Source organism: Isoptericola sp. NPDC019571 (assembly GCF_044389385.1).
Lineage (GTDB): Bacteria > Actinomycetota > Actinomycetes > Actinomycetales > Cellulomonadaceae > Isoptericola > Isoptericola nanjingensis.
In genome coordinates, this window is record NZ_JBIRXZ010000006.1 from 166,092 (window position 1) to 221,996 (window position 55,905).

Here is a 55,905-nt window from a genome sequence, read left to right on the forward strand (position 1 = left end):
GCTCCGGGTCCAGGGGGTTCACGCTCAGGCCCGGCAGCAGGCACCCGCTCTCGTGGTCCCTGCTCTCGGCGGCGGCGTCGGCCACCGGCCCGGCGCTGAACCGCACGTACAGCGGCGTCGCGACGTCACACGTCCCGCTCAGAACACCGGCTTGCCGCCCGTGACGCCGACGACGGTCGCCGAGACGTAGCTCGCGTCGCGCGGGGAGGCGAGGAACACGAACGCCGGCGCGACCTCCGCAGGCTGCCCGGCGCGGCCGAGCGGCGTGTCCTGGCCGAACTTCTGCACCTTCTCCTCCGGCTGCGTGGCCGGCTGCAGCGGGGTCCAGATCGGGCCGGGGGCGACGGCGTTCACGCGGATGCCGCGCGCCCCGAGCTCGCCCGCAAGGTTCACCGTGATGTTGTTGATGGCCGCCTTGGTCGACGCGTAGTCGAGCAGCGACGACGACGGCTCGTACGCCTGGATCGACGAGTTGTTGATGATGCTCGACCCCTCGCCCAGGTGCTTCAGCGCCGCCTGCGTGACCCACAGCAGCGCGTACAGGTTGGTCTTCAGCACCCGGTCGATCTCGTCGGTGGTGATGTCCTCGACGGAGTCGCGCCGCGCCATCTGGAAGCCGGCGTTGTTCACGAGGAGGTCGAGCCCGCCGAGCTCGTCGACCGCCCGGTCGGGCAGGCCACGCGCCGTCGTCTCGTCGGTGAGGTCGCCCGGCAGCAGCGCGGCCTTTCGACCCGCCTCGCGCACCCAGCGCGCCGTCTCCTGCGCGTCCTCCTCTTCCTCCGGCAGGTACCCGATCGCGACGTCCGCGCCCTCGCGCGCGAACGCGATCGCCACGGCCCGGCCGATCCCGGAGTCCCCACCGGTCACCAGGGCGCGGAGCCCGTCGAGCTTGCCGGAGCCGCGGTAGCTCTGCTCACCGTGGTCCGGTGCCGGCGTCATCGCGCCGGTGAGGCCCGGCGGCTCCTGCTGCTGGGCGGGGAACGACTGCTGGTCGTCGGCCATGCTGTCCTCCTCGGGTCGTGGGTCGGTCGTCGGGTCCGTGGTCGCGCGGCCAGCCGTCACGCAGCACGACGGCGCGCGAGTTGCGCCTCGTGCACGTGCGGCCGCTTGGCAGGCTGTACGGCGGCGAGGGCGTCCTTGACGCCCTGCTTGGCGAGACGGCCGAAGCCCTCGCCGGCGGCGAGCTGCGCCATCATCTGGGTGGCGGCCTCGCGCAGCGTGGCGCCCGTCGCGCCCGCCGCCTCGGTGAGCATGCTCTCCGCCGCGTCCTCGTCCACGGCGTGCACGGCCATCAGGACGCCCTTGGCGCGCTCGATCGAGGCGGCCGAGACGAAGGCGCTGTCGAGGGCGCGGCGCACGTCGCGCTGCACCGCCTCGCGCTGCACCGGCGTGACGTCGACGACGTAGCCCGCCACCTCGGGCGGCCCGTCGCCGCGGGGGCGTCGTGCCTGCGCCGTGACCAGCAGGGTGCGCGTGCGGCCGTGGGCGTCGACGACGCGCCGGGCCGTCACGACCGGACCGCCGGAGCCGAGCGCGCGTGCGGCGTCGTGCACCACGCGATCGCGATCGTCCGGGTGCAGCTTGGCCTCGAGGGTCTCCGGGCCGGGCTCGAGCGCGCCGGGCTCGTGGCCGAGCATCGCGTCGACCTCGTCGGACCACCACCAGCGTCCCGTGCCCGCCTCGGCCCGGTAGGAGCCGGTGAGCAGGTGGGTGCCGACCGCGAGCGCGGAGACGAGGTGGTCGGTGCCGGCGGGAGTTGTCGTCGTCATCGTGACCTCCGAGTGGGGAGGGTCGGTGCCGCTTCCTGACGCCGGGCCTCCACGCTAGCGCCGCCGCGCGCGGACGGCCACCTCACCCCGCGTCGAAGCGGTCCTCGCCCTCCTCGTCGGGGTCGTCCTTGGGCTGCTCGCCGGGGACGGCGCCGACGTCGGCGGCCTTGCCGTCGCCGCGGTCGTGCGCCGCCCGCTCGCGCTCGGCCTGGTGGCGCGGGTCGTCCTCCTCCGCGCGGTCCCGCTCGGTGGGGTGCTCGCTCATCCTGGTCCTCCTCGGGCTCGGTCTCGGGTCGGTCCCGGCACGTCGTCCCACCCTCGGGCGGGTCGGCGCTCCCCGCATCCGGGGCCGCGGCGGCGAGCAGCCGGCGCCCGCCCTAGGGTCGAGTGGTGGCGTCGAGGAGGGGCGCCTCGCCCGACGCACGCGACGGACGCTCGCGATCCAGGAGGCACGATGCCCGCGCACCGGCACGCCGAGCCGCCCGCCGACCAGCCCCTGCCGAGGCTCGCCGCCGAGCTCGAGAGCGCGGAGCGCCTCGACCCTCTGGCGGACCTGTACGACCGGATCTCGCGCACCGTCGTGCCCTCGCCGGGCCGGGCGCGCGACGAGCTCCGCGGCCGCTCCGTCGGCCATCCCGTGCACAGCGTGCTCACCGACCTGCCGATCGGGCTGTGGGCGAGCGCGGTCGCTCTCGACCTCACCCGCCCGCACGGGCACGCGGACGCCGCCCGCCGTCTGGTGGGCCTGGGGTTGCTCGCCGCGCCGCCGACGGCCCTGACGGGGCTGGCGGACTATCGCGCGCTCAGCGTCCCCGCGCGGCGCGTCGCCGCCGTGCACGCGACGTGCAACGGCGTCGGCACCCTGCTGGCGCTCGCCTCGTGGCGGGCCCGGCATCGGGGCCGCACCGGGCTCGGCACGCTGCTCAGCCTGGCCGGCATGGGCGCGGTCGGCGCGGGCGGGTACCTCGGAGGCCACGTCGCGCAGGCGATGCGGGAGCCCCGGCACGTCCCCGGGGCCGGGTGAGCGCGGCTATCGCGTGCGGCGCTCGGAGCGGTTCTGGAGCAGGTCGGCCATCGTCTCGGCGACCTGGCGCATGTCGCCGTTGCCGCCGGCCGCGAGCGCCACGATGCGCGCCGAGATCTCCCGCAGCGGCAGGTTGGAGTGGTTGGAGGCCTCGCGGAGCCAGTCGAACGCGCCCTCGAGGTCGGTGCGGAGCGCGCACATGACGACGCCCTTGGCCTGCTCGATCGTCGCGCGGTGGGCGGCGGACGCCCGGATGCTCGCGGTCGCCCGCACGTCGGCGATGCGCGCGACCGCGGGGGTGACGTCGGTGAAGTAGCCGACCAGCTCGCAGACCGCGCCCGCGGCGTCGGTGCGGCCCTCGCCCACGACCGCGAGGGTCCGCTCCTCGCCGTGCGCGTCCATGATGCGGTGCACGCTGCTGAACGGCTCGCCGGTCGCGCAGGCGTGACGGAGGACCTGGCTCACCCGCGCCCGGTCGTCGGGGTGCTTGTGCGCCAGGATGAGCTCGGTGGTGGGGACGATCTCCCCTGGCTCGAAGCCGTGGATGCGGTAGGTCTCGTCCGACCACCACCACAGGCCGGTGGACAGGTCGTGCCGGTACCGGCCGACTGGATGGCTGGTACCGAGGGCCAGGGTGCCCTCGATGTCCCATGAAGTCGTGTCGGTCATGTGGATCCTCTCGTCGTGGCGGATCGCTCCGCTGGAGATCGAGCCGCCTCATGACTCCCCTCGACCGTAGCCCGCTTCCGAGCGGGTGAACAGCGCGGGTGCTCCGGACGACGCCCCGGTGGCGACCATGACCGAGGCGCGTGCACCATCGACGGTGCGGGGGCCGTCCGCGGTCGCCGCGGGCCGGATGTCCAGCAGCGCGGCACCCGGTTCCGCCTGACGGGTGAGCAGCCCGCCCCGGTGATTCACTGGCGGCGTCGGTGCAGCAGCTCGCCGGCCGAGGGGCACGGGCCCCGACGGCGGAAGGACGCAGCGGTGCGCGCACTGACCTGGCAGGGCAAGGAGCACGTCAGCGTCGAGGACGTCCCGGACCCCCGCGTCCAGGAGCCGACGGACGCCGTCGTCCGCGTGACCTCCACCGCGATCTGCGGCTCCGACCTGCACTTGTACGGCGTGCTCGGGATGTTCCTCGACGCCGGTGACGTGCTGGGGCACGAGGCGATGGGCGTCGTCGAGGAGGTCGGGGACGACGTCGGACACCTCGCCGTCGGCGACCGCGTCGTGGTGCCGTTCGGCATAGCCTGCGGGCGCTGCTGGATGTGCGAGCGCGGCCTGCAGAGCCAGTGCGAGACGACGCAGGTCCGCGACCATGGCAAGGGCGCGGCACTCTTCGGGTACACGCGGCTGTACGGGCAGGTGCCGGGCGGACAGGCGCAGTACCTGCGCGTGCCGCAGGCCCACTACGGCCCGGTCGTGGTGCCCGACGACGGCACGCCCGACGAGCGCTGGCTCTACCTGTCCGACGTCCTGCCCACCGCGTGGCAGGCGGTGGAGTACGCGGACGTGCCGGAGGGCGGCAGCGTCGTCGTGCTGGGGCTCGGGCCCATCGGCCAGATGGCGGCCCGCGTCGCCCTGCACCGCGGGGCGAGCACGGTGGTCGGCGTCGACCCGGTGCCCGCACGGCGCCTCATGGCGCAGCGGCACGGCGTCATCACGTTCGACCCGGGAGAGCGCGGCGTGCGCACGGCGGTGCGCGACCTCACCGACGGACGGGGACCCGACGCGGTGGTCGACGCCGTCGGGATGGAGGCGCACGGCTCGCCCCTGGCCGAGACGACGCAGAAGCTCGTGGGCCTGCTGCCCGACGTCCTCGCCGCCCCGCTCACGGAGAAGGGCGGCGCCGACCGGCTGGCCGCGCTCCTCGCCGCGTGCGCCCTGGTGCGGCGCGGCGGCACGGTGTCGCTGTCGGGCGTCTACGGCGGCGCGAAGGACCCGCTGCCGCTGATGCAGATCTTCGACAAGCAGCTCACGATCCGCACAGGCCAGGCGAACGTGCGCCGATGGACCGACGACCTGCTGCCCCTCGTCGCCGACCCTGCCGACCCGCTCGGCGTGCTCGACCTGCGCACGCACCGCCTCCCGCTCGAGGAGGCGCCGGAGGGGTACCGCGCCTTCCAGCGCAAGGAGGACGGCTGCATCAAGGTCGTGCTGGACCCCTGGGCCACCGGCGCGTAGGCGTCAGCGCGGAGGCATCAGACCGACGCGGCCTCGCCGTCCCGGAAGGCGCGCCGGCGCGCGTACTCGTGCAGGCGGTCGAGGATGGCGAGCTGCCGCTGCGCGCGCTCGGCGAGCTCGCGGAACTGGGCGGGGTCGAGGCCGAGCTCGCCGGCGTACTCCTCCAGGGTCTGCCAGCCGCCCAGCTTGCCCACGACGGCGGACCGCATGAGCTCCGTCTCCAGCACCACGGACATCGGCGACCGCTCTACGACCCGGCCGTTGAGCTTGAGCCGGCCGACCCGCTCGGCGACGCCCGCCATGAGCTGGCGGTGGCGCCGCCGCGGGAGACCCAGCTCCTGCAGGAGCCGCACGTACAGCTCGCGCTCGGCCCGGATCTGCTCCGCCACCTCGACCAGCTCGGCGTGCAGCGGCAGGTCGGCGTAGTCACCCACCATCCGCTCGATCCGGCCGAGGCCCGCCGTGGCGCCGGTGAGGTGGTCCGACAGGTACAGGCCGAGGAGCTCCCGGTCGACCTGCGGCGGCACCGCCGGGTGCGGGCCGCGCAGCGGCAGCGTGGACGCGCCGGCGGGCCGGGTGGCCGACGGGCGCAGCGGCGCGGATCCCAGCCCCCGCCCCTCGGCCATCCCCGCCACGACCTCCTGGAGCGCGTCGCCCGCCGACGTCCGCGCCCGCCAGCCGAGCTCCGTGACCACCCTCGTCGTGTCCATCACGGGGGCGCCCATAGCCATGTCCACCCAGCCCGGGTCGGCGGCGACGACACGCGCCGCGTGGCCGAGCGACACCGCCGCGCGCACCGCAGCGGGCGGCACCTCGACCAGGCGCCCGTGGTCCACGAGCCGCGCGACGTCGGCGCCGCGCAGCAGGTCGTCGGCGGCCACGTTGAACGCGCCGCCCGCACGACGCAGCAGCACGCGCCGGTAGGCGTCCGCGGCGTCGTCGCCGTGCACGGCCTGGAGCCGCAGCCCGGCGGGCAGCGGCAGCAGCGGCGGCCGGCCGAGGCGCAGCAGGCCCACGGGCAGGACCCTCCCGACGAACAGCCGGGTCACCTCCGCGCCCGCGTCGCCCTGGAAGACGAGCGCGGTGCGCAGCCGCGCGACGGTGACCTCCGGGTGCGCGCGCTCGAGCTCGTCCAGCACGTCCTCCTGCGCGGCCTTGTCGACGCTGTAGTGCGAGGTCGGGACGCCGTCGGCGGGCCAGTCCTCGGAGCGCGGCTCGTCGTCGTCCACGGGCGAGTACACGCCGACGGACGACGCGACGACCAGGTGCGGCACGCCGGCGGCGACGACGGCGCGCGCCACCCGGCGGGTGCCCCCCACATTGACGGTGCGCAGCAGGTCCCGGTCGCGGTTCGGCTGGATCAGCCAGGCGAGGTGCACGACGGCGTCGGCGCCGCGGAACAGCCCCGTGAGCTGCGCGACGACCGCGTCGTCGTCGCCCGCGAGGTCCATGGCCGCCCACTCCGCGTGCCGGTACGGCTCGGCCGTGCGGTCCGGCAGCCGACGCGCCACGCCCAGCAGGGACGTCACCTCCGGCTCGTCCGCCAGGGCGCGCAGCAGCGCCGTCCCGACGTTCCCGGTCTGACCCACCACGACGACCCGCATGCCGCACACCGTGGCACCGGCAGCCCGTGCCCGCAGGCGAGCGGCGTCGTGGCAGGTGAGCGCTCAGGCCGCGAGCACGTCGGCGGCGCGGCGCAGCACGACGACGAGCGCGCCGGCGACGAGGTGGTCGTCGTCGGAACCCTGTCGTGACTCCCGCACCGCGACCTGCAGGCGGTCCACCGCCCGGACGAACCTCGTGCCGGGGTCGTCCGCTGCCGACGCGGCGGTGTCGGGAGCCGCGTCTTCCGCCGGCGGACGCAGGACGTCGGCGAGGGCGCGCAACGCCGCCGCGAGCTCAGGGCGCAGCCGGGGCCCGAACGCGACGTCGTCCCGCCCGGCCGCCTCCCAGCCGACCAGGAGCCGCACCACCTGGTCGACCACCTCCGCGGTCGTCCCGAGCAGGTGTGCCTCCCGGGCCTGCGACCGGGCGCGCTCGGCGTGCCGCCTAGCGCGCGGGTTGCCGCGCGACGCCTCCTGCGAGTGCGCGACCGCGGCCCGTGCGCCCTCGATCATGGGGGACAGCGCGTGACGACGCCGCTCCCACTCCTCCGGGTCGAGCGGCCCCTGCTCGTCGAGCCAGCCCGCCAGGTCGTCGAGCTGCTCCACGAGGGCGTCGCGCAGGCCGACCAGCGCGAGCCCCGACGGGGTGAGCAGCAACGAGGGCAGCAGGAGGTTGACCGCCGTCCCGATGGCCGCCCCCACCAGGACCAGGCCCGCGAACGCGCCCACGTACTCCGCGTCCTCCCCGCGCCCCAGGACGAGCACGAAGATGGCCGAGTTCGCGACCCACGCCCCCTGTCCCCCGAACGCCCGCCAGCCGGCGCACAACAGCGCCACCCCCACGACCAGGGCCACCGACAGCACCCCCGGCGCGAGCACGGTGTCGACGGTGATCGCGATCGCGGCCCCCAGCAGCAACGCCCCCACGCTCTGCGCCGACTCCCGGACCGACCGGGCGACCGTGCTCGTCGTGGCGATGACGGCACCGAGCGGGGCGTAGTACGGATACTCGGACAGGGGGGCAGGCGCGGCCACCCCCACCAACCAGGCGAGCGCGGCGGCGACCGTTCCCCGGACCGCCAGCGACCAGCGGGGATGCCGCACCCAGGTGCGGTGCACGGCGGCGGGCGCACCGCGCCACCACGGCACCGCGCCTGCGGTCATCGGCTCTCCGACGGGAGCTCCGCCGGAAGCTCGGCGTAACCCTGCGCGAGGCGCACGCGCCACGCGTCGTCGTCCGGCGCCCCGCCGTCCACGGCCGCGACGTCCTCCCACCGCACGAGGAAGGTGCCGCGGTGGCGGCGGCGCACGAGCTGCGGGATCGGCCACGGCGACCGCACGTCCGTGCGCTCGTACCCGTGGAACGACCCGGCCCCGCGCGGCCCGACCAGCAGCCCGACCAGGCGGGCGCCGCCCACGGCGTCGCGACGCGCGTGCGCGCTCAGCGGGGCGTCGTGCCCGGCCTCCTCGCGGTCCTCCCCCGCCCCCGGTCCGCCCTCGGGCTCGTCCACGACCTCGAGCGCCAGGCGGACGTCGACGACCACGCCCAGGGCCGCGCCGTCCGGCCCCAGCACGCGCGCGTCGAGGAGGTCGCCGACGTTCATTCCTCGGCCTCCGGGTCGTGCCGGCCGCCGGGGATGCGCGCGATCAGCCGGTCGCGGACCCAGCGCTCCACCCAGACGGCGTCGAGCCGGTCCGAGGGCACGGTGAGCTCGACCGCCGTCCCGACGTGCCCGACGTCGTCCCACGCGATGCGCGGCAGCCGGCTGTCGGGCACCCGGCCGCCGAAGAGCCGTGTCGCCAGCACCGGGCCCACGAGGATCGCGTCGATGTGCGCCTCCCGGCCGGCCTCGGCCCCGGCACCGTCCGGCCCCGCCAGGGCCAGGTCGTCCACCGCCCCCACGGGCTCGCCGTCCGCGTCCAGCACCTGCCGGCCGAGCAGGTGCAGGCGGGCGTCGACGATCCGTTCCCGCGCGTCGCCGGTCATGAGCCCGCTCCCGTCGCGATCATCAGGGGGATCGCCGCGACCGCCGCGACGACCACGATCACCAGGTACACCGTGCCCAGCGCGTTGACCACCCGGCCGTTGACGTGCTCGCCCATGTACCCCGGGTCGTTGGCCACGACGAGGATCGGCACGTACGTGAGCGGCAGCGCGACGGCGGAGAACACCACCGACATCTCGGTCACCGCCACCGGGTCCACGCTCGTCATGAGGATCCCGGCGGCGAGCAGCAGCGCCACGATCATCGTGAGGTGGAAGCGCGCCGCCCGTGCCGGCCGGCGGAACTTGCCCCACGACCAGCCCAGGTACTGGGCCAGCGTGTACCCGCTGGACAACGCAGTCTCCAAGGCGGCGCCGAACGTGGCGGCCACGATCCCCAGGACGACGACGGCGAGCAGCAGCACCCCGCCCGCCTGCGCGACCGGCAGCACGATCTGCGACAGCGACGAGACCTCGATGCCCGCGGGCAGCAGCACGACGGCGGCGCACGCCGCGATGGCGAGCGACAGCAGGCCGCCCAGGGGGAAGCCCAGCAGCACGTTGAGCCGGTTGGTGCCGAGGTCCTTGGCGGTCCACCGCTCCTCGACGGCGCCGGACGAGAAGAAGAACACCTCGTACGGCGTCATCGCCGCGCCGAACAGCGCGACCGCGTAGTACCAGTACGACGCCGGGTGCTCGATGCCCGGCGGCGATGGCGGCACGGCCTGGCGCAGCAGCTCGCCCCAGTCCGGACCCAGCTGGAACAGCGCGATCGCGAACCCCACGAGCAGCAGCCCCATGAGGCCGGCGACGTTCTCCATGACCTGGAACTTCACGCGCCACAGCACGAGCCACACCGCGAGCGCCGCGACCGGGATCCACAGGCGCGGCTCCACGCTGCTCGCCAGGTGCAGGGCGAGCGCGATGCCCCCGACCTCCGCGGTGAGCGTGAGCAGGTTGATGGCGAACGACGCGAGGAGGTTCGCGCCCGCGGCCCTCGGGCCGAGCCGCTCGCGGATGATCTCGAAAGTGGCGCGACCGCTCACCGCCGCGACCCGCCCGGACATGCTCGCGAACAGCACGATGCCGACCACGCCGAGCACCACCACCCACGCGAGCGACATGCCGAACCGGGACCCGACGACGGCGTTGGTCACCAGGTCCCCGATGTCGACGAACCCGCCGATGGCGGTGAGGATGCCGAGCGCGGCGGCGAGCAGCTTCTTCACGGCCCGCCCGCCTCGGCCAGGGCGGCGTCGGTCGCGTCGAGGGCGGTCGCGAGCTCGACGAGGAGGTCGTCGGACGACGAGGGGACGCCGTCGGCGCCGGCGAGGTCTCCCCCTGACCGTACGGCCACCCAGGAGCGCGCCGCGACGACGGCGTCCGAGACGTCGCCCACGGCGTCCAGCCCGGTGGACCGGCGCGCCGCCGTCGCCGCGTCGGGCGGCACCAGGGTCGTGAGCGCCGACTCGGCGTCGTCCAGCACGCGCAGCTGGTCCAGCAGCGCCGTGTCGGCGACGGGTCCGGTGACCCGGCCCTCGTCGAGCAGGCTGACGGCGATCCGCGCCGTCTCCCCCGCGGAACCGGCCTCCGCGAGCGCGTCCGCCACCGCCGCCGTCGCCTGGCCGGGCTCCTGCCGGCTGGCGACGCACCCCGTCCCGGCCAGCAGGGCCACGAGCGTGACGACGAGCGCGAGGCCGGCGGCCGTGAGCCGGCGTCGTCCTGTCTGCTGCGTCACGCCCTGATGATCAGCACGCCCGGCGAATGCCCGCATGTCGGGGCTGCTCAGCCGCGTTCCCAGCGACCGTCCACCCCTCGCAGCGGGTTCCCAGGACGCCCTCAGTGCCCGCCTGAGCGCGAGGTGTCCACTGGGTGTCCTCCCCACCCACGGACCACGACCGGTCCCCGACCTCCCGGAGCCCGCATGCCTCCCGCAGCCCTGTACGCCGTCGACCTCGTCGCCGTGTCGATCCTGACGTTCGCCCTCTACTTCCCCCGGCACCGCCGCCGCGACCTCGTGGTCGCCTACCTCGGCGTCAACGTCGGCGTGCTCGCGGTGTCGGCCGTGCTCGCGTCGACCTCGGTCGCCGCGGGCCTCGGGCTCGGGCTGTTCGGCGTGCTGTCGATCATCCGGCTGCGGTCCGACGAGCTGTCGCAGCGCGAGGTCGCGTACTACTTCGCCGCGCTCGCGCTGGGCCTGCTGGGCGGGCTGGGCACGTCGGCCGGCTGGCTCGGCGTCGCCGGGTCCGCGCTGATCCTCGTCGTCATGGCCGTCGCGGACCACCCGCGGCTCCTGGCGCGGCACGGCTCGCAGACGATCGTCCTCGACCGCGCCGTCGTCGACCGCGCCGAGCTCACCGCCCACCTCGAGACCCTGCTGGGTGCCCGCGTGCGGTCCGTGTCCGTGCAGGAGATCGACCTCGCCGATGACACGACGCGCGTGGAGGTGCGGTACGACCTGCCGCGCGACGGCGGCCGGCCCGCCCGGTCGGGCGCCGTCCGGGACGACGCGCTGGCGGTGACCCGGTGACCGCCGAGACCGTCGTCGCCCGCGGACTGGCCGGCGCCGCGCCCGTCACCCTCGAGGAGCTCGACGCCACCGCCGCCCTCCAGACCCGCGTCGACCGCAAGTACGTGCTCACCCCCGACGAGGTCGCGGCGCTGCTCTCCACGCTGGCCGCGCACGGCCCGCGCGTGCTCGAGATCGACGGCGACCGGTCGTTCACGTACGCCTCGACGTACTACGACACGGCCGACCTGCTGACCTTCCGGCTGGCCGCGCGCCGCCGTCGCCGGCGGTTCAAGGTCCGCACCCGCACCTACGTCGACACGGGGAACGCCACGTTCCTCGAGGTCAAGACGCGCGCGGCCCGCGGCGTCACGGTGAAGGAGCGCCGCCCGTGGGAGCCCGCGACCCCGCTGGCCGGAGAGGGCCTCGACTTCGTCGACGACCGGCTCGCCGCCGCCCGCCTCGCCGCGCCCCCGTCGGCGCAGCTCGCCCCGGTGCTGCGGTCCGCCTACCGGCGCACCACCGTGCTGCTCCCCGACGCCCGCGTCACCCTCGACACCGGCCTGCGATGGCGGCTCGCCGGGCCCGACGGGGCCGACCGCGGCGGCACCGCCGACGTCGGAGACCTCGTCGTCGTCGAGACCAAGGCCGGCACCGCGCCGTCGTCCGCCGACCGCGCCCTCTGGCGCGGCGGCCACCGCCCCGACCGCATCTCCAAGTACGCGACCGGGCTCGCCACCCTGCGGCCCGACCTCCCAGACCACCCCTGGCGCCGCCTGCGGCGCGAGCGGCTCGGCGTCGCCTGACCCCGCCCCCGCTCCGCCCACCGCCTCCCCCCAGCTCCCCACCAGCGAACAGGACCCGAACCATGCATCTCCGCCGCCCGAAGAAGACCCTGTGGAACCGTGCTCTCTCGACCCGAGCCGTGGCGCTCGCCGCCGCCGGCACGCTGACCGTCGGCGCGCTCGCCGCGTGCAGCGCCGGCTCGACGTCCGCCGCGTCGGACGGCTCCGGCACCACCGCCGCCCAGGTCTCCGCGACGGACAACTCCGGCCGGTCCGCTCAGGACGTCCTCGCGGAGAACCTGTCGTCCGACGAGACCGCCGCCCTCGCCGACGCGACGTGGGACACGGACGACGAGGTCGCCGTCACGCTCGACGGGGACTCTGCCTCGGTGTCCGCGTCGGCCTCCGGCGACGGCGTCACCGTCGACGGGTCGACGGTGACCATCACCGAGCCGGGCACGTACCGCGTCTCCGGCACGCTCGACGACGGCCAGGTCGTGGTCGACTCGTCGGCCGACGGCGTCGTGCGCCTCGTGCTCGACGGCGCGGACGTCACCAGCTCCACCGGCGCGGCGATCGACGTGCAGGACGCCGACCAGGTGTCGGTCGTCCTCGCCGACGGCTCCACGAACCGTCTCGAGGACGCCGCGGAGTACGCCGACACGACGTCGGACAACGCGGCCAACGCCGCGCTGCACTCCACCGCGGACCTGGCGATCTCCGGCGGCGGCGTGCTAAACGTCGTCGGGAACGCGAACGACGGCATCACCGGCAAGGACGGGCTCGTGATCGCGTCCGGCGACATCAGCGTCCAGGCCTCCGACGACGCGATCCGCGGCAAGGACTACCTCGTCGTCTCCGGAGGCACGGTCGACGTCACCGCCGGCGGCGACGGGCTGAAGTCCGACGCCGACGACGACGCCACCGCCGGGTACGTCGCGCTCACCGGCGGCGACGTCACCGTCCAGGCCGGGTCCGACGGCGTGCAGGGCTTCACTGACGTCGCGATCACCGACGGCACGCTCACCGTGACCGGCTCCGAGGAGGGCATCGAGGCCGCGACCGTCGCCGTCTCCGGCGGCGACACCGACATCACGTCCACCGACGACGGGCTCAACGCGACCGTCAAGGAGGCGGAGGACGACACGACCACCGGTGACACCACGGACGACGACACCACGGACGGCACGACGGACGGCACGACGGACGGCACGACGACGGACGACCAGCAGGCGCAGCCGGAGCCCCCGGCGGACGGCGAGATGCCGACCGGCGAGCCGCCCGCCGACGGCGGGATGCCCCCGGGCGGCGGGGGCGGCGGCATGGGAGAGGTCCAGGACGGTGCGTCGCTGACGATCACGGGTGGCACGCTGCACGTGGACGCCGAGGGCGACGGCCTGGACTCCAACGGCGTCACCGTGGTCAGCGGCGGCGACGTCGTCGTCGAGGGTCCGACGAACGGCGGCAACGGCGCGCTCGACTCCGCGGGCGGCAGCACGGTCTCCGGCGGCACGGTGCTGGCGGTCGGGTCGTCGGGCATGGCCGAGGCCTTCGACGAGGGCTCGACGCAGGGCTGGGTGGCGCTGACCGCCGACGCCACGCTCGATGCCGGCACCGAGGTGGCGGTCGTGGACGCCGACGGGACCGAGGTCGCGGCGATCACGCTGTCGAAGACGGCGCAGTCGGTCGTCTACACCGGCCCGGAGATCACGGACGGCGACACGTACACGCTCACCGCCGACGGCACGGAGGCCGGCACCGCCACCGCGGGCGAGGCCCCCGCGGGCGGCATGGGCGGCGGACCCGCCGGTGGCCAGGGCGGACCGGGCCAGGACCAGGACGGCTCGACCGGCACCCAGAGCGACCAGGACACCGTCACCGACCAGTCGTCGTCGACCACCACCAGCTGACCGCGAGGTGGTACGCATCTCGCCGAGGTAGTACGAGCTGCCGCGAGGTAGTACAAGATTCGCCGAGGTAGTACTACCTCGCGGAGATTCGTACTACCTCGCGGTGGTGCGTACTACCTCGCGGAGGTGGGTACTACCTCGCGGAGGTGGGTACTACCTCGCGGAGGTGGGTACTACCTCGCGGGGATCGGTGGCGCCGGCCGTCGCGACGTACGCTCGAAGGCGTGCAACCCGTGCCCCGTCCGCTCGCCCCGACGTACCAGGACCGGCGGTGGGAGCTCCCGCCCGACGCCGTCGTGCACCACGGCACGATCGACGACGCGGTCCGCCTGCTCCAGGGCCGCACGGTCACCGCGCTCACGGGCGCGGGCGTGTCCACGGACTCGGGCATCCCGGACTACCGCAGCCCGGACTCGCCGAAGCGCGCGCCGATGACGTACCAGCAGTTCGTGGCCGACGAGGCGTTCCGCCGCCACTACTGGGCGCGCAACCACGTGGGCTGGCAGGTGGTGCACCGCACGGAGCCGAACGCGGGGCACCGGGCGCTCGCGCGGCTGGAGGAGCGCGGGCTGGTGCGCGGCGTCATCACGCAGAACGTGGACCTGCTCCACGAGGACGCGGGCTCGCGCCACGTCATCGACCTGCACGGCCGCTACGACCGCGTCATCTGCCTGAGCTGCGGGCGCGTCATCAGCCGCGCGCACCTCGCGGAGCGGCTCGACGCGCTCAACCCGGGTTTCGTGGAGTCGGTCCTCGACGACGGCGCCACGGTCGCGGACATCGAGACCGCACCCGACGCGGACGCCGTCATCGAGCAGACCAGCCACTTCGTGCCCGCGGCCTGCGAGTTCTGCGGCGGCGTGCTCAAGCCCGAGATCGTGTACTTCGGCGAGAACGTGCCGCGCGAGCGGGTGCAGCGCGCGTACGCCCTGGTGGACGACGCCGACGCGCTGCTCGTGGCCGGCACGTCGCTCACCGTGATGAGCGGCCTGCGGTTCGTGCGGCACGCGGCCAAGGCCGCCAAGCCGGTGGTCATCGTCAACCGCGGCGAGACGCGCGGGGACCCGCTCGCCACGCTCAAGGTGGACGACGGCGTCACCGAGACCCTCGTCGCGCTGGCCGACCGGCTCTGACGGGTCGGGCGCGGCTACGGCGTCGAGACGAGGCGGCAGCCCCGGACGCTCTCGGCGTCGATCAGGCTCCCGTCACCGCCGGGGACGACGGGCAGCGCGCCGCGCCCCAGCCCACCGAGGTAGACGGCGGCCTCGGTGCCGGCCTCGGCGTCGTCGGCCTTGCGGCGCCGCACGTCGATCCGGGTGACGGTCACGGCGTGCTCACCCGTCGGCAGGTGCAGCACCGCGGGCTGACCGGTGCGCACCCGCCCGGACGTCACGGTGCCGGTGAGCACGTGGCCCCGCGTCGGGACGGCGAAGACGGTGTCGACCAGCAGCTCGAACGGCTCCACGGGGCCAGGTGAGGCCGGCGTCCGGCGCGAGAAGATCCCCATGGTCGACGACGATATCCGCCGCGCGGCGGAGCCCCGGCCCCGCATCAGCGCATCAGGTGCGCGACGTCGCCGTTGCTCGACCGCAGCTCCGCTCCCCGGTGACGCCGGACGCGACGACGTCGCCGTCCGCGACCAGCTCGACGGTGCCGACCGCCGCGTACGACTCGTGCTGCGTCGTCGTGCTCGCGACGGCACCGTCAACGAGGAACAGCGCGCCACGAGGAACAGCGGGCCACGAGGAACAGCGCCCCCGGGCCACGGCGAGCATCCCGACGACGAGGCGGGGCGGCGTCCGTGCTGGTCATGACGTCGAGACTAGGCTGCGTCGTATCGGCCGGACAGTGCGCGCACCCGCGTCGTCACGGTAGGGAGATCCCAGTCCGAGGGCGCCCGCGGCGGCCGGGGGGAGGCAGCATGCTGGACGCCGTCGTGGTCGGCTCGGGGCCCAACGGGCTCGCGGCCGCGGTGACGCTCGCCCGCGCAGGGCTGTCGGTGACGGTCCTGGAGGCGAACGAGACCGTCGGCGGCGGCGCCCGGACGCTCGCTCCCGGCGACGACGGCGACCTGGCCGCGGGCCTGCCCGCCGGCGTCGCGCACGACCTGTGCTCGGCGGTGCACCCGATGGCGTGGGCGTCGCCGTTCTTCCGCGCGTTCGACCTGCGGGCGCACAGCGTCGAGCTCCTCACCCCCGAGGTGTCCTACGCGCAGCCGCTGCCCGGCGGGCGGGCCGCCGTCGCGTACCGCGACCTGGAGCGCACGACCGAGCGCCTCGGGCCCGACGGCGCGGCGTGGCGCTCCCTGCTCGGCCCGCTGGCAGCGCGGTGGGAGGCCGTGGTCGCGGTCGCGCTGGGCGACCGCCGGTCGGTGCCGCCCGGGGTGCTCGACGGCGCCGACCCCGTGCGCGCGACGCTCGCCGCCGCCCGGTTCGGCCTGGGCCTCGCGGAGCAGGGCACGGCGGCCTGGGACGGCCGGTTCTCCGGCGAGGCGGCACCCGCGCTGCTCACCGGCGTGGCGGCGCACACCATCACCCGGCTGCCGTCGCTGTCCGGCGCCGGCACCTCGCTGCTGCTCGGCGCACTCGCCCACGCCACCCCCGCGCGCCGAGGTCGAGGCGGGGCGCTCGAGGTCGATGCCCCCGACCTCGACCTCGGGCGCTCGCCTCGACCTCGCGGGTTCGACGGCGGCTGGCCGGTGCCCCGCGGCGGGTCCGGGGCGATCGTGGCGGCGCTCGTCGCGGACCTGGAGGCGCACGGCGGCACGGTCGTGACGGGCCACCGGGTGCGCACCCCGGCGGACCTGCCCGCCGCGCGCGCCGTCCTGTTCGACACGACGCCCCGCACGCTGCTCGACGTGCTGGGCCCCGCCGTCCCGCCGGGCCTGCGCCGCGCCCTGGGGGCGTTCCGCCACGGGAACGCGGCCGCCAAGGTGGACTACGTGCTGTCCGGCCCGGTGCCGTGGGCGGACCCGGAGGTGGGCCGCGCCGGCACGGTGCACGTGGGCGGCACCCGGGCGGAGATGGCCGCGGCGGAGAACGAGGTCGCCGCGGGCCGGCACGCCGAGCGTCCCGTGTGCCTGGTCAGCGATCCCACGGTCACGGACCCGTCCCGCCGGGTCGTCTCCGGGACGGGCGAGCTGCGGCCCCTGTGGGCGTACACGCACGTGCCCGCGGGCTCCGACGTGGACGTCACGGAGACCGTCACCGCGCAGGTCGAGCGCTTCGCGCCGGGGTTCCGCGACGTCGTCGTGGCCAGCCGGGCGATCCCCGCCGCCGCCATGGCGGAGCACAACCAGAACTACGTCGGCGGGGACATCTCCGCCGGCGCCGCGACGATGTGGCAGATGGTCTCCCGCCCGACCCTGCGCGCGAACCCCTACCGCGTGGCCGGGGGCGTCTACCTCTGCTCGGCGTCGACCCCGCCCGGCCCCGGCGTGCACGGCATGGGCGGGTGGCACGCCGCCCGGCGCGCGCTGCGCGACGTCTTCGGCGTGCGCGTCGCGGCGCTCTAGCCCACAGCCGGTCAGGCCGGGGCGGCGGCCCAGCTCGTGGTGCGCTCGCGCAGGTCGGTGACGCCGACGCGCCCCGTCGGCGAGAGCGTCGCCACGCGCGCCTGCGGCCCCAGCCCCGACCGGTAGCGCTCCGCGAGTGTGGCCTCCGCGTCGCTGTCGCCGGCGTCGGCGGCCACGAGCAGCGCGGCGAGGGCGTCGGTGACGGCGTCCCACGCGTCGTCCGACAGCGGCACCGCGGGCACGTACCCGGGCGGCGATGCGGCGGCGAGCGCCGCCAGGCCCCGGTGGGGAGGCAGGGCGCCCCACACGTCCCACAGCAGCACCTCGTCGCGCATCCGGTGCGCCAGCTCGAGCAGCACGTAGCCGCGCACGAAGTCCTTGCCCCCCAGCTCGGGCAGGTCCGGCGCGACGCCGTAGGACGCCGGGTCCACCTCCCCGGCGCGGATCGCGCGCCACACCTCGGCGGCGGTGGGGAACGGCGACGCCGGCCCGGTGGGCATGTCGCGCACGTCGAACCCCCACGAGCCGTCGTCGGGCAGCTCGGGGTCCCAGCGCACCCAGCGTCCCCCGCCCGCGCCGTCGTCCGCCCAGTGCTCGACGACGACGTGGTCGTGGAAGAACGTCGGCTCGAAGTACCCGGCGAACCCGATCCGCGACCGGGCGGGCACGCCGTGCTGGCGCAGCACCCCGAGGGAGAACAGCGTGTGGTCGCGGCAGCACCCGGCGACCAGCTGGGCGGGCTCGCGGTCCGCGGCGAGCGGCCCGGGGCGGCGCTCGACGGCGGCGTCGAGCAGCGACGCCAGCCACCGGCGGTCGACGTCCGCGCGCTGCTCGTCCCGCAGCGGCACCCCGCCGGCGCGGTAGTGCACGATCGTCGCGCACGCCGCGGCGCCGACCGACGCCGGGTCGGGGGCGACCTCCCGGAGCAGCTCGGCGTGCGCGCCGGGGTCGGAGAACGCGCTGTGCCGGGCGTAGTCGGCCAGGGTGGGTGCCGCCGGGCGTGCCGTCGTGTCCATGCCGTGCTGACCTCCGTCGTCGTGGGGACTCATCGGCCCGCACGGACGTCGTCGTCAGCGGCGGGACTCGAAGAAGTCTCGCAGGATTCCGCCGCACTCGTCCTCGCGCACGCCGCCGACCACCTCGACGGCGTGGTTGGCGCGCTGGTCGCGCACGAGGTCCCACACGGAACCCGTGGCGCCGGCCTTGGAGTCCCAGGCGCCGAGGACGAGCCGCCGCACGCGCGCCGCGACGAGCGCACCCGCGCACATCACGCACGGCTCGAGCGTGACGACGAGCGTGCATCCCTCGAGCCGCCACTCGCCGCGCGTGGTGGCGGCCTGCCGCAGCGCGAGCACCTCGGCGTGCGCCGTCGGGTCCCCGGTCTCCTCGCGCCGGTTGCGACCGAGCCCGACGAGCCGGCCGTCCGCGTCGACGACGAGCGCGCCCACGGGGACGTCGTCGGACGCGAGAGCGTGCGACGCCTCGTGCAGCGCCAGCCCCATGAGCGCGTCCCACACCGCGCGCCGCTGGCTGACCGTGTGCGGCGGGAACTCGCCGTCCGCCCAGGGCAGCGCGAGGCCGGGGCGCACGGGACCGGGCGCGGCGTCGGACGTCACAGGACCAGGCTAGCCGCGGAGAGGTGCCCGGACCCTTCCCGCCGGTACCGTGGGTCCATGCGCCTGCACGTCGCCGACCACCCGCTGGTGGACCACAAGCTCACCGTCCTCCGCGACGAGAACACCCCGTCGGCGACGTTCCGTCTCCTCGTCGACGAGCTCGTGACCCTGCTCGCCTACGAGGCGACGCGGCACGTGCGCACGGAGCCGAAGGAGATCCGCACCCCGGTCACCACGACCACGGGCGTGCGCCTCAGCGACCCGAGCCCCATCGTGGTGCCGATCCTCCGGGCCGGGCTGGGAATGCTCGAGGGCATGACGCGGATGATCCCGACGGCGGAGGTCGGCTTCCTCGGACTGCAGCGCGACGAGTCCACGTACGAGGCCGTCACGTACGCGAACCGCCTGCCCGACGACCTCACCGACCGGCAGGTGTTCCTCCTCGACCCGATGCTCGCCACCGGCGGCACGCTGGTCGCGGCCATCGACTACGTGCTGGAGCGCGGCGCCCGCGACGTCACCGCCGTGTGCCTGCTCGCCACCCCCGAGGGGCTGAAGGTGCTCGACGACGCGATCGGCTCGCGCGTCGACGTGCAGATCGTCGTGGCCGCCGTCGACGAGCGGCTCAACGACCAGAAGTACATCGTGCCCGGCCTGGGCGACGCCGGGGACCGGCTGTACGGCATCGTCTGACCGGTCCGGGCCCGGGAGGGCTCAGCGGTACTCGCAGTCCCCGATGCGCTCCCAGGTGCGGCCCCAGCCGTGACCCCGGGCGTGGTCCCCGTCCTGACGCTTCTGCGCGCTGTCCGGGCCGTCCTCGCCGCGGCCGACGTAGCGGTAGTTCGCGCCGCGCCACGACGCGACGTCGCCCACCTCGTACCCACCGCTCCAGCGGACCCGGTCGGCGCACCAGCCGGTCGTGCCCGTGAAGGGGTCGACGGCGAGGTCGGCGGACCAGTCGCCGGCGCGCACGGTGTACCTGGCGCCGTCGCGGCCCCGCACCGTGCCGCCGTCGGCGGTCAGGCTCTGGCGGGCGGGCACGGTCACGTCGACGGACGCGCCGTTCGAGCCGCGCACCGCGAAGTCCTGCGGCACCGACGACCCGGTGTTGTCGAGCACCACCGACACCGCCCGGGTGGACGTCGAGCGCCACCGCCCCTTCTCCACCTGCACGGCGCCCGGGTCCAGCCGCGCCTGCGGGTCGACGACGACGCACGACACGGCGTCGTGGTCGAACGTCCGCTCGACCGACCGCGTGCGCTTCTCGATCTCGCGGGAGAGCCGCACCGTGACGTGGCCGGCGTCCGCCGTCAGCCCGCCCGGGGAGGTGCGGAGCGTGGCGGTGGAGCCCGGCTCGACCGACGTCCCGTCCCCGTCGCCGAGGGCCGCCGTCCACGCGACGTCGCCACGGTTGCGCACGTCGACCTCCACCCGCGCCCGGTCGTCGACGCACCGGGTCGCGGTGGACACGTCCACCGATCCGGGCCAGGTCACCGTGGCGCAGCTCTCGAAGGCCGGCACGTCCACGGTGGCGAGGTCGCGCCCGTCGGCGGTGACCGCCAGGCTGCGGGTGCCCCACGGCACGGACACCGTGAGGGTGCCGGTGGCGCCGGCGGCGACCGTCGCGGCATCCCCGTTCCCGGCACCGTCCGACGCCGCGAAGCGCACCGCGTGCGTGGAGCCGCCGTTGTCCACGGGGACGGTGACGGTGCGCCACGACCTGTCGGCGGAGGCGTCGAACCGGCACTCGGCCGCGGTGAGCGTCACCGGCCCGCCGACGGCGGGCGCGAGCGTCGCGGCGTCGTACGACGCCGTCGGGGCGACGGCGGGCACCACGCCCTGCGCGGGCTCGTCGTTGTCGCGGTCGGCCACCCAGCGGTACAGCTGGAACTCGGCGGCGCCCGCGGAGAGCGACGTGCGGTCCGTGGCGGCGACGAAGGTCGCGCTCTCGCCCGGCGCGAGCCGCTTCGGCTCGGTGCTGACCCCGGCGGCGGTCATCGCGACCCGCATCGCCTCGTCGCTGGTGTTGGTGAGCGTGCCGCGCACCTGCAGGCGGCCGTCGACGTTCACGGTCTCGGCGGTCTTCGAGACGGCCCAGCTCGGGTCGTAGCACTCCGCGGAACCGTGCGTCCCGGCGGGCACGCTGGTCCGGTACGTCTGGCCGCCGAGGGTCGTCGCGACCGTCCACGTGGCGCCGCCCGCGGGGACCCGGAGCCCGTCGGGCACCCGCACGGTGACCGACGCACCCGGCGCGACCTCCTGCGCCGCCGCGGCGGTGTCGCCCGCGGCGTCGAGCCGCACCGCGAGGCTCTGGTCGGTGAGGTTGACGTACGTGCCCTCGACCACGGCGGAGGCCGTGGCGACGCCGCCGACCGCAGCGCACCGGGCCTCGACCGCGCGTGCCCCCGAGGCCGCGCCGGCCCACGACTGCGCCACCGTCACCGCGGCGTTGCCGCCCACGGTGTGCGGGGAGCCGGGCAGCTGCGGTGCGGCGGAGACCGCCATCGGCCCCGGCGTGGCCGAGCCGTCCGCGACGACGCGCAGCCGGACGGACCGCTGCTCGCCCGGCGACAGCGGGGCGGCCTCGGGCTTGGCCACGCAGGTCCAGACGGCGCCCTGGTCGCCGCCCGCGCCCGGCACGCACGCGAGGTCGCCGTCGCTCGTGACGGGCCGCAGCCCGGCGGGCACGCCCAGCTGCACCGACCAGGCGGCGGCGGGCTGGTCGCCGGTGTTCCGCACCGTGACGGGCACCCAGGCCGCGCCCGGGTTCGAGACCGGGACGGCGTCGCCGCTCGAGGCCGTGAGCTCCGCGCCGAACGGCCGCACGGTGGTGGGCGGCAGGGCGATGTTCTCCCGCCCCACGCCCTCGGCCCAGACCGCGGCCCCGATCGCGTAGCTGCCGCCGGCGTTCGCGCGCACCGGCACCGAGACGTCGCGGGACGTGCCCGGCTCGAGGGTGCCGACCGTGCAGCGCGCCGTCCGCGCCGTGGTGTCCCCCGGCGTGCACGACAGGGCGTCCGCCGCGAGCACGTCGCCGACGGACGCGCCGGCCGGTGCCTGCGGCATGGCCAGGTCGACGCCGTCCGGGAGCGCCACCTCGACGACCGTCTCGCTCGCCGTGGCCTCCCCCGTGTTGGCGACGGTGAGCACCAGGGGCTGCGCCGTGCGCGGGTCGAGGGGAGCACCGGCGGCCGTGACCGTGAGGTCCGCGACGGGGGCGAAGAGCGTGGTGCCGAGCAGGTTGACCGGGTTCGTCGGGTCGGCGCTGGGCTCGGCCGGCTCGTCCGGCTCGTCCTCGGCGGGCCGCACCGCACCCTCGCCCGGCTGCTCCCCGGGCGGGGTCCACGGGGCGCCCTGGACGGTCACGGGCGCCTGCGGTGCGGCCGTGGGCGGCTCCTCCCCGCCGCCGAGCGCGTTGAGCACCGTGACGACCCCGACGGTCGCGACGGCGACCGCGCTCGCCGCGGCGGCGACGCTCGCCGTGCCGACGGCGGCGCCCGCAGCGGCCGCGGTGCCCGCCGTCGCCGCCGCCGTCGTGCCCGCGGTGGCGGCGGTCGCCGTGGCGGCTCCGGCGGCCGTCGTCCCGGCCGCCGTCGTACCGGCCGTCGCGGCCGCCGTCGTCCCGGCGGCGGCGCTGCTCGTGACGCCCGCGCCGCCGGTGATGCTCGCGCCCCCGACCGCGCCGGTGCCGACCGTGCCCGACGCGGCGGTGCTGGTGCCCGCGACCGCGCCGACGCTCCCCGCGCTTCCGGCACCCGCGGCGCTGCCGGCCCCCACGCTCCCGGCCGCGACGGACCCGCCGAAGGCACCGCCCAGCGCACCCCCGATGGGTAGCGCGCCGACGACGGCGAGGCCCGCGAGCCCGACGACCAGCGGCGCCACGACGGCCCGCATGCCGTGCGCGATGTCCCCGAGCTCGAGCACGAGGGACCGGCACTCCCCGCACGTCTCGAGGTGCGCGTCGACCTTCGCCACCTCGCGCCGGGCGAGGCCGCCCCGCACGTAGGCGCCGAGCAGAGGGTTCACGACGCGGCAGCCGTCGGTGGGCGCGTGCGTGAGGTGCTCCTGCAGGTAGCCGACCCGCAGCCCCTCGCGAGCGCGGTAGGCGAGCGCGGACACGCCGTTGGGCGTGAGCCCGAGGATCGGGGCCACCTCCGCGGGCGCACGCCCCTCGATCTCCGTGTACCAGAGCACGGCCTGCCAGCGCTCCGGCAGCGCCTGGTAGGCGTTCTTCACCACGGAGTGCTCGAAGCCCTCGAACGTGGCGACGTCGGTGGGGTCCACGAGGCCGAGCGCGGCCTCGAACGTGCCGTCGTCGGACGTCGGGCGGGTGCGCTTCACGCCCCGCGCGAGGTCGGCGGCGAGGCGCCGCACCACGGTGAGCAGGTAGGCGCGGAAGGTCGCGTCCGGGCCGCCGCCGTGCTGGAGCACGTCGAGCACGCGGTGGAACGCCTCCGACACGAGGTCGTCCGCGTCGGCCGACGACCGGACGTACTGCCGGGCCACCGCTCGCGCCGCCGGGACGTGCCGGGTGTAGAGGGCCCCGTACGCCTCGAGGTCGCCCCCGCGCACGTCGAGGATCAGCTCGGCGTCGCTGCGCGCCGAGTCGTCTGACCCCACGTAGACGTCCGTCATGGCCGACCTCACTCTGGCTGCACTGCGCACCCAACCGCAGACTCCCGTACTCTACGTGCTCCCCGCCTCGTCCTCCGGGGTGAAATTCCCCAGGAACAGCGCAGGATTCCCGCAGTTTTCCGTGCCTCGGGCAGCGGAGAGGGCTATCCCGGGGCACCTACCGATGAAAGTGGCCGACAACTGCGTCATGATGGCTGACCATGGCGGTCCCATCCACATGAACCGGTCCACGAGCGGGCCCCGCGGCGCGCCCGAGAACGATGCGCCCGAGCACGACGCACCCGAGCACGTCCCGGACGTGCTCGACCGCTGGCGCGCGACGAGTCTCGCCGAGGTGTGGCTGCGTCCTGACGACTGGTACCACCCCGCCGTCGACGCCCTCGTCGAGGCCTTCGACGAGGGCCGCTCCCCCCACGCCGCCGCGCACCGGCTCGGCGCCGCGCGCGGGCGGGCCGGCGTCGGCCTGGGCGAGACGCTGGACGACGTCGAGTGCCTGTACCGCTCCGCCCACCGCCCGCCGGACCCCGACGCGATCCGCGCGGTCGCCGTCGGGTGGGTGCGAGGCCGGGACGCAGAGCCGGCCCTCGGCGCGCTGCGCGACCCCAGCTCGGGGCTGCCCACCCGCGAGTACCTGGCCGAGCGGCTGCGGGAGACGTACGGCGCCGCCGTCGGCGCGGACCAGGGCGCGCCGGACACGCACTGCCTCGTCGTCGTGGACGTCGCCGTCGACGGCCTCGCCCCGTGGGACCGCGCCGCACGCTCCGCGACCGTCGGCCGCGCCCTCGAGCAGGTCTTCGGGGAGGGACATCCGATGGCCGCCCTCACGGACGGCGTGTTCACGGTGCTCGCGCGGCGCGACACGGGGGTGCCCGACCTGGCCAAGGCCACCCGCGGGGTGGTGGAGCGCAACGCCGCGCTCATGGGCCTCGGGGACGTGCTGAGGCGCCCCACCCGGGTGTGGGTGGAGCGCCTCCCGACGTCGCACGCCGCCGCCGTCGAGCTGCTGACGCAGCTGGCCCGCTAGCCGCCCCAGGGGCGTCCCGGGGATCGGGTCACTGCTGCGCGTACGTGAGGCAGTCGGCGTGGCTCTCGTCGTCGGGGCCGGGGCCGACGCGGATGGCCGACGCCGCGCACTCGAGGTCGGTGTTGTGGACGCAGTCGCCGCGCTGGCAGGCGCCCACGTGGGCGACGACCTTCTCGAGGCCGCCCTTGGAGCTCAGCGGGATGAACGTGGCGCACGCCGCGTCGCCGCTGTGCCCCGCGATCGTCACCGCCCCGGCGTGGCAGCCGTGGTCGTGGTTGTAGCCGCAGCCCTCGACCGTGCACTCGGTGACCTCGGGCATCTCCATCAGCGTGCTCATGGTGCGCTCCTCGCCGCTCGACGCCGGCTCTCGCCGCCTTCGACCACGATATTCCTCTCGCACGGAATTGCACAGTGAATGCGCGATCGAATTCGCGACGGGTCGAATAAGGAATGCCTTACCCATTGCCCCGAGAATTAGCGAAGAATTGCGTTGCGGAAAGTCGTCAGCCGCGGCGGTGCGGGCGCCACAGCACCAGCGCGCCCTCCTCGGCCTCGAGGTCGGCCCGCTCCGCGCGGCGCACGCGCTGGCCGCGGCGCACGACGACGACGTCGCCCGTCGTGCCGGCCGTGAACACCCGCCCTCCGGGCTGCAGGGCGAGCGCCGCGAGCCGGCCCTCGAGCTGGGCGACGTGCTCCTGCAGGTCGAGGATGCGCCGGATCCCGGCGAGGTTGATGCCCTCCACCTGCGCGAGGCGCTGCACCTCGAGCAGCCGTGCGACGTCGCGCTGGGAGTAGCGCCGGCCGCGGCCGGCGGTGCGGCGCGGCGTGACCAGCCCGAGGCGGTCGTACTGCCGGAGCGTCTGCGGGTGCATGCCCGCGAGCCGGGCCGCCTGCGACACGGTCAGCACCGGCGCGTCCTCGGTGACCATCGCTACCTCCTCGCTCGGTGCCGCTCCTCGGTGCCGCCCCGGGCCGGTCGGCCCGCGCCCCGCCGCGGCGTCATTCCGCCGCGCGCTGCGCGAGCCCCGCCCGCACGTCCTCGTGGTCGCTCTCGGCGGCGAACGCCTCGAGCGCCTCCTTCGCCTTCTTGCTGAGCTTCTGCGGCACGGCCACCTGGACCGTGACCAGCAGGTCGCCCTGCGCCTTCGTGGTCCTGACGCCGCGGCCCTTGACCCGCAGCACCCGCCCGGTGGGCGTGCCGGCCGGCACCTTGAGCTTCACGGTGTGCCCGTCGAGCGTCGGCACCTCGACCGTCGTGCCCAGCGCGGCCTCCGCGAACGTCACCGGGACCGTCATGCGCAGGTTGGCGCCGTCGAGCGTGAACACCGGGTGCGGCGCGACGTGCACGGTGACCACGAGGTCGCCGGCGTCGCCGCCGCCCGAGCCCGGGCGCCCCTTGCCGCGGATGCGCAGCTTGCGGCCGTCGTTCACCCCGGCGGGGATCTTGGTCTTGACCTTGCGGCCGTCCACCGTGAACTCGACGGTGGCGCCCTCCACCGCCGTGCGGAACGGCAGCGTGGTCTCGGCCGCGACGTCCGGGCCCTTCTGCGGCGTGGTGAAGCCGGCGCGCTGCCGGCCGCCGCGGAAGCCCCCCTGGCCGCCGAGCATGGAGCTGAGGATGTCCTCGAAGCCCCCGCCGCCCGCACCACCCTGGGGGTACTGCTGGTAGCGCACGTTCGGGCCGGCACCGCCGCCGAACATCGAGCCGAAGACGTCCTCGAACCCGTTGCCGCCGCCCCCGCCCGGGCCCGCCGCGAAGCGGGCGCCGCCGCCGGCCATGGCGCGCACGGCGTCGTACTGCTGGCGCTGCTCGGAGTCGGACAGCACGGCGTACGCCTCGCCGATCTCCTTGAACTTCGCCTCCGCCGACGCGTCTCCCGGGTTCTGGTCCGGGTGGTACTGGCGCGCGAGCTTGCGGTACGCCTTCTTGATGGCCGCGTCGTCCGCGTCCTTGGGGACGCCGAGAGCGGAGTAGAAGTCCTTCTCGATCCAGTCCTGACCTGTCACGACGCCCTCCTTCCTGTCATTGTCCGCGAGATCGACCCGCCCGTCGTGAGATCGACCCTGGGCAGGTCGGTCTCACGACGGGCAGGTCGATCTCGCGGATGGTGTCACTCGGGGCCGACGACGCCCACGCGGGCGGCGCGGACGACCCGGTCGCCGATGCGGTAGCCGGGCTCGACCACCATCGCGACGGTGGTCACCGTCGCCTCGGGGTCCACGTTGTGCATGAGCGCCTCGTGGACGTTGGGGTCGAACTCCTCCCCGACCGCGCCGAACCGCTCGATGCCGAACCTCGCCAGCGACGCGTCGAGCTTCTCCGCGATGGCCGCCATGGGCCCGCTCAGCTCGGCGTGCTGCTTGGCGCGCTCGATGTCGTCGAGCACCGGCAGCAGCGCGGCGAGCACGTCCTGCGTGCCCTGGGTCCGCGCCGCCTCCTGGTCGCGCAGCGACCGGTTGCGGTAGTTCGTGAACGACGCCCGCTCGCGCTGCAGCGCATCCAGGTGCTGGGCCGCCTCGGCCTTGGCCGCCAGGACCTCGGCGCTCTCGGCGGCCTCGCCCTCGGGCTCGAAGTCGAGCGCCGCGAGCGGGTCGACGCCCTCGGGCTCGCCCTGGTCGCCGGCGGCGCGGGACGCCTCCCGGGCCTCCCCGGACGTCGGGTCGACCTTCCGCTTGTCCGTGAAGCTGAACGGGGTCTCCCCCGAGCCCTCGGGCTCGGGGGTCCCCTGCGTGTTCTCGTCCGTCACTTCTTGTCGTCCTCGTCGTCGACGATCTCGGCGTCGACCACGTCCTCGTCGGGGGCGGACGTCGCGCCCGCGGCAGCGGCCGCGTCGTCCTCCGCCGCCGGGGTGTCGCCCGCGGCCTGCTCCTGCTCGGCCGTGGCGTAGAGCGCCTGGCCGATCTTCTGCGAGGACGCGCCGAGCTTCTCGTACGCGGCCTTCACCGCGTCGGCGTCCTCGCCCTCCAGGGCGGTCTTGACGCCGGCGATGTCGGCCTCGACCTCGGTCACGACCTCGGCGGGGAGCTTGTCGCGGTTGTCCGCGATCTGCTTCTCCATCGAGTACGCGAAGGCCTCGGCCTGGTTGCGGGTCTCCGCCTCCTCGCGACGCTTCTTGTCCTCGGCGGCGTGCTCCTCGGCGTCCTTCACCATGCGGTCGATGTCCTCCTTGGGGAGGGCCGACCCGCCGGTGATCTTCATCGACTGCTCGGTGCCCGTGCCGCGGTCCTTGGCGGACACGTGCACGATGCCGTTCGCGTCGATGTCGAAGGTGACCTCGATCTGCGGGACGCCGCGCGGCGCCGGGGCGATGCCGGTGAGCTCGAACGTGCCCAGCGGCTTGTTGTCGCGGGTGAACTCGCGCTCGCCCTGGAAGACCTGGATCGCCACGGACGGCTGGTTGTCCTCCGCCGTGGAGAAGATCTCGCTGCGCTTGGTCGGGATGGCCGTGTTGCGCTCGATGAGCTTGGTCATCACGCCGCCCTTGGTCTCGATGCCGAGGGACAGCGGGGTGACGTCGATGAGCAGCACGTCCTTGCGCTCGCCGCCGATGACGCCGGCCTGCAGGGCCGCGCCCACGGCGACGACCTCGTCCGGGTTGACGCCCTTGTTGGGCTCGCGACCACCGGTGAGCTCCTTGACGACCTCGGTCACGGCCGGCATGCGGGTGGAACCACCCACCAGCACGACGTGGTCGATGTCGGAGACCGAGATGCCGGCGTCGCGGATGACCGCGTGGAACGGCGCCTTGGTGCGGTCGATGAGGTCCTGCGTCATCTGCTGGAACTGCGCCCGCGTGAGCTTCTCGTCCAGGTGGACGGGGCCGTTCTCGCTCATCGACAGGTACTGCATCGAGATGCTGGTGCTCGTCGCGGACGAGAGCTCCTTCTTGGCCTGCTCGGCCGCCTCACGCAGACGCTGCAGGGCGATCTTGTCCTTGGACAGGTCGACGCCCGCGCTGTTCTTCACCTGCTTGATGAGGTGGTCCACGATGCGCTGGTCCCAGTCGTCGCCGCCGAGGCGGTTGTCGCCGGACGTGGCGCGCACCTGGATGGTGGAGAAGTCGTCCTCGTCCTTGCCGACCTCGAGGAGCGAGACGTCGAACGTGCCGCCGCCCAGGTCGAAGACCAGGATGAGCTCGTCCTCCTTGCCCTTCTCCAGGCCGTAGGCGAGAGCCGCCGCGGTGGGCTCGTTGACGATGCGGGTCACGTTGAGGCCCGCGATCTGGCCGGCGTCCTTGGTCGCCTGGCGCTCGGCGTCGTTGAAGTACGCCGGGACGGTGATGACCGCGTCGGTGACGGGCTCGCCCAGGTACTCCTCGGCGTCGCGCTTGAGCTTGCCGAGCACGCGCGCGGAGATCTCCTGCGCGGTGTACTTCTTGTCGTCGATCTCGACCGACCAGTCGGTGCCCATGTGGCGCTTGACCGACGAGATGGTGCGGTCGACGTTGGTGACCGCCTGACGCTTGGCCACCTCACCGACGAGGACCTCGCCGGTCTTGGAGAACGCGACGACGGACGGCGTCGTGCGCGACCCCTCCGCGTTCGCGATGACGGTGGGCTCGCCGCCCTCCAGGACGGCGACCACCGAGTTGGTGGTACCCAGGTCGATACCGACTGCTCGAGCCATGTGTGCTGCCTCCATGCGTACGTCCGGGCGCCTGTGCACCCGAGGTTGAGTCAACTGCACTCAACGTAAATCTCGGCCTCCCCGCCTCGCAAACCGCGGGCGCCAAAGTTGAGTCTGCTTGGCTCAACCTTGCTCGGGGCGTCGATATTCCCGCAGGCAGACCCCGCTGTTCGCTGTGAGCGAACAGCGGGGCGGATGCTCCGGCCGGCTCGCGCTCAGATCAGCTCGACGCGGTCGGCCTGCGGCCCGCGGTCGCTCTGGCGCACCTTGAACCGGACCCGGTCGCCCTCTTCCAGGTACTCGCCGCCCTGCACGACCGACACGTGCACGAACAGATCCGCGCCCCCCGCGTCGGGGGTGATGAAGCCGAAGCCGCGGTCCGCGTCGTAGCGCGCGACGGTGCCCTCACCGCCGCGCACCGGACCGCCGGACGCCGCGGGACGGCCCGACCGGCCACGGTCCCCCCGGTCACGGTCACGCCCGGTGGCCCCGTGCGCGCCCCCGGAGCCGCGCACGAGCCGCACGTCGCGGGCGTTCGGCCCCTTGTCGCCGTCGACGACGTCGAACGTCACGCGCGCGCCCTCGGCCAGCGAGCTCAAGCCCGGGCCGAGCGCGTTGACGTGGACGAAGAGGTCCGCGCCGCCCGCGTCAGGAGCGATGAACCCGAAGCCCTTGGTGTCGTCGAACCAGGAGACGGTGCCGTCCCCGCCGTCGGAGGCCGGCCGCGCCGCTTCCGACGCGAGCGGCAGCAGGTGGTCCGCCTGCGGACCCTTCTCCCCCTCGACGACCATGAACGCGACCCGCTGGCCCTCCGCGATCACCCCGCCCCCGACGATCGCCGAGCTGTGCACGAAGATCTCGACGCCGCCGTCGTCGGGCGTGACGAAGCCGTACCCCTTGGTCGGCTCGTACCAGTTCACGGTGCCGAGCACGCCCACCGGGGCGTCGGCGGCCCGGTCGCCCGTGACCCGGACGCGTCGCGCCTGCGGGCCACGGTCGCCCTCGCCCACCTCGAACTCCACGGTCTGCCCCTCGCGGAGCTGCTTCGGCCCGTCCTCGCCGACGATCTCGGACGCGTGCACGAAGAGGTCCTCGGCCTCGTTCCCGAGGTCGATGAAGCCGAACCCGCGGTCGGCGTCGAACCATCGGACTGTTCCCTGGGGCACCTGGTACTCCTCGTCTTGGCAGATAGTGCTCCCCCCAGTGTCGCGCGGAGAACGGTCACGGCAAGAATCGCCGGGCCTGTGGTGGGATCGCCCCATGCACCCCGAGTCCGCCGAGGAGTACTACGCCCGCGTCGCCGCGCAGACCGGCCCGGACGGGCGGCTGCCGGTCGCCGTCGAGGAGATGCCCGGCTGGGACATCTACCCGTACGAGGCGGACTCCCTCCGGATGAAGCCCCTGCGCCCGCTGGCCGACGCCGAGCCGCCGCGGCGCGGCGAGGATCCCGCCGACTGCTGGTGCGCCGGGACCCCCGAGGAACGGACGGCCCGGTTCGAGGGCTGGGTCTGGCGCAACGAGCGGTGGGTGCTCACGGCGGACCTCGCGCAGAGCCTGCCCGTGTTCCTCACCCTGGTGCCCGTCGCCACGCACTGCGACCTGCCGTCGGTGCCCGCGGACCTCGCGGCCGAGATGGGGCAGCTGATCGTCGCGGTGTCGGCCGCCGTCGAGGCGCTGCCGAGCGTGGGCCGCGTGCAGCTCGCCAAGTGGGGCGACGGCGGGGCGCACCTGCACCTGGCGTTCCTCGGCAGGCCCGCCCGGGTGCTGCAGCTCCGCGGGTCGCCGCTGCTGGACTGGGCGGAGAACCTGCCCGACGTGCCAGCCGACGTCCTGCGCGCCAACGCCGCCGCCGTGGCGGCGCACCTGGTGGCCGCGGTCGGCGGCGAGGCCGGCACCCGGGGCGGCTGACCCGGCCGGGAACGGTCAGCGGCGCCGGGTCCGCCCGAGGCGGGCGCCGGTACCGAAGTACTCGCGGAACACGTAGAGGGCCGGCGACCACGCGTCCGTGTCGACGTGCCCGGTGACGGTGTCCACGACGGCCCGGTCCGCGTGGACCGCGCGCACGTAGACCTCGACGATGCGGAAGTCCTCGCCGTCAGGACCCGCGGGGGCGTGGACCGCCTGCACCTCCGCCTCGCACTGGATCGCGCACTCGGCGATGCGCGGCGGGCGCACCAGCGTGGACGGCTGCGCGGTGAAGCCGCCCGGTGTCCACTTGTCCCCCGCGCTGCGGAAGCGGCCCTCCTTGTGCGGCGGGAGCGGGTCGCTGCCGCTGAGCAACGCGATCGCCTCCACCTGCGACCAGCGGTCGGCGTGCGGGAAGTTGACCACGCACTCCCCCTCGCGCTCGAGGTTCGCGAGCGTCTGCGAGCCGGCGCCCCAGCCCAGCACGACCGTGCGCCCCAGCGTCCAGGCCGACGACATCGGGCCGATGTTCGCCGACCCGTCGGGGCTGGTCGTGGTGACCAGCGCGATCGGGGTGCCGACGTACAGCACCGGTGGGTCGATGGTCACGTGCGACGACGGGGCGCCCTGGGGCCCGGGGTCTCGCACGGAGGCAGCGGCGGTCTGGCTCATGCCCCCAGCGTCGGGGCGGGACGCTTCGGCCCCCGCCGAACCGTCAGAGCGCCTTGCGCATCTGCTGCGTGACGACGGCGTACCCGGCGGAGTCGTACAGCGCGACGGCGGCGGCGTTGCGGCCGAAGACGTTCAGCTCCAGCGCGGTGGCGCCCGCCTGCCGGGCGGCGTCCTCCGTCGCCTCCAGCAGCGCGCGCCCCAGGCCCTGGCCCCGTCGCGACTCGACGACCTCGATGTCGTAGAGGAACGCGATCCCCGCCGTCCCGTGCGGCGGGTCCAGCGCCACCCAGGAGCGCCCGACCGGCTCGCCGTCGGCGTCGACGGCGAGGCGGACGAGCATCCGTTCGGTCGCCGGCCCCTGCGGCAGGAGCGCTGCGGACTCGTCGCGGGCCCGCCGCACCGCGCCCTCGTACGGCCAGCGGCCCGCGGCGACCTGCTCCGCCGCGTAGTCCGCCGCCAGGGCGTCCTGCCACTCGTCGAACTCGGCCGGGGTCATCGGGCGCAGCGTCACCGTCGTCATGGACGCATGCTGGCACCGTTCCCGCGTCGACGTCGTCCCTGGTGTCCGCTCAGGGCCGGGACACGACACCGGGCACCACGCCGTGGCCGCCGTTCAGTCGTCGACCGGCTCTCCTGTCGGGTCGTGCGCGACGACGGCGTCGAGCTGCGCGCCGCCGACGGGCTCGCGCCGCCAGTCCACGAGCCGCCAGCCGGACGCCGGGTCGCCCTCGACCTCGATGAGGCCGGTGTTGGCGAGCGGGGTGTGCGCCAGCTCCTCGACGTCGAGCCCGCGGACACGCGCGCCCGACCACGCGCGGATGGCGGCGCCGTGCGAGACGGCGAGGACGACGCCGTGGTCGCGGGCCTCGCGACCGAGGGACATGAGCGCCGCGACCGCGTCGTCGAACCGGGCGAGGAACGCATGCCCGTCGGGCCCGCCGGGCATGCGCCGCGACCGGTCGCCGCGTGACCAGGCGAACACCGTCTCGAGGTAGGTGTGGTGGTCGGCCAGGTCGGACGACATCTCGAGGGCGCCGGCCTCGACCTCGCGCAGCCCGTCGAGCACCGTGGGGCGCAGGTCGCGGTCGGTGGCCAGCGGGCCGGCGGTGTACGACGTCCGCACCAGCGACGACACCGCGAGAGCGTCGATCCGCCGCCCCTGCAGGGCGACGGGCACGGCGGCGGCCTGCTGCTCGCCCAGCGGGGTCAGCCCGGGGCCGGGGGCGCCGGTGTCGAGCAGGCCCGCCACGTTGGAGGGGGTCTGGCCGTGTCGCAGCAGGAGGAGACGCATGCCTCCACCCTGTCAGAGGGACGCGGGCCCGCGGGCGGCGCCCACCGTCAGTCCAGGACGGCGTACGCCTCGACCTCCACGAGCACGTCCGGCTCGAAGAGGGAGTCGATGCCGAGGAGCGACACGGGCGGCCAGGGCTGCGGGATGCCGAGCTCCTCGGCCACCCGCTCGATCCCGGCCAGCAGGTCGCCGTACTTGTCGGGGTGCCAGCGGACGGCGAAGAACCGCAGCCGGACGACGTCGGCGAACCCTGCCCCCGCCCCGGCAAGACCCCGGGCCGTGCTGCGGAGCGCCTGCGCGACCTGCCCGGCCAGGTCGTCGGCGGCCACAGGCCGCCCCTCGGCGTCGCGGGCGACCTGCCCGGCCACGTGCACGTGGCGGGTGCCGGTGCCGACGGCGACGTGGTGGTACGGGACGGGCTGGAGCATGCCGGGCGGGGTGCGGAGGTCGACGGTCATGGCGGGTCCTTCCGGTGGTGCGGGCAGGTATCTGATGTCTACCTGGTCGCCTCAGGCCACTTCAACGAGACTAGGTGTCGTGCACGAGACCACCCCCGCCGCCCTGACGCCCGCCCACCGTGAGCTCCTCGACCAGGTGCTCGACAAGTGGTCGCTGCAGGTGCTCGAGTCCCTCTGCGAACGCCCGCAGCGGTTCAACGAGCTGCGCCGCAGCGTCCCCGCCGTGACGCAGAAGTCGCTCACCGCGACGCTCCGGCGGCTCGAGCGCAACGGCATGGTCGAGCGGAACCTCCTCAGCTCCCGCCCGGTCGCCGTCGAGTACCGCGTCTCGGCGCTGGGCAGCACGCTCCAGGACCTCGTGGACGCGCTGCTGGCCTGGTCCACGTCCGTCCTGCCCGACGTCGAGACGGCGCGGGCGGCCTTCGACGGGACCGGGCCGGACACGGCGTCGCTCAGCCGCTGACGGCGGCGGCCGGCGCCTCGGCCGTCGTCCGCCCGCCGGCGCCGAGGGCCCGGGACGCCACCAGCCCGACGCCGCCGACGAGGACCTGCACCGCGCCCACGGCGACGAGCACCGGCCCGGCGCCGACCCACCCGATGACCGCGCCGCCCACGAGCAGCCCCAGCGAGGCGCCGCCCGAGTGCAGCACGGTCTCGGCGGTGAACGCCGCGCGCCGCTCGGGCCCGGAGGTCTGCTCGCTGATCAGCGCGTTGAGCGCGGCGATCCCGAACGGCGTCGCCAGGCCGCCGACGGCGGACACGAGCGCGACCCCCACCACGCTCGGCACCACCGCCGGGAGCGCCGCGAACGACAGGCCGAGCACCGCCCACGCCCCGACCGCCGTCGCGAGGCGCGGCAGCCGGTCGACGACCAGCGGCGCCGCCAGCGACGCGGCGACCGACGTCGCGCCGTAACCGCTCATCCCCGCCGCGACGAGCGCGCCGGGCATCCCGTGCTCCACGCCGAGGACGGCCAGCCCGAGGCTGAAGCCGAACCAGCACAGCCCGCCGACGCCCGCCGCGACGATGCCCGCCGCGACCTGCGGGTGCGCGCGCAGGACCGCGAGCACCGCCGTCGGCTCCGCCTCGCCCCGCGCCGCCTCGCCCCGCGCCGGGGCGCGGCCGTCCGCCCGCGGGACTCCCAGCATGGCCGCGGCCGCCGCGAGCACGACCGCGGCCTGGCACCACAGCAGCGGCTCCGCGCCCCACGCCACGACCAGCCACGCTCCCAGGGGCGGCGCGAAGATCATCGACACCCGGTGCGCGAGGTCCTGCCACGCGAGCCACCGGGCGGCCGTCGCGCCGCCCGCCTCGCGCGCCTCAGCATCACGGCGTCCGGCGTCCGCGAGGTCGGCGACGAGCGCGCGCTCCGCAGGGCCGAGCAGCGCGCCGGCGACGCCGGTCACGAGGCCGGACCCGCACAGGCTGACCGCTCCCACGTGGCCGACGAGCGCCGCGACCGGCACGATCGCGAGCCCCGCGATCTGCACCAGCATGACGACGGCGAGCGCCCGCCCGGACACGAGCCGCTCGCGCAGCCCGCGGCCCCACCAGCCGACCGTCAGCAGCGGCAGCCCCGACATGCCCCCGACGAGGCCGGTGGCCCACGCCTCCCCCGTCTCGGCGAGCGCCACGAGCGGCAGCGCGACGGCCGTGATCCGCGCACCCACCCAGGTGACGAAGGTGATCGCGGTGAGGATCAGCAGGGGACGGCGCATGCCTCGATCCTCGGCGGCCGAGGCCGACGCCGGTAGACGGCGTCGCGGGCAGCTCGCTCATACGCTGGAGGCATGACCTCCCGTCTGACGGTGGACGACCTGCAGCTCGCCGAGGCGGTCGCGCGGCACGGCTCGGTGGGCGCGGCCGCCCGCGAGCTGCTCGTCGCGCAGCCGTCCGCGAGCCGGCGCCTGTCCGCCCTGGAGCGCCGGCTCGGCACGCTGTTGTTCGACCGCGACACCACCGGCGCCCGGCCCACCCCGGCCGGCCGTGAGCTCGCCCGCCTGGCCGCGGGGCTGCTGGCCGACCTGGACGCCCTGCCCGACCAGGTGCTCGCCGCCGTCGCCGCGCCGACCCTGTCGGTCGGCACCATCCAGGCCCTCAGCCCGATGGTGCTCACGGCCGTCGAGCTCGAGCTGCCCGAGGTCACGATCCTGCCGGAGGTCGACCACGGCCCGAACCTCGTGCGGCAGGTGCACGAGGGCACGCTGGACGCCGCGATCGTCACCGTCGCGGAGCAGATGGCGGTGCCGCGCGGCCTCCAGCGCACCCCGCTGGGCGAGTCGCCGCGGGTGGTCGTGCTGCCGGACGGCGTCGCGCCGCTCGCCGCCGGGAGCCGGCCGTTCGCGGGCCGCACCGTCGTCTACAGCCTCATCGACCTGGCCGGCGAGGCCACCCACCGGCGGCTGTCCGCGCTGGGCGCCGTCCCGCGCCGCGGCCCCACCACCGAGGCCACCCTCCGCATCGCGCGCGAGCTGGGCTGCCCCGCGCTCATGCCCGAGCTCACCGCCCGCTGGTACGCCGCGCCGGGCGACCGGGTCGTGCCGTCCCCGGTGCCCGGGACCGTGCGCGTCACGCTCGTCACCCGCACCCCGCGGCCCGCCGCGCTGGCGGACGCGCTGCCCCGCATCACGGCGCGCGTGCTGGGCGACGACCGGTCGCCGGAAGGGCCTGCAACGCCCTGACCCGAGCCGGACATGACACCGTCGTCACCGCCTCCCTGCCGAAGGGCCACCGATGCCAGCCCCCGAACCGCCCGACCACGAGGCGCGCTTCACCGCGCTCTTCGAGGCCACCCACCGCCCGCTGCTCGCCTACGCGGTGCGGCGCGTCGCCGACCCCGCGGACGCCGCCGACGTCGTCGCCGAGGCGTTCCTGGTCGCCTGGCGACGCATCGAGGACGTCCCCTCCGGGACCGACGCGCGGCCGTGGATGTTCGGCGTCGCGCGCCGCGTCCTCGCGAACCTCCACCGCGGGACCCGGCGCCGCCTCGCCCTCGCCGACCGCCTGCGGGCCGAGGTCGTCGAGGCGGTGCCGCCGCCGTCCGACGAGGACGTCAGCGACGTCGAGCGGGCGCTCGCGCGCCTCGGCGACGACGACCAGGAGCTGCTGCGACTGGTCGCCTGGGAGGAGCTGGCGCGGGACGAGATCGCCCTCGTGCTCGGCGTCTCCCGCGCCACGGTGCGCGTCCGGCTGCACCGCGCACGACGGCGGCTGGCCGACCAGCTCGCCTCGCTCGCCGCGGCGGACGACGTCCCCCGCGTGCGGCGCACCGAGCCGGCCGTGCAACGCACCGACGCGGCCGGACAGGTGATCAGCGGGTGGGCACCAGCCCGCCCCGGAACCGAGGAGGCGTGATGAGCGACCTGATGAAGCGGCTGGGCGCCGCGGACCCCGCCCGCCGAGCCCCCCTCGACGCCGTGGACGAGGCGGCGTTCGCCGCCCTGCGCGAGGAGATCACCATGACGAGCACCGACGGCGCAACCGCGCCGACCCTCCCCACCGCCGACGACCCGCTCCCCCGTCGACGACGGCTCGGGCGCCGAGGCGCGGTGGCGATCGGCCTGGCCGCCGTCCTCACCGGGGGCGGCGTCGCGTACGCGGCGATCCAGGCGTTCCAGGGCTCCAGCGGCGAGGGCGTCGCGTGCGTGCACGTCTGGAACGCGGACGCCCCCGAGGGGCTGCACCTCGACGCCGCCGGCTCGTGGATCACCGGCGACCCCTACGCCGACTGCACCACGCTGCTCGCCGAGGAGGGGCTGCCCCCGATCGAGGACCCCGTCGCGTTCGCGTGGGACGGCCAGACGATCGTGGCTCCCGCCGACCAGGTGCCCGAGGGCGTGCAGCGGCTGGAGGGCACGCAGGCGGTCGACCGCGGTGTCGTCGAGCTCCAGCGGAGCGTGGCCGACACGGTCGACGGCGGCAGGAGCGGGTGCCGCACGGTCCCCGAGGCCGCCGCCTGGGCGCAGGGCGAGATCGAGCGGCTCGGCCTGCAGGACTGGACGGTGGTCACGCCGGAGTCCGAGCCGGCGCCCGACGCGGTGCCCGGCGCCGCGCCGCCGTGCTCCGACGGCGAGGTGTCCGTCGGGGACCGGCAGGTGGAGCTCTTCGCGTCCGAGGACCCGTTCGAGCGGCTCCACGGGCCCGGCGACGACCCGGCGATCGACGCCCTGCGCGAGCGGATCGTGGACGAGTGCGTCTCGCTCGACGAGGCCCGTGCCGTCGTCGACGAGGTGTACGCGGACATGGAGTACGAGGTGCCGACGACCGAGGTGGTCGACGACGGCGCCTCGTGCGCCCGCGTGGACCTCGTCGAGGGCGGCACGACCGAGGCGTTCGTGTACGGGCCGGGCTCGGGCTCCTGATCGGTCGCCGGGCGTCCGCTCCTCTGACGCCCGGCGGGCGCCGCTGCCGGCTCAGCGCAGCCGGTATCGGCGCTCGGGGCGCCCCGCCGTGCCGTAGTTGAGGCGCACCGCGGCGCGCCCCGTCGTCGCGAAGTGCTCCAGGTAGCGGCGGGCGCTGACCCGGCTGACGCCGACGGCGTCGGCGCACTCGGTGGCGCTGAGCTCCGCGCCGTCCGCGAGCGCGGCGAGCACGACGTCGGCGGTCTCCTGGCTGAGGCCCTTGGGCAGGGGATCGCGCGGCGCGGCCGCCTGCGGCGGGCGGGCGAAGACGGCGTCGATGTCGGCCTGGATCTCGGCCGGGCTGCCGGCGGCGCCGTCGTCGTCCAGCCCCTCCAGCGCCGCGCGGGCGCGGCGGAACTCCTGCAGGCGCGCCGTGAGGTCGTCGGACGCGAACGGCTTGACGAGGTAGTGCGCCGCCCCACCGGCCGCGGCGGCACGCACGGTGTCGGCCTCACGGGCGGCGGTGATGACGACGACGCCGAGGTCGTGGCCCGCCGCCCGCAGGCGCCGCAGCACCTCGATGCCGCTCATGTCCGGCAGGTGCACGTCGAGCAGGACGAGGTCGGGGTGCAGGGCCTCGACGGCGGCGAGCGCGTCGGCGCCCGAGTGCGCCTCGCCGACCACCCGGAACCCGGGGACCCGCTCCACGAAGCGGCGGTGGATGGACGCGACCATGAAGTCGTCCTCCACCACCAGCACGTCGAGGCTCACGCCTGCTGCACCCCCTGATCGGTCCGTCCGGTGCCCGCGACGGCCCGCGGCAGCCGTGCGATGAACACGGCGCCGCCCTCCCCGGCCGGGGCGTCGCCATTGTGCACCGTCACCCGCCCGCCGCGGCGCTGCACCAGCACGTGCACGAGCGCGAGCCCCACGCCGCGGCCGGTCGCGCCGTGCGGCTTGGTGCTCCACCCGCGCCGGAAGATCGCGTCGGCCTGCTCGGGCGGCACGCCGGGCCCGGTGTCCGCGACCTCGACGAGGACGTCGTGCGCCGGCCCGTCCAGCGCCAGGCGCACCCGGACCATGGCGGGCGCCGTGACGCCGTGCGCGTCGGGGCCCGCGGCCCAGGCCGCGGCGTCGACGGCGTTGTCCACGAGGTTGCCGAGCACGGTGCCGACGTCCGCGGACAGGTCCGGGTCGAGGCGCGGCAGCGCGCTGCCCGGGTCGACGACGAGCTCCACGTGCCGCTCGTCCGCGAGCGTCGCCTTGGCGATGAGCAGCGCCGCCACCGCCGGGTCGGCGACGCGCGTCGTCACGACGTCGCTCAGGTCGGCCCGCCGCCGCGTGAGCCGCTCCACGAACCGCCCCACCTCGTCGTACTCCCCCAGCTCGATCAGCCCGGAGACGGTGTGCAGCTGGTTGCTGAACTCGTGCGTCTGCGCGCGCAGCGTCTCCGTGACGCTCTCGCGCGCGTGCAGCTCGCTCTGCAGCGCCAGCAGCTCGGTGCGGTCCCGCAGCGTGGTCACCGTGCCGGCCGGGCGGCCGTCGTGCAGCACGCGGCGCCGGTTGAGAACGAGCACGGTGTCGCCCGCGACCAGGACGGCGTCGTGCACCTCGTCGGTGCCCTGCAGCAGGTCCAGGACGGCGGGGTCGAGGCCCAGGTCCTCCAGGCGGCGGCCCGTCGGGTCGAGCGCGTCGCCAGCCCCTCCGACCGGCCCGACGAGGCCGAGCAGCTCCCGGGCGCTGTCGCTCATGAGGCTCACCCGGCCGTCGTCGCCCACCACGACGACGCCCTCGCGGATCGAGCGCAGCACGCCCTCGCGGTGGTCCGCGAGCGCCGCGATCTGGGCCGGCTCCAGGCCGCGCGTGCGCCGCTTGACGAGGCGCGCCAGCAGCCACGACCCGGCCGCCGCGAGCGCGGTGCCGATGCCGAGCACCACGAGCACGTCGCCGCCGGCGTCCGAGAGCCGTTCCGTCAGCGGCGGGTACGGGTCGGCCAGCACGACGACGGCGACCGGCTCGGGCGCGCGCGGCTGCGGCACCGGGTCGCTGCCGCCGTACACCGGCACCCACGCCGCGATCGACCGCCCCGCCACGTCGTCGACGTCGCCGCTGCCGGCGCGCGCGGCGGCGTCGTCGGGCAGGTCGAGACGCTCGCCGCGGCGGGTCGGGTCCGTGGCGACGAGGATCCGGCCCTCGGGGTCGGTGAGGTAGGCGTTGCGGGCGTCGACGTACGCCGCGCGGCTCTGCAGGTAGAACGCGAGGGCCTGCGTGTCGGGCGCGTCGGCGGCGAGCGTCGCCTGCACCGCCGGGATGCCCGCCAGGCCCTCCGCCGCCACCTCGAGGCGGTCCGCGCGGTCGTCGCGGAACGCGGCGTCGGCCTGCCCCAGGAAGACGACGGCGGCCGCCGCGACGACGACGAGCAGCACGGCGAGCTGGAGCGCGAGCACCTGACCGCCGAGCGTCAGGTGCCGCCGGGTGCCGCGCGAACGTCGTGACCGCAAGTTCCACAACCTCCTTTGGTTGCCCAATGATGACGCGCCGGGCGGTCACCTGTGACGATCTCACCCGGGGCACAGCCGCCCCGCAGCACCGACAGTCTGGAGTACCCGGTGTCGACGACGACATCCCGCCGACGACGCGGCCTGCGCGCCGCCGTCGCCGCGACCCTGGCGACCGCCCTGGTCGCCGTGACCGCCGCCTGCGGGGTCACGCGCGGCGACGACTCGACCGACCTCGACATGTGGATCCCCAACAGCCCCGGCGGCGGCTACGACCAGACCGGCCGCGCCGCCGTCGGCGTCCTGGACCGCGACGGCATCACCGGCGGCGACATCCAGGTCACCAACATCCTCGGCGCGGGCGGCTCGGTCGCCATGTCGCGCCTCATGGGCGAGGCCGGCAACGAGCGGCTCCTCATGACGCTCGGGCTCGGCGTGGTCGGTTCCACGTACTCGTTCGGCGTGGACGCCCGCCCCCACGACGCGACGCCGATCGCCCAGCTCATCGAGGAGCAGGAGGGCGTGCTCGTCCCCGCGGACTCGCCGTTCGACACCATCGACGACCTCGTCGCCGCGTGGGAGGACGACCCGGGCTCCGTGGTCGTGGGCGGCGGGTCGTCGCCCGGCGGCCCCGATCACCTGTTCCCCATGCAGCTCGCGAAGGCGACCGGCGTCGACCCGAAGGACCTGCGGTACGTGTCCTACGACGGCGGCGGGCCGCTGACCAGCGCCCTGCTGGGGCACAAGATCCAGGTCGGGTTCTCCGGCCTCGCCGAGTTCGAGGGGCAGATCGAGGCGGGCGAGCTGCGCGTGCTCGCCGTCTCCGGCGAGGAGCGCGTCGCCGGGGACGCCTTCGCCGACGTCCCGACCCTCACCGAGTCCGGCATCGACCTCGTCTTCACCAACTGGCGCGGCGTCGTCGCCCCGCCCGGCATCAGCGACGAGGCGCGCGACCGGCTCGTCGACTACCTCACCCGCATGCACGACTCGCCCGAGTGGGAGCAGGCCCTGGCCGACAACGGCTGGACCGACGCCTTCACCACCGGCGACGACTTCGAGCGGTTCCTGCGCGAGCAGGACGAGCGGGTGTCGACCACCCTGAAGGAGCTGAACCTGCTGTGAGCACCGAGGTGGAGACCCCCGACGCGGGGCCGGCCGGCGAGGAGCCACGAGGCGCGGGCACCCCGCGCGTCGACGCCGCCCAGTACGGGCTGGCGGCCGTGCTGCTCGTCGTCGGCGCCTACACGGTCTACGACGCCATCCAACTCGAGGTGGGCTTCGCCGACCCCGTGGGGCCGCGCGTCTTCCCTCTCGTCATCGGCGCCGGCCTGGCCGTGACGAGCATCCTGCTGGCCGTGGCGACGGCGCGGGGGTCGCGCCCCGAGCCGGAGGCCGGCGAGGACGTCGACGTCACCACGCCCGCCGACTGGCCCACGGTGCTGAAGCTGGTCGGCGTCATCCTGCTGACCGTCGCCACCGTGAGCTGGCTCGGGTGGGCGCTCGCGGGCGCCATCCTCTTCGCCGGGTCGGCGTGGGCGCTCGGCAGCCGCACGGTGATCCGCGACGTGCTGGTGGGCCTCGTGCTCGCCGTGGCCAGCTGGTACGGCTTCGTCGTCGGGCTGGGCATCCCGCTCACCCCCGGCGTCCTCGACGGGATCCTGTGAGGCTCTGATGGACAACCTCGGACTGCTGGCGGACGGCCTCGCCGCCGCCCTCACCCCCATGAACCTGCTGTACGCCGCGGTGGGCGTGCTGCTCGGCACGTTCGTCGGCGTGCTGCCCGGCATCGGGCCGGCGATGGCGATCGCGCTGCTGCTGCCCGTGACGTTCGGGCTGGAGCCCACGCAGGCGTTCATCATGTTCGCCGGCCTGTACTACGGCGGCATGTACGGCGGGTCGACGACGTCGATCCTGCTCAACACGCCCGGCGAGTCCGCGTCCGTGATGACGGCGCTCGAGGGCAACCTCATGGCCCGCGCCGGGCGGGGCGCGCAGGCACTGGCGACGGCCGCCGTCGGGTCGTTCGTGGCCGGCACGATCGGCACGCTGCTCGTCGCGATGTTCGCGCCCGCGCTGGCCGACGTCGCCGTCGAGATCGGCGCGCCGTCGTACTTCGCGCTCATGGTGCTGGCCCTGGTCATGACCGCGACCGTGCTGGGCGCGAGCCCGCTGCGCGGTCTCATGTCACTGTTCGTCGGCCTCACGATCGGCCTGGTGGGGCTGGACCTCAACACCGGGCAGCCGCGCCTGACGTTCGGCGTCACGCAGCTCGTGGACCGCCTCGACATCGTCGTGGTGGCCGTCGGCATCTTCGCCCTCGGCGAGGCCCTGTGGGTGGCGGCGCACCTGCGGCGCAAGCCCGCCCGCGTCGTGCCGGTCGGTCAGCCGTGGCTGGGGCGCGCGGACCTGAAGCGCTCCTGGAAGCCCTGGCTGCGCGGCACCGCGTACGGGTTCCCGTTCGGCGCGCTGCCCGCGGGCGGCGCCGAGCTGCCGACGTTCCTGTCGTTCGTCACCGAGCGCAGCCTGGCGAAGCGCGGCGTGGCCAAGCGGCGGGCGGACGCCAAGGACGAGTTCGGCCGGGGCGCCATCGAGGGCGTCGCCGGTCCGGAGGCCGCGAACAACGCGTCGGCCGCGGGCATGCTCGTGCCGATGCTGGCGCTCGGCCTGCCCGTGACGGCGACGGCGTCCGTGATGCTGTCCGCGCTGCAGGGGTACGGCATCCAGCCCGGCCCGCAGCTCATGACCGAGCACGCCGACATGGTGTGGACGCTGCTCGCCAGCCTGCTGATCGGCAACCTGCTGCTGCTCGTGCTCAACCTGCCGCTCGCGCCGCTGTGGGCGCGGCTGCTGCGCATCCCGCGGCCCCAGCTGTACGCGGGCATCCTGTTCTTCGCCTGCCTGGGCGCCTACGCCACCAACCTCGACCCGTTCGACATCGCGCTGCTGCTGGTGTTCGGCCTGCTCGGGATGGCGATGCGCCGGTTCGGGCTGCCCGTGCTGCCGCTGATCCTCGGCGTCATCCTCGGGCCGCTCATGGAGACCAAGCTGCGCGAGGCGCTCACCATCTCCGGCGGCGACCCCGCCATCCTGTGGAGCGAGCCGCTCGCCATCGCCATCTACGCGGTGCTGGCGCTGGTGCTGCTGACGCGACCGCTGCTGTCGCGGTGGCGGAACAGGACCGAGTCGCGGATCGCCGCGGAGGCGGACATGCAGGAGGCGGACGAGACCGTGACCGAAGGGAGCGCCCGATGACCGCCGCGCAGGAACCGGTGCAGGAGCAGACCCCGCCCCCGGCCGACGGCTGGGTGGTGGTGGCCTGGACGCCCGACGAGTTCGGCGACGCCGCGCTGGAGCACGCGATCGCCTGGGCCGCCGAGGGTGCCGCCGCGGGCGGGCGCGGAGTCGCCGTCGTCAACGGCACCCGCGGCGACGCCTTGGTGGACGAGCGGTTCGCCGCCCCCGGCGGGCTCGCCGACCTCGCCGAGCGGCTGCGGGGCACCGGGCTGCCGCACGTCGTGCGGCAGGAGATGGGGCGCGACGTCGCGGAGCAGGTGCTCGATGTCGCGGCCGAGCTGTCCGCGCGCCTCGTCGTCGTGGGGCTGCGGCACCGCAGCCCCGTCGGCAAGCTGCTCATGGGCTCCGTCGCGCAGCGCATCCTGCTCACCGCCGCGTGCCCCGTGCTCGCCGTGAAGCCCGGGGAGCGGCCCGCCTGACGGCTCGAGATCGCGTGTAAGTCGCCGCCCGGCCGGGACACTACGTCGTGTGAGCACCCCCGACGACGCTCCCGACGGCGCAGCCGCACGGCGCGAACGGCTGTCCGCGCTGTGGGGCGCGCACGCCGTCCGTGTCCAGGCGTACCTGTGGCGGCACACCGACCCGGACACCGCGCAGGACGTGCTCTCCGAGACGTTCCTCGTCGCGTGGCGCCGCCTCGACGACGTCCCCGACCCGGCGCTGCCGTGGCTGCTGGTCGTGGCACGCAACCTCGTGCGCAACGCGCACCGGGCCGCGCGGCGCCGTCGCACGCTCGACGACGAGCTCGCCGGCCTCGCGGCCTCCGCTCCCCTGCCGGAGGCCGCCCCCGAGGCCCTCGTCGTCGAGCGCGACACCCTGCTGCGCGGCCTCGCCCGCCTCGGCGAGCGGGAGCGGGAGGCAATCCTCCTCGTCGCGTGGGACGGCCTCGCACCGACCGACGCGGCCGACGTCGCCGGCTGCAGCACGGCGGCCTTCCACGTCCGACTGCACCGTGCCCGACGGCGGCTGGCCGGTTCCGCCGACGGCACGCCCGCCGCCGCGACCACCGCCCTCCGCTCCACCGCGTCCACGAGGAGGTCCGCATGAGCCCCGCAGAGCTGGACGAGCGGCTCGCCCGCCTCGCCCCCACCGCCTCGCCCGACCCCGAGCGGCTCGACGCCGCCCGCGCTGCCCTCGACGCGGCCGTCGACGGTACCGGTCCTACCCGCAGCCGACGCGTCGGCGACGCGCACGTCCTCGACCTCGACCACGCCCGGTCCAGCCGTCACGACGACGCCGACGGCGACTTCCCGCTCCCCCTGGTCGACGACGACGTCGTCGTGCCGCTCCGCCGGGGCCGCACCGCCCGCGAGCACCGGCGTCGGCGCGTGCAGCTCGGCGCGGCCGCCGCCGGCGTCGTCGGCGTCGTCGCCGTCGGGCTGGTGCTGACGCCGCGGCCCGCTCCCGGTCCGGCGTCACCCGAGGAGTCGTGCGCCGCGAACCTCACGGCGTCGGTGGTGCCCGAGGGACTCGTCGCCGACCTGCGCTGGCAGACGATCGCGTACCAGTCGGACGAGAGTTCCGACGTCACTCTCCTGCGCACCGACGGCGGGGAGCTGTCGGGGTTCTGCGCCGAGTCCCGGGGCCACGGGGGGACCACGAGCACGATGGGGTCGTGGCCCGCCGGACCGGACGACCCTCCAGGTCGGGACGAGATCCTGCCTGCCGGAACGAACGTCGACCCGTACGGCTGGTCCGTGCTGTGGGGCACGACGGGCGGGGACGTCAGGTCAGTCGACCTGCATGCCGAGTGGGACGAGTCCGTGGACCGCTCGTTCCGCGAGGAGAACGGCCTCGGCATGCTCACCGAAGCACGGTTGAACGACGGCTTCTGGTCGGTGTTCCTCGCGCCGGGCGAGATTCCTGAAGGGGCGAGCATCACGCTCACGTGGCACCTCGCGGACGGCACGTCCCGGTCGGCGCCGCTGCTCTCGGCGTGGGACGCCCGCGGAGACTTCGCCGGTCAGCGACGCACCGCCTGTGTCCCCGGCTGGCGCGGCTACGAGACCGTCGTCGACGACCGGCGCGGGGACTATGGCGTCACGATGGCCGCGGACCGAGCGAGCGGTGCGCTCACCAGCTGCGTGCAGGAGGCCGAGGCCCCGTACACGCCGCTGGTCACCTCGGGATCCACTCTCCCCGAAGACCGACCGGCTCCGGACTGGGCCTTCGCTGTCTCTGGATCCGCTGGCGGCGTGGGGGCTCAGCTCGTCGGTCTCGCAGGCGAAGACGTCGCCCGCGTCGAGGTGCGGACCGCGGACGGCACCCGTCTCGTCGCGCCGGTGACGGACGGGTACTGGGTGGCCTGGAGCGCCGACCTCGTCGACCCGACGACCGCGGGCGAGGCGGACGAGGGGCCTTGGGACGGCGCCACCATGACCTGGTACGACGCCGACGACGAGCCCCTCGGCGACGCCCCTGTCTTTCCCTGACGGCCCCCGGCCGCGCGGGCCGTGCGCGCCGGTAACGGCTCAGTAACGGCGGCTCCTTAGCGTGCAGGCACCCTGCACCTGCCCCTGAGGAGCGCACACCGATGCCCCTGCCCCGACCGCCCCGGCGGCGCCGCGCCGCCTGGGCCGCGGCCACGTTGACGGCCGCCGCCCTGCTGACCAGCCCCCTCTCGGCCGTCGCCGACCCTGCTGTCGCCGCCGGCGACAGCCCCAAGGTCGACTCCGCGCTCGCCGGCGCCGTGAAGGGTGGCAAGGACGCCACCTTCTTCGTCGTCCTGAAGGACCAGGCGACCCTGGCCGCGCCGAAGGCGAAGCGGTCGCACGCCGCACGGGCCAAGGCCGCGTACGCCGAGCTGCGTGACCACGCAGAGACCAGCCAGCGGTCGCTCACCGCCTACCTCGACAAGGAGAAGGTCGGGCACCAGGACTACTGGATCGCGAACACCGTCCAGGTCACGGGGGACGCCGACCTGGTCGCCACGCTCGCGAAGCGTGCCGACGTCGCGTCGATCGTCAAGGAGCAGACCTACCACCTCGACGCGACCGAGGCGACGCCCGCGGGCCAGGTCACGACCGCCGACGACGACGCAACCCCGGAGTGGGGCGTCGCCGACATCAGCGCCGACGACGTGTGGTCGCAGTACGAGGACCGCGGCGAGGGCATCGTCATCGCCAACGTGGACTCGGGCGTCCAGTACGACCACCCTGACCTCGTCGCCCAGTACCGCGGCAACAACGGGGACGGCACGTTCACGCACGACTACAACTTCTACGACCCGACGGGCACCTGCACCGACGGCGTCCCGTGCGACAACAACGGCCACGGCACCCACACGATGGGCACGATGGTCGCGAAGAACGGCATCGGCGTGGCCCCGAACGCCACGTGGATCGCCGCGAAGGGCTGCGAGGCGAAGTCCTGCTCGGACGAGTCCCTGCTCAAGGCGGGCCAGTGGATCCTGGCCCCCACGGACTCGCAGGGGAAGAACCCCCGCCCGGACCTCGCGCCGAACGTCGTGAACAACTCGTGGGGCGGCGGCGAGACCACCTTCTACCAGGAGATCATCGAGGCCTGGAACTCCGCCGGGATCTTCGAGGCGTTCGCCGCCGGCAACTCCGGCGACGGCGCGACCTGCTCCACCACCGAGGCCCCGGGAGCGGGCACGCCCGCCTACGGCGTCGGCGCGTACGACGCCAGCGGCACCATCGCGGACTTCTCCGGCTTCGGCCCGTCGCCCCTCGACGGCTCGGCGAAGCCGAACATCGCCGCGCCGGGCGTCAACGTCCGCTCCACGTGGCCGGGCTCGAGCTACCTCGCGGAGAACGGCACGTCGATGGCGACCCCGCACGTCGCGGGCGCCGTCGCCCTGCTGTGGTCGGCAGCCCCGTCGCTCATCGGCGACATCGACGCCACTCGCGCGCTGCTGAACGACGGCGCCCGCGACGTCGACGACACGCACTGCGGCGGCACCGCCGACATGAACAACGTCTGGGGCGAGGGCAAGCTCGACGTCCTGGCCTCGATCGACCTGGCGCCCCACACCGCCGCGACGCTCACCGGCACCGTCACGGACAAGGACACGGACGCCCCGCTCCGGGGGGCCACCGTCACCGCGACGAGCGCCGCCACCGGCTCCCGGGCCGTCCTCACCGGCGTCGACGGGTCGTACCGGATCGTCCTGGCTCCCGGCACGTACGACATCACCGTGAGCGGCTACGGGTACGCCCCGCGGACGATCTCCGGCGTCGAGCTCGCCGACAGCGCCACCGTCGCCCAGGACGTCGCGGTCTCCGCCACGGCCACCCACGCGGTCACGGGCGCGGTGCTCGACGTGACGGGCGCGCCGCTCGCCGGCGCCACCGTGGAGCTCACCGGCACCCCGCTCGACGCCGTCACCACCGGCACCGACGGCACGTTCACCGTCCCGGCCGTGGCCGAGGGCGACTACACCCTGACGGTCCTGCCGCCGGCCCCCGTGCTGTGCAACGGCGACTCCCGGACCGACCTCACGGTCGACGGCGTCGAGACCCGCACGGTCCGGCTCCCGGCGCGCAGCGACGCGTCCGGCAACAGCTGCACGCCCGCGGACTACGCGTGGGTCAAGGGCACGGACACCGTGGCCCTGACCGGGGACGAGGACGCGGCGACGATCGCGCTGCCGTTCTGGGTCGGCCACTACGGCGTCGACTACTCCAGCGCCTCGGTCACCACCAACGGCCTGATCAACGTGCTGCAGCCCCGCCTCGGCGACTACGAGAACACGGCCCTGCCCGAGGAGACCGCGCCCAACGGGATCATCGCGCCCTTCTGGGACGACCTGACCCTGGACAAGAGGTCGAGCGTGCAGACGGCCACGAAGGGCAAGGCGGGCAAGCGCACCTTCGCCGTCGTGTGGACCAAGGCGAAGCTCGTCTCCGACGGCAGCCGCGTCACGTTCGAGGTGCTCTTCGACGAGGCCACGGGGGACGTGACGTTCCAGTACCAGACCGTGCCGGACGGCGGCGCGTCCGCGACCGTCGGCCTCGAGGACCAGTCCGGCTCCGACGCCCTCCAGTACTCGTTCGACCAGCCCGTCCTCACCGACGGCTCGGCGATCCGCTTCTCGCAGGGAGACTGACCATGCGACCCACCTCCACGCGGGCCAACCGGCTCGCCTCCACCCTCGTCGCGGCCGGGCTCGTCCTGTCCGCGGCGCCCCAGGCGCTCGCCGCCGGCGACGCCGACCCGCTGACCCTGACCGACGCCCAGGCGCAGGCGCTGGCCGACCGGATGGGCGCCGGCCTCGACGCCGGCGCGTCGGCCGACGTGTCGGCCGGCGACGCCGACGCGCCCGTCGACGGGGCGAGCGACGACGGGGCGGCCGCGGTCGACCCGAAGACGCCCGTGACCTTCACGGCCACGTCGTCGCTGGAGAACGTCCGAGGGCTCGGGATCACCCTTCCCGCGGCCGGGCAGAAGTACTTCACCCTGCACAGCCTGGGCAACGTCCAGCTGCACCGGGCGGACGGCAGCACGGTCTGGGAGCGCACCAACGCCTCCGAGTACGCGGACTGGAAGATCACGCCCGCCCGCGCGTGGGAGAAGGTCATGTACCCGCCGAACGTGCTCATGGGGTACAACGCGGTGAGCCCGTCCACGCCAGGGTCCGACTCCGGGTACGACACCGCGGACCTCACGGGCGACGGGACCCCGGACCTCGTCTTCACGGCGGCGGTCGGCATGAACCCGCCGGTCGGCGCGACGATCCCCGGCACGACGATGAAGGCCGGCACGGTCGTCACCGTGCTGGACGGCGCCACCGGGGCGACCGCGTGGTCGAAGGTCTACTCCTACGCCTCGATGGTCAAGGTCGTCGGCGACACCCTCCTCGTCGCGGACGCGCCGCGCACCAACCAGTACGCGCCCGCGGCCGAGACCGCGACCCTGACGGGCATCCGGTTCTCGTCCGCGGACGGCGTGCTCACGCCGTCGTCCACGTGGACCTACGACACGGGCGAGGCGGACGCCGCCTCCTGGGGCGGCGTCGCCGACCTCGGGGACGGCCACGTCGCGGTGTCCTGGAACACCCGCAAGACCGACACGGTCGACCCCCAGGGCCACACGCTGGTGCTCGACGTCGCCGACGGGGCAGCGGGCTGGACGAGCGGCGGCGACCTGTACGGACGGCAGCTGCACCTGGACGCCGCGCGCGGACGCCTCGTCGCCCTCGAGCAGGCCGACACGTCGGACGCGGTGGAGTACGCGGTCGTGGCCTACGACCTCGCCACCGGCGAGCGCTCGGTGCTCAGCACCCGCGTGAACGCCCTGGCCACCGCCCTCGAGATCGGCGACGCGGCGGCCGGCAGCGGCACGGAGTACGTGGTCAGCGAGTCCACGCTCGACGCCAACCTTTACCTCAACTCCAGCACCATCCGGGTGCTGAGCGGCAAGGACGGCGCCACGGTCCGGTGGGCCTCGACGACGAAGCGCCAGGGCGGTGCGGGCCACGACGCCCCCAGCACGTGGAGCCTGGACTTCGCCGACGGGATGCTCGTCGCCTCCTCGCAGGACGACACGGACATCGAGGGCGCGGGCAACCCCGGCGGCCTGCGCTACGGCGCGCTCACGGTCTACACCTCGACCGGCAAGGTCGCCTGGCGTCAGGACGGCGTCGCCGCCTCGCCCATGTTCCACCAGGTCTACCGCTCGGGCGGCACCGACTACGTCCGCGAGGTCGACCAGAGCCAGAACATCCGCACGTACACCCTGGCCAAGGGCAAGCAGAAGGACCTCACGCCGCTGCGGGGCGACCTGAGCTTCGCGAGCTCTGCCGACCTCGACGGCAACGGCAGGACCGACGTCGTCGCCGGCGGCGCCTCGGACGGCGTGTGGGCCTGGGACGGCCGCTCGCTGCTCAAGGGCGCGCCGAAAGAGCTGTGGCGCGCGACCGTGCCCGGCGAGGTGCACGACGTCGAGACCGGCGACGTCAACGGCGACGGCCGCCCCGAGGTCGTCGTGGCCGCGGACACCGCGACCGTGGTCCTCGACGGCGCCACCGGCACCGTCCTCACCACGATCGACGGCGGCGGCGCCTACGTCCGGTCCGTCACGGTGACGGACGTGAACGCCGACGGCAAGGACGAGGTCCTCGTGCCGACCGACGCGCTGCGCGCGTACGACGCCCGCGGCAGGGTCGTGTGGACCTACGCGGCGCCCACGGGATCGGGCGACGTGGTCTTCGCGGACACGGTGACCGGCGACGGCCAGGTCTACACCCAGTACTCCAGCGTCGGGTCGTTGACCATGACCGACGGGGGCGTGCAGGGTGCGGCGGCGATCGACGGTCGGACCGGCACCCCCACCTGGGAGTCCACCCCGGCCGCCCCGGCCACGGGAACGAACGGGAAGCTGTACGGCGCGGTGCTGCGTCGCAGCGTCTTCACCTCTCCGACGATCCCGTACGCGGACGGGCACGCCGTGGTCTACACGTGGATCACGTCGATCGCGAACGCGTCCGACAGCGACGTCGCGGTCGCCGAGCCGCGGGTCGTCACCGAGATCCGCGACGGCCGCACCGGCGAGGTGCTGCACCAGGCGGTCGGCGGCAGCCCCTGGTCGCACGACGGCTACTTCGTCGACGACGAGGCCGGCATGCTGTTCCAGCTGAGCTTCGGCACCTTCCGCGGGTTCGGCGCCGACGGCGCCGACACGTCCAGCTCGGTTGTCCAGCCGCTGCGCGGCGCGCAGTTCATCACCGGGCCGAACGGACGGCGGCTGGTGGCGGGCGGGACCGACGGCGGCCTCGGCGCCTGGGACCCGTCCCTGCTCACCACGGGCTGGCAGTTCCAGGGGAGCACCGGCTCGGCCTCCGTGCTCGGCGGGCGGAACTACCTCGCGGTGGACCTCGACGGTGACGGGGCGGAGGAGATGATCTCCCTCAACTTCGACCACCACGGCTACGACCGCATGGCCGAGCAGCTCGGCAGCCGAGTGCTGTCCCTCGAGGACAACACCCACCGGATCGCGACATTCAAGCTCTCCTGACCGTCTCGAACAGCGCATCACGAGGACCCCCGGGCATCTGCCCGGGGGTCCTCGGTCGTGGACACCGGGTGAAATCCGGCTCGATTACAGTGACGCGTCATGGAACCCGGCCCCAGCTCATCGACGGGCCCGGCCGCGCCCGGCGCCCCGTTGCTGCGGCTGCACCTCCTGGGCGGGTTCCGGGTGACCCGCGACGGCGGGCCCGAGCTCCCGGAGCGCTGGCCTCGTCCCAGCGCCCGCACGCTCGTGAAGCTGCTCGCCGTCTCGCCCGAGCGACGTCTGCACCGCGAGGAGGCGATGGACGTCTGCTGGCCCGACGCGAACGGGTCCGCCCAGGTGGGTAGCCTGCGCGTCGCTCTGCACGCGGCACGCCACGCGCTGGAGCCGGAGCTGGCGCCGCGGGCCTCGTCGTCGTACCTGGTGACGGACGGCGCGCTGCTGCGGCTCGATCCGGACGCCGTGTGGATCGACGCCGACCACGCCGAGGCGGCCGCCGTCGCGGCGCTCGCCACGCGCGACCCGGGCGACCTCGCCACCGCGCTCGCCCTGTTCACCGGCGAGCTGCTGCCCGAGGACCGCTACGCCACCTGGGCGCAACCCCGCCGCGACCGGATCGACGCGCTGCGCGAGCAGGTGCGGCTCGCCCTGGCGGCCGCGCACCTGACGGCCGGGGACGTCGCCGCGGCGGTGGCGGCCGCGGAGGCGGTGCTCGCGGACAGCCCTGCGGAGGAGCTGGCCCACCGGGTGCTCATCGAGGCGTTCCTGCGCCAGGGGCTGCGCCGGCGGGCGGTGTACCAGTACCACGCGTGCCGCGAGGCCCTCGACGCGGAGCTCGGCGTCCGGCCGGGCCCCGAGACGGAGCGCCTGCACCGCCTCGCCCTCGACGCCACGCCGTATGGCACACCGGACGGCGCCGCCCTCCCCGCGCCGCTGCGCGCCCCCGCGGCGTCACCGCTGCGCGGACGGGAGGCGGAGCTGGGACGGCTCCGGGCCGACGGTGGCCCGCCGGTGCGCCTGCTCGCCGGCGAGGCCGGGGTGGGCAAGACGCGACTGGTCGCCGAGGTCGCGCGGCGCGCCGCCGCGGACGGCGCCGCCGTGCTGTGGGGCGGGGGGCACGACGCCGAGGGGCACACGCCGTACGGGGCGTTCGCGGAGGCCCTCGACGGCTGGCTGGCCGAGCAGAGCGCCGGCGCGCGCGCCCGCGTCGGCGCGGAGCACCCGGAGCTGGCGGCCTTCCTGCCGTCGCTCGGCCGCGCGGACGCCGGCGGGCGCAGCCCCGAGGAGGAGCGGGACCGGCTGTTCCGCGGTACCGCCGCGCTGCTCGGCGACCTCGCCGCCGCGCGCCCCGTCGTCGTCGTGCTGGACGACCTGCACGCCGCCGACGCCGGGTCGTTCCAGCTGCTCGGCCACCTCGCCCGCCGGGCCGCCCGGGCGGGCACCGCGCTCCGCTTCCTCGTGACGCTGCGGTGGGAGGAGCTGCCCGACGGCGACCCCCGCCGCGTCGGTCTGACGTCCCTGGAGCGGGCCGGGCTCGCCGCGCCCGAGGAGGTGGGGCGGCTCGACCGCGCCGCGTGCCTCGCCGTCGCGGCGGACGCCCTCGGTCAGGAGGGCGGCGGGGAGGACGCGGACCGGGATCCCGACGCCGACGCCCGTCTCGGCCGGGTCTGGGACCTGTCCCTCGGCAACCCTCTGTTCGCCGCGGAGCTCGCTCGGGGGCTCCGCGACCCCGCCGGGCCCGAGGAGGACGGCGGCCACGACGTCGCGCCGCTCGGCGTGCGACAGCTGGTCGACGAGCGACTGGGGCGGCTCGACACCGACGCCCGGCAGGTGGTGGAGGCGCTGTCCGCGGCGGGCGGGGACGCCGCGCTCACCGAGCTGCTCGACGTCGCCGCCGAAGGCCTGAACCCGCCGCTGACGGGGGCGGCCGCCGCGGACGCCGTGGAGCGCGCGCTCGCGGCGTCGCTCGTGGAGGAGCGCGTGGTCGTCGTCGACGGGCGCGCCGAGACGGGCCTCGCGTTCCGCCACCCGCTGGTGCGGATCACCTGCTACGACCGGCTCAGCGCCGTCCGGCGCCGGAGGCTGCACGCCGCGTTCGCGCAGACCGTCCTGCGCCGCCGACCGGAGGCGGTGGACGTGCTGGCCTCGCACTTCGCCCGCACCGACGACCCCCGCGCGGCCGAGTACCTGCGCCGCGCCGCCGAGCGCGCCGCCGCCCTGTACGCGAACGACTCCGCCGACCGGTACTACCGCGACCTCGTCGCCCGCCTCGACGTCGACGCCGCCCGGGCGCGGCTCGACCACGGCCAGGTCCTGCGGCGCATGGGCCAGTTCGAGCAGGCGGTCCAGGTGCTGCGGCCGGCGCTCGCCGAGTTCTCGCGGCGGGAGGACCACGACGGCACCGTGCTCGCGGCGTCCCGGCTGGCCGAGATGCTCGCCCGCACCGGCGACCAGGAGGACGCCGTGCGGGTGCTGGAGGGTCATCCGGTGGAGCCCCGCACGTCGCCCGAGCAGGCCGCCGCCCATCACCTGGCCTGGGCCACGCTCCTGAGTCGGCTCGGGCGCCACGACGAGGGCGTCGTCGCGGTGGACCGTGCACTGCTGGCCGTCGACCACGTGCCGCCGTCGTCCCGCGACGGCCTCCTGGCCCGCGCCTACGCCCTGCGCGCGACGAACCTCGGGAAGTCGGGGCGGATCCGCGAGGCCGGCGAGGCGGCGGACATAGCCCTCCCCCACGCCCAGGCGTACGGCGACCCGACACTGCTCGGCAACATCCTCTCCTCGCAGCGCGAGAACGCCCGGCGGGCCGGTCGCCTCGACGAGTCGGTCGCGATCGGCCGCCGCGCCCTCGACCTGGTCGCACAGTCAGGCGACCCGGTCTCCGCGGCGTTCGAGCGGGCGAACCTCGCCGAGCTCCATCTGCTGCTGGGCGACGTGGACCGAGCGCGCGACCTGGCGGAGGAGGCGGTGCGCGGCGCCGAGGACGAGGCCGGGTGGCTCGTGCCGTACGCGCTCGCCGTGCTCGGCCGCGTCCGCACGGCCGAGGGTCGGCCCGGCGACGCCGGCGCCCTGTTGGAACGCGCCGTGGCGGCCGCCACCCTGCTCGCCGACCGGCAGGCCCTGCACGAGGCGAGCACCGCGCTCGCCGAGCTCGCCCTGCGCGAGCAGCGCCCGCTCGACGCCCTGCGCGCGCTCGACGGCGCCTGGGAACCCGTGCCCGTGCTCGCCGCCCGGTGCGCGCTGAGGACCGGTGAACCCGCCCGCGCCCTGGAGCTGTCCGCGGCGGAGGCCACGCGCGCCCACGGCACCGGGGAGCGGCTCGCGGAGGTCGACGCGCAGGTGGTGCAGGCCGCCGCCCTGCGCCGGCTCGGCGACACCGTGCGCGCCGACGCCGTGCTCGCGGCGGCCGCCGCGCTGGCCGAGGCCCTCCCCTACCCGGCGGGCGCGGCTGCTGCCGCCGACGCCCGCGGCGACCGCCCGGCGAGCCCCTGATCAGGCCGGACGGGCGCCGCAGGCAGCTCATTGCGGCGCGGTGAGGTGCTCCTCCCACGGCAGCAGGGTGACCGGGTGCGGCGGGTGGTCGGACGCCCGCAGGGTCAGGTCCACGACGGCCGCGCGCACCCGCGCCCAGTCGGCGTCGCTGCCGGGGCCGCCGGACCCGTCCGGACCCTGCGCGACCTCGAGGATCTGCCGCAGCACCAGGACGGCGCGCGCCCGGTCGACGCGGTCCGCGGTGCCGGGCCGGGTGGCGGCGCGCACGACCTGGGCGGCGAGGGCCGCGCCGCGCGACCCGGGCTCGAGCGGGTCCGCCGTGGCCAGGCGCACCGGCACCGGCGCCGCGCGCAACGACCACCGCGTGCCGGACGGGTCGTGCGCCACGATCCGCGTCGGGCCGCGCAGCAGCGACGCCACCAGCAGACCGTCGGCGACCAGCACCGCGACCCCGCCGGCCGCCAGCACCCAGCCGGCCGGCTGCGGCCCCGAGACGCCGGTGAGCATCAGCACGCCCAGCCACACCACCCAGACGGTGGCGCAGCCGAGGCCCACGAGCGCGAAGATCAGGGGCGCGGAGGCGTCCCCGGGGCGTCGCCGTCGAGTGCTCATACCCCTCAGTTGCCGGCGGGGGGTCGATCACTACATCGTCGATCGATACGGCTGAAGTCGGGCCGACGTCTACGCTCAGCCCGTGACACGCCCCGCGCGACGGCTCCTGCCGCCCCTGTGGGTGCCCGCCCTGGTGCTCGTCGTCGTCCTGCCGCTGTCGGGGGCGCTGCCGGCCGCCGAGGCCCGC

At 75.4% G+C, this 55,905-nt stretch carries 54 protein-coding genes (2 of these 54 running past the window's edge); 24 read left to right on the forward strand and 30 right to left on the reverse strand.

Going from position 1 to position 55,905, the window contains the following annotated elements; genetic code table 11:
- From ACH443_RS12745 to ACH443_RS12760, 4 genes are all read right to left on the reverse strand, one after another.
- Window positions 1-142 carry the 5' end (the start) of a DUF6098 family protein gene (locus tag ACH443_RS12745; protein WP_430590581.1) on the reverse strand. The gene continues 236 nt to the left of window position 1, outside the view, so only the first 142 of its 378 coding nucleotides appear in the window; its start codon is at window positions 140-142; the stop codon falls past the left edge of the window.
- Entirely contained in the window at window positions 139-1,002 is an 864-nt protein-coding gene (locus tag ACH443_RS12750; RefSeq protein WP_430557334.1) for an SDR family oxidoreductase, read from the reverse strand. The genes ACH443_RS12745 and ACH443_RS12750 overlap by 4 nt, the downstream gene beginning before the upstream one ends.
- Before the next feature lie 56 nt (window positions 1,003-1,058).
- Window positions 1,059-1,769: a PAS and ANTAR domain-containing protein gene (locus tag ACH443_RS12755; protein WP_430557335.1), complete on the reverse strand. Its 711-nt coding sequence runs from the start codon at window positions 1,767-1,769 to the stop codon at window positions 1,059-1,061.
- 82 nt (window positions 1,770-1,851) lie between these two features.
- Window positions 1,852-2,034 carry a hypothetical protein gene (locus ACH443_RS12760; RefSeq protein WP_429766494.1) on the reverse strand — a complete coding sequence of 61 codons (183 nt, stop codon included), beginning with the start codon at window positions 2,032-2,034 and terminating at the stop codon, window positions 1,852-1,854.
- Between the two features lie 189 nt (window positions 2,035-2,223).
- Between ACH443_RS12760 and ACH443_RS12765 the strand changes: the two genes are divergently transcribed.
- Entirely contained in the window at window positions 2,224-2,793 is a 570-nt protein-coding gene (locus tag ACH443_RS12765) for a DUF2231 domain-containing protein (protein WP_430557336.1), read from the forward strand.
- A 6-nt stretch (window positions 2,794-2,799) separates the two neighbouring features.
- On the opposite strand, the gene ACH443_RS12770 is transcribed toward ACH443_RS12765, so the two are convergent.
- Window positions 2,800-3,462 carry a PAS and ANTAR domain-containing protein gene (locus ACH443_RS12770; RefSeq protein ID WP_430557337.1) on the reverse strand — a complete coding sequence of 221 codons (663 nt, stop codon included), beginning with the start codon at window positions 3,460-3,462 and terminating at the stop codon, window positions 2,800-2,802.
- Between the two features lie 315 nt (window positions 3,463-3,777).
- On the opposite strand from ACH443_RS12770, the gene ACH443_RS12775 reads away from it, so the two are divergent.
- Window positions 3,778-4,977, forward strand: coding sequence for an alcohol dehydrogenase catalytic domain-containing protein (locus tag ACH443_RS12775; protein WP_430557338.1), 1,200 nt, complete (start codon window positions 3,778-3,780; stop codon window positions 4,975-4,977).
- A 17-nt stretch (window positions 4,978-4,994) separates the two neighbouring features.
- Here the strand turns inward: ACH443_RS12775 and ACH443_RS12780 are convergent, their stop codons facing one another.
- From ACH443_RS12780 to ACH443_RS12805, 6 genes are all read right to left on the reverse strand, one after another.
- Window positions 4,995-6,581 (reverse strand): NAD-dependent epimerase/dehydratase family protein, encoded by a 1,587-nt coding sequence (locus ACH443_RS12780; RefSeq protein ID WP_430590516.1) that lies wholly within the window; start codon window positions 6,579-6,581, stop codon window positions 4,995-4,997.
- A 63-nt stretch (window positions 6,582-6,644) separates the two neighbouring features.
- A complete protein-coding gene (locus ACH443_RS12785) occupies window positions 6,645-7,745 on the reverse strand; it encodes an aromatic acid exporter family protein (protein ID WP_430557340.1) in 1,101 nt (366 codons plus the stop codon).
- Window positions 7,742-8,185, reverse strand: a complete 444-nt coding sequence (locus ACH443_RS12790; protein ID WP_430590517.1) for a hypothetical protein — start codon at window positions 8,183-8,185, stop codon at window positions 7,742-7,744. The genes ACH443_RS12785 and ACH443_RS12790 overlap by 4 nt, the downstream gene beginning before the upstream one ends.
- Window positions 8,182-8,568: a hypothetical protein gene (locus tag ACH443_RS12795; RefSeq protein ID WP_430557342.1), complete on the reverse strand. Its 387-nt coding sequence runs from the start codon at window positions 8,566-8,568 to the stop codon at window positions 8,182-8,184. Before ACH443_RS12795 ends, ACH443_RS12790 begins: the two co-directional genes overlap by 4 nt.
- Window positions 8,565-9,794, reverse strand: coding sequence for an NRAMP family divalent metal transporter (locus ACH443_RS12800; RefSeq protein ID WP_430590518.1), 1,230 nt, complete (start codon window positions 9,792-9,794; stop codon window positions 8,565-8,567). The genes ACH443_RS12795 and ACH443_RS12800 overlap by 4 nt, the downstream gene beginning before the upstream one ends.
- On the reverse strand, window positions 9,791-10,303 hold the full coding sequence (locus ACH443_RS12805; protein ID WP_430590519.1) for a hypothetical protein: 513 nt from the start codon (window positions 10,301-10,303) through the stop codon (window positions 9,791-9,793). Before ACH443_RS12805 ends, ACH443_RS12800 begins: the two co-directional genes overlap by 4 nt.
- Window positions 10,304-10,489: 186 nt before the next feature.
- On the opposite strand from ACH443_RS12805, the gene ACH443_RS12810 reads away from it, so the two are divergent.
- The 4 genes from ACH443_RS12810 (at window position 10,490) to ACH443_RS12825 (ending at window position 14,902) form a co-directional block, all read left to right on the forward strand.
- Window positions 10,490-11,095 (forward strand): DUF4956 domain-containing protein, encoded by a 606-nt coding sequence (locus tag ACH443_RS12810; protein WP_430590520.1) that lies wholly within the window; start codon window positions 10,490-10,492, stop codon window positions 11,093-11,095.
- A complete protein-coding gene (locus tag ACH443_RS12815) occupies window positions 11,092-11,880 on the forward strand; it encodes a polyphosphate polymerase domain-containing protein (protein ID WP_430590521.1) in 789 nt (262 codons plus the stop codon). The genes ACH443_RS12810 and ACH443_RS12815 overlap by 4 nt, the downstream gene beginning before the upstream one ends.
- 62 nt (window positions 11,881-11,942) lie before the next feature.
- Complete coding sequence (locus ACH443_RS12820; RefSeq protein WP_430590522.1) at window positions 11,943-13,769, forward strand: carbohydrate-binding domain-containing protein; 1,827 nt, start codon at window positions 11,943-11,945, stop codon at window positions 13,767-13,769.
- A gap of 224 nt (window positions 13,770-13,993) precedes the next feature.
- Entirely contained in the window at window positions 13,994-14,902 is a 909-nt protein-coding gene (locus tag ACH443_RS12825) for an NAD-dependent protein deacetylase (RefSeq protein ID WP_430590523.1), read from the forward strand.
- A gap of 14 nt (window positions 14,903-14,916) precedes the next feature.
- Here the strand turns inward: ACH443_RS12825 and ACH443_RS12830 are convergent, their stop codons facing one another.
- Window positions 14,917-15,276, reverse strand: coding sequence for a hypothetical protein (locus ACH443_RS12830; protein ID WP_429766467.1), 360 nt, complete (start codon window positions 15,274-15,276; stop codon window positions 14,917-14,919).
- Window positions 15,277-15,328: 52 nt separating this feature from the next.
- Window positions 15,329-15,544, reverse strand: a complete 216-nt coding sequence (locus ACH443_RS12835; RefSeq protein WP_430590524.1) for a hypothetical protein — start codon at window positions 15,542-15,544, stop codon at window positions 15,329-15,331.
- Window positions 15,545-15,690: 146 nt separating this feature from the next.
- Here ACH443_RS12835 and ACH443_RS12840 point away from each other — a divergent pair, with 146 nt between their 5' ends.
- Window positions 15,691-17,283, forward strand: coding sequence for a phytoene desaturase family protein (locus ACH443_RS12840; RefSeq protein ID WP_430590525.1), 1,593 nt, complete (start codon window positions 15,691-15,693; stop codon window positions 17,281-17,283).
- An 11-nt stretch (window positions 17,284-17,294) separates the two neighbouring features.
- On the opposite strand, the gene ACH443_RS12845 is transcribed toward ACH443_RS12840, so the two are convergent.
- Both ACH443_RS12845 and ACH443_RS12850 read right to left on the reverse strand, forming a co-directional pair.
- Window positions 17,295-18,299: a transglutaminase domain-containing protein gene (locus ACH443_RS12845; RefSeq protein WP_430590526.1), complete on the reverse strand. Its 1,005-nt coding sequence runs from the start codon at window positions 18,297-18,299 to the stop codon at window positions 17,295-17,297.
- A 54-nt stretch (window positions 18,300-18,353) separates the two neighbouring features.
- Complete coding sequence (locus tag ACH443_RS12850) at window positions 18,354-18,785, reverse strand: nucleoside deaminase (RefSeq protein WP_430590582.1); 432 nt, start codon at window positions 18,783-18,785, stop codon at window positions 18,354-18,356.
- A gap of 171 nt (window positions 18,786-18,956) precedes the next feature.
- Between ACH443_RS12850 and upp the strand changes: the two genes are divergently transcribed.
- Window positions 18,957-19,592 carry a uracil phosphoribosyltransferase gene (gene upp / locus ACH443_RS12855; protein ID WP_429766460.1) on the forward strand — a complete coding sequence of 212 codons (636 nt, stop codon included), beginning with the start codon at window positions 18,957-18,959 and terminating at the stop codon, window positions 19,590-19,592.
- 21 nt (window positions 19,593-19,613) lie between these two features.
- Here upp and ACH443_RS12860 read toward each other — a convergent pair whose 3' ends face one another.
- On the reverse strand, window positions 19,614-23,534 hold the full coding sequence (locus tag ACH443_RS12860; protein WP_430590527.1) for a sigma-70 family RNA polymerase sigma factor: 3,921 nt from the start codon (window positions 23,532-23,534) through the stop codon (window positions 19,614-19,616).
- Window positions 23,535-23,751: 217 nt separating this feature from the next.
- Between ACH443_RS12860 and ACH443_RS12865 the strand changes: the two genes are divergently transcribed.
- Window positions 23,752-24,558, forward strand: a complete 807-nt coding sequence (locus ACH443_RS12865) for a hypothetical protein (RefSeq protein ID WP_429766457.1) — start codon at window positions 23,752-23,754, stop codon at window positions 24,556-24,558.
- A gap of 28 nt (window positions 24,559-24,586) precedes the next feature.
- Here ACH443_RS12865 and ACH443_RS12870 read toward each other — a convergent pair whose 3' ends face one another.
- The 6 genes from ACH443_RS12870 to ACH443_RS12895 form a co-directional block, all read right to left on the reverse strand.
- Entirely contained in the window at window positions 24,587-24,895 is a 309-nt protein-coding gene (locus ACH443_RS12870) for a DUF1540 domain-containing protein (protein WP_429766455.1), read from the reverse strand.
- Between the two features lie 166 nt (window positions 24,896-25,061).
- Window positions 25,062-25,487 carry a heat shock protein transcriptional repressor HspR gene (locus ACH443_RS12875; protein WP_429766453.1) on the reverse strand — a complete coding sequence of 142 codons (426 nt, stop codon included), beginning with the start codon at window positions 25,485-25,487 and terminating at the stop codon, window positions 25,062-25,064.
- 70 nt (window positions 25,488-25,557) lie between these two features.
- A complete protein-coding gene (locus ACH443_RS12880; RefSeq protein ID WP_430557924.1) occupies window positions 25,558-26,565 on the reverse strand; it encodes a DnaJ C-terminal domain-containing protein in 1,008 nt (335 codons plus the stop codon).
- A 104-nt stretch (window positions 26,566-26,669) separates the two neighbouring features.
- On the reverse strand, window positions 26,670-27,305 hold the full coding sequence (grpE, locus tag ACH443_RS12885) for a nucleotide exchange factor GrpE (protein WP_430590528.1): 636 nt from the start codon (window positions 27,303-27,305) through the stop codon (window positions 26,670-26,672).
- The gene (gene dnaK, locus ACH443_RS12890) at window positions 27,302-29,185 is read right to left on the reverse strand and encodes a molecular chaperone DnaK (RefSeq protein ID WP_429766447.1); all 1,884 of its coding nucleotides are present in this window, start codon (window positions 29,183-29,185) and stop codon (window positions 27,302-27,304) included. Before dnaK ends, grpE begins: the two co-directional genes overlap by 4 nt.
- A gap of 215 nt (window positions 29,186-29,400) precedes the next feature.
- Window positions 29,401-30,351, reverse strand: a complete 951-nt coding sequence (locus ACH443_RS12895; RefSeq protein ID WP_429766445.1) for a cold-shock protein — start codon at window positions 30,349-30,351, stop codon at window positions 29,401-29,403.
- A gap of 94 nt (window positions 30,352-30,445) precedes the next feature.
- On the opposite strand from ACH443_RS12895, the gene ACH443_RS12900 reads away from it, so the two are divergent.
- Complete coding sequence (locus ACH443_RS12900) at window positions 30,446-31,093, forward strand: hypothetical protein (RefSeq protein ID WP_430590529.1); 648 nt, start codon at window positions 30,446-30,448, stop codon at window positions 31,091-31,093.
- A 15-nt stretch (window positions 31,094-31,108) separates the two neighbouring features.
- Here the strand turns inward: ACH443_RS12900 and ACH443_RS12905 are convergent, their stop codons facing one another.
- The 4 genes from ACH443_RS12905 to ACH443_RS12920 form a co-directional block, all read right to left on the reverse strand.
- The gene (locus ACH443_RS12905) at window positions 31,109-31,762 is read right to left on the reverse strand and encodes a flavin reductase family protein (protein ID WP_430590530.1); all 654 of its coding nucleotides are present in this window, start codon (window positions 31,760-31,762) and stop codon (window positions 31,109-31,111) included.
- 43 nt (window positions 31,763-31,805) lie between these two features.
- Window positions 31,806-32,282, reverse strand: a complete 477-nt coding sequence (locus tag ACH443_RS12910) for a GNAT family N-acetyltransferase (RefSeq protein ID WP_430590531.1) — start codon at window positions 32,280-32,282, stop codon at window positions 31,806-31,808.
- Window positions 32,283-32,375: 93 nt separating this feature from the next.
- Window positions 32,376-33,053, reverse strand: a complete 678-nt coding sequence (locus ACH443_RS12915) for a histidine phosphatase family protein (RefSeq protein ID WP_430590532.1) — start codon at window positions 33,051-33,053, stop codon at window positions 32,376-32,378.
- A 47-nt stretch (window positions 33,054-33,100) separates the two neighbouring features.
- Window positions 33,101-33,511, reverse strand: a complete 411-nt coding sequence (locus ACH443_RS12920) for a RidA family protein (RefSeq protein ID WP_429766438.1) — start codon at window positions 33,509-33,511, stop codon at window positions 33,101-33,103.
- 79 nt (window positions 33,512-33,590) lie between these two features.
- Between ACH443_RS12920 and ACH443_RS12925 the strand changes: the two genes are divergently transcribed.
- Window positions 33,591-33,974, forward strand: a complete 384-nt coding sequence (locus ACH443_RS12925; protein ID WP_429766436.1) for a winged helix-turn-helix transcriptional regulator — start codon at window positions 33,591-33,593, stop codon at window positions 33,972-33,974.
- Here the strand turns inward: ACH443_RS12925 and ACH443_RS12930 are convergent.
- Window positions 33,964-35,229: an MFS transporter gene (locus ACH443_RS12930; RefSeq protein ID WP_430590533.1), complete on the reverse strand. Its 1,266-nt coding sequence runs from the start codon at window positions 35,227-35,229 to the stop codon at window positions 33,964-33,966. The genes ACH443_RS12925 and ACH443_RS12930 overlap by 11 nt on opposite strands.
- Window positions 35,230-35,301: 72 nt before the next feature.
- Here ACH443_RS12930 and ACH443_RS12935 point away from each other — a divergent pair, with 72 nt between their 5' ends.
- From ACH443_RS12935 to ACH443_RS12945, 3 genes are read left to right on the forward strand one after another with little or no spacing between them, the layout of a single operon-like run.
- A complete protein-coding gene (locus ACH443_RS12935; protein WP_430590534.1) occupies window positions 35,302-36,192 on the forward strand; it encodes a LysR family transcriptional regulator in 891 nt (296 codons plus the stop codon).
- A gap of 52 nt (window positions 36,193-36,244) precedes the next feature.
- Window positions 36,245-36,865 (forward strand): RNA polymerase sigma factor, encoded by a 621-nt coding sequence (locus ACH443_RS12940; RefSeq protein ID WP_430590535.1) that lies wholly within the window; start codon window positions 36,245-36,247, stop codon window positions 36,863-36,865.
- Window positions 36,865-37,872: a hypothetical protein gene (locus ACH443_RS12945; protein ID WP_430590536.1), complete on the forward strand. Its 1,008-nt coding sequence runs from the start codon at window positions 36,865-36,867 to the stop codon at window positions 37,870-37,872. Before ACH443_RS12940 ends, ACH443_RS12945 begins: the two co-directional genes overlap by 1 nt.
- 51 nt (window positions 37,873-37,923) lie before the next feature.
- On the opposite strand, the gene ACH443_RS12950 is transcribed toward ACH443_RS12945, so the two are convergent.
- Together ACH443_RS12950 and ACH443_RS12955 are read right to left on the reverse strand one after the other, a co-directional pair.
- A complete protein-coding gene (locus ACH443_RS12950) occupies window positions 37,924-38,622 on the reverse strand; it encodes a response regulator (protein ID WP_430557933.1) in 699 nt (232 codons plus the stop codon).
- Window positions 38,619-40,352 (reverse strand): ATP-binding protein, encoded by a 1,734-nt coding sequence (locus tag ACH443_RS12955; protein WP_430590537.1) that lies wholly within the window; start codon window positions 40,350-40,352, stop codon window positions 38,619-38,621. The genes ACH443_RS12950 and ACH443_RS12955 overlap by 4 nt, the downstream gene beginning before the upstream one ends.
- A gap of 108 nt (window positions 40,353-40,460) precedes the next feature.
- Here ACH443_RS12955 and ACH443_RS12960 point away from each other — a divergent pair, with 108 nt between their 5' ends.
- The 9 genes from ACH443_RS12960 to ACH443_RS13000 all read left to right on the forward strand — a co-directional run bounded on the left by ACH443_RS12960 (window position 40,461) and on the right by ACH443_RS13000 (window position 55,106).
- Entirely contained in the window at window positions 40,461-41,471 is a 1,011-nt protein-coding gene (locus ACH443_RS12960; RefSeq protein WP_430557935.1) for a Bug family tripartite tricarboxylate transporter substrate binding protein, read from the forward strand.
- Window positions 41,468-42,013 (forward strand): tripartite tricarboxylate transporter TctB family protein, encoded by a 546-nt coding sequence (locus tag ACH443_RS12965; protein WP_430557936.1) that lies wholly within the window; start codon window positions 41,468-41,470, stop codon window positions 42,011-42,013. Before ACH443_RS12960 ends, ACH443_RS12965 begins: the two co-directional genes overlap by 4 nt.
- A 7-nt stretch (window positions 42,014-42,020) precedes the next feature.
- Window positions 42,021-43,601, forward strand: coding sequence for a tripartite tricarboxylate transporter permease (locus tag ACH443_RS12970; RefSeq protein WP_430590538.1), 1,581 nt, complete (start codon window positions 42,021-42,023; stop codon window positions 43,599-43,601).
- Complete coding sequence (locus ACH443_RS12975; RefSeq protein WP_430590539.1) at window positions 43,598-44,062, forward strand: universal stress protein; 465 nt, start codon at window positions 43,598-43,600, stop codon at window positions 44,060-44,062. The genes ACH443_RS12970 and ACH443_RS12975 overlap by 4 nt, the downstream gene beginning before the upstream one ends.
- A 49-nt stretch (window positions 44,063-44,111) precedes the next feature.
- Window positions 44,112-44,690, forward strand: coding sequence for an RNA polymerase sigma factor (locus ACH443_RS12980; protein ID WP_430557939.1), 579 nt, complete (start codon window positions 44,112-44,114; stop codon window positions 44,688-44,690).
- On the forward strand, window positions 44,687-46,075 hold the full coding sequence (locus ACH443_RS12985; RefSeq protein ID WP_430590540.1) for a hypothetical protein: 1,389 nt from the start codon (window positions 44,687-44,689) through the stop codon (window positions 46,073-46,075). The genes ACH443_RS12980 and ACH443_RS12985 overlap by 4 nt, the downstream gene beginning before the upstream one ends.
- 101 nt (window positions 46,076-46,176) lie before the next feature.
- Window positions 46,177-48,711, forward strand: a complete 2,535-nt coding sequence (locus ACH443_RS12990; protein ID WP_430590541.1) for a S8 family serine peptidase — start codon at window positions 46,177-46,179, stop codon at window positions 48,709-48,711.
- A 2-nt stretch (window positions 48,712-48,713) separates the two neighbouring features.
- Window positions 48,714-51,617, forward strand: coding sequence for an FG-GAP repeat domain-containing protein (locus tag ACH443_RS12995; protein ID WP_430590542.1), 2,904 nt, complete (start codon window positions 48,714-48,716; stop codon window positions 51,615-51,617).
- Window positions 51,618-51,716: 99 nt separating this feature from the next.
- Complete coding sequence (locus ACH443_RS13000) at window positions 51,717-55,106, forward strand: ATP-binding protein (RefSeq protein ID WP_430590543.1); 3,390 nt, start codon at window positions 51,717-51,719, stop codon at window positions 55,104-55,106.
- A 27-nt stretch (window positions 55,107-55,133) separates the two neighbouring features.
- Here ACH443_RS13000 and ACH443_RS13005 read toward each other — a convergent pair whose 3' ends face one another.
- Window positions 55,134-55,718, reverse strand: coding sequence for a hypothetical protein (locus ACH443_RS13005; protein WP_430590544.1), 585 nt, complete (start codon window positions 55,716-55,718; stop codon window positions 55,134-55,136).
- A gap of 82 nt (window positions 55,719-55,800) precedes the next feature.
- Between ACH443_RS13005 and ACH443_RS13010 the strand changes: the two genes are divergently transcribed.
- Window positions 55,801-55,905, forward strand: the start of a protein-coding gene (locus tag ACH443_RS13010; RefSeq protein WP_430590545.1) for an SLC13 family permease. It continues 1,074 nt past the right edge of the window; only the first 105 of its 1,179 coding nucleotides appear in the window; its start codon is at window positions 55,801-55,803; the stop codon falls past the right edge of the window.

Coding starts and splice junctions, on each gene's coding strand:
- ACH443_RS12920 (WP_429766438.1), bottom strand. CDS start 33,511: ATGACCGTCGACCTCCGCACCCCGCCCGGCATGCTCCAGCCCGTCCCG.
- ACH443_RS12850 (WP_430590582.1), bottom strand. CDS start 18,785: ATGGGGCTGGCGCTGCACGAGGCGTCGCACGCTCTCGCGTCCGACGAC.
- ACH443_RS12940 (WP_430590535.1), top strand. CDS start 36,245: ATGCCAGCCCCCGAACCGCCCGACCACGAGGCGCGCTTCACCGCGCTC.
- ACH443_RS12790 (WP_430590517.1), bottom strand. CDS start 8,185: ATGAACGTCGGCGACCTCCTCGACGCGCGCGTGCTGGGGCCGGACGGC.
- upp (WP_429766460.1), top strand. CDS start 18,957: ATGCGCCTGCACGTCGCCGACCACCCGCTGGTGGACCACAAGCTCACC.
- ACH443_RS12985 (WP_430590540.1), top strand. CDS start 44,687: ATGAGCCCCGCAGAGCTGGACGAGCGGCTCGCCCGCCTCGCCCCCACC.
- dnaK (WP_429766447.1), bottom strand. CDS start 29,185: ATGGCTCGAGCAGTCGGTATCGACCTGGGTACCACCAACTCGGTGGTC.
- ACH443_RS12750 (WP_430557334.1), bottom strand. CDS start 1,002: ATGGCCGACGACCAGCAGTCGTTCCCCGCCCAGCAGCAGGAGCCGCCG.
- ACH443_RS12845 (WP_430590526.1), bottom strand. CDS start 18,299: ATGGACACGACGGCACGCCCGGCGGCACCCACCCTGGCCGACTACGCC.
- ACH443_RS12760 (WP_429766494.1), bottom strand. CDS start 2,034: ATGAGCGAGCACCCCACCGAGCGGGACCGCGCGGAGGAGGACGACCCG.
- ACH443_RS12830 (WP_429766467.1), bottom strand. CDS start 15,276: ATGGGGATCTTCTCGCGCCGGACGCCGGCCTCACCTGGCCCCGTGGAG.
- ACH443_RS12905 (WP_430590530.1), bottom strand. CDS start 31,762: ATGAGCCAGACCGCCGCTGCCTCCGTGCGAGACCCCGGGCCCCAGGGC.
- ACH443_RS12915 (WP_430590532.1), bottom strand. CDS start 33,053: ATGCGTCTCCTCCTGCTGCGACACGGCCAGACCCCCTCCAACGTGGCG.
- ACH443_RS12935 (WP_430590534.1), top strand. CDS start 35,302: ATGACCTCCCGTCTGACGGTGGACGACCTGCAGCTCGCCGAGGCGGTC.
- ACH443_RS12870 (WP_429766455.1), bottom strand. CDS start 24,895: ATGAGCACGCTGATGGAGATGCCCGAGGTCACCGAGTGCACGGTCGAG.
- ACH443_RS13005 (WP_430590544.1), bottom strand. CDS start 55,718: ATGAGCACTCGACGGCGACGCCCCGGGGACGCCTCCGCGCCCCTGATC.
- ACH443_RS12795 (WP_430557342.1), bottom strand. CDS start 8,568: ATGACCGGCGACGCGCGGGAACGGATCGTCGACGCCCGCCTGCACCTG.
- ACH443_RS12865 (WP_429766457.1), top strand. CDS start 23,752: ATGAACCGGTCCACGAGCGGGCCCCGCGGCGCGCCCGAGAACGATGCG.
- ACH443_RS12780 (WP_430590516.1), bottom strand. CDS start 6,581: ATGCGGGTCGTCGTGGTGGGTCAGACCGGGAACGTCGGGACGGCGCTG.
- ACH443_RS12900 (WP_430590529.1), top strand. CDS start 30,446: ATGCACCCCGAGTCCGCCGAGGAGTACTACGCCCGCGTCGCCGCGCAG.
- ACH443_RS12810 (WP_430590520.1), top strand. CDS start 10,490: ATGCCTCCCGCAGCCCTGTACGCCGTCGACCTCGTCGCCGTGTCGATC.
- ACH443_RS12770 (WP_430557337.1), bottom strand. CDS start 3,462: ATGACCGACACGACTTCATGGGACATCGAGGGCACCCTGGCCCTCGGT.
- ACH443_RS12755 (WP_430557335.1), bottom strand. CDS start 1,769: ATGACGACGACAACTCCCGCCGGCACCGACCACCTCGTCTCCGCGCTC.
- ACH443_RS12875 (WP_429766453.1), bottom strand. CDS start 25,487: ATGGTCACCGAGGACGCGCCGGTGCTGACCGTGTCGCAGGCGGCCCGG.
- ACH443_RS12835 (WP_430590524.1), bottom strand. CDS start 15,544: ATGCTCGCCGTGGCCCGGGGGCGCTGTTCCTCGTGGCCCGCTGTTCCT.
- ACH443_RS12910 (WP_430590531.1), bottom strand. CDS start 32,282: ATGACGACGGTGACGCTGCGCCCGATGACCCCGGCCGAGTTCGACGAG.
- ACH443_RS12860 (WP_430590527.1), bottom strand. CDS start 23,534: ATGACGGACGTCTACGTGGGGTCAGACGACTCGGCGCGCAGCGACGCC.
- ACH443_RS13000 (WP_430590543.1), top strand. CDS start 51,717: ATGGAACCCGGCCCCAGCTCATCGACGGGCCCGGCCGCGCCCGGCGCC.
- ACH443_RS12970 (WP_430590538.1), top strand. CDS start 42,021: ATGGACAACCTCGGACTGCTGGCGGACGGCCTCGCCGCCGCCCTCACC.
- ACH443_RS12930 (WP_430590533.1), bottom strand. CDS start 35,229: ATGCGCCGTCCCCTGCTGATCCTCACCGCGATCACCTTCGTCACCTGG.
- ACH443_RS12975 (WP_430590539.1), top strand. CDS start 43,598: ATGACCGCCGCGCAGGAACCGGTGCAGGAGCAGACCCCGCCCCCGGCC.
- ACH443_RS12840 (WP_430590525.1), top strand. CDS start 15,691: ATGCTGGACGCCGTCGTGGTCGGCTCGGGGCCCAACGGGCTCGCGGCC.
- ACH443_RS12765 (WP_430557336.1), top strand. CDS start 2,224: ATGCCCGCGCACCGGCACGCCGAGCCGCCCGCCGACCAGCCCCTGCCG.
- ACH443_RS12785 (WP_430557340.1), bottom strand. CDS start 7,745: ATGACCGCAGGCGCGGTGCCGTGGTGGCGCGGTGCGCCCGCCGCCGTG.
- ACH443_RS12820 (WP_430590522.1), top strand. CDS start 11,943: ATGCATCTCCGCCGCCCGAAGAAGACCCTGTGGAACCGTGCTCTCTCG.
- ACH443_RS12945 (WP_430590536.1), top strand. CDS start 36,865: ATGAGCGACCTGATGAAGCGGCTGGGCGCCGCGGACCCCGCCCGCCGA.
- ACH443_RS12990 (WP_430590541.1), top strand. CDS start 46,177: ATGCCCCTGCCCCGACCGCCCCGGCGGCGCCGCGCCGCCTGGGCCGCG.
- ACH443_RS12995 (WP_430590542.1), top strand. CDS start 48,714: ATGCGACCCACCTCCACGCGGGCCAACCGGCTCGCCTCCACCCTCGTC.